This is a genomic window from Xanthomonas sp. WHRI 10207, assembly GCF_040202975.1.
Taxonomy (GTDB): Bacteria; Pseudomonadota; Gammaproteobacteria; order Xanthomonadales; family Xanthomonadaceae; genus Xanthomonas.
In genome coordinates this window covers 129,894-186,316 of record NZ_JBEGDX010000008.1, presented here as the reverse complement: position 1 = coordinate 186,316, position 56,423 = coordinate 129,894, and the positions used below count along the sequence as shown (strand labels likewise).

General features: G+C 64.2%; 52 protein-coding genes, 1 other RNA gene and 1 pseudogene (1 of these 54 only partly in view). 25 read left to right on the top strand and 29 right to left on the bottom strand.

The annotated features are described in order from the left end of the window. On the top strand, positions 1-254 hold the end of the coding sequence (locus ABQU90_RS21130) for a Cache 3/Cache 2 fusion domain-containing protein (RefSeq protein WP_323522722.1). 874 nt of this gene lie to the left of the window's left edge; the window shows 254 of its 1,128 coding nt (coding positions 875-1,128); its start codon lies beyond the left edge, outside the window; its stop codon occupies positions 252-254. A gap of 44 nt (positions 255-298) precedes the next feature. Continuing rightward, positions 299-925, top strand: a complete 627-nt coding sequence (locus ABQU90_RS21125; RefSeq protein ID WP_311238210.1) for a DUF8082 domain-containing protein — start codon at positions 299-301, stop codon at positions 923-925. Positions 926-1,291: 366 nt separating this feature from the next. Here ABQU90_RS21125 and ABQU90_RS21120 read toward each other — a convergent pair whose 3' ends face one another. Both ABQU90_RS21120 and ABQU90_RS21115 read right to left on the bottom strand, forming a co-directional pair. After that, positions 1,292-1,855 carry a thioesterase family protein gene (locus tag ABQU90_RS21120; protein ID WP_349780891.1) on the bottom strand — a complete coding sequence of 188 codons (564 nt, stop codon included), beginning with the start codon at positions 1,853-1,855 and terminating at the stop codon, positions 1,292-1,294. 493 nt (positions 1,856-2,348) lie between these two features. Continuing rightward, positions 2,349-3,158, bottom strand: coding sequence for a glutathione S-transferase family protein (locus ABQU90_RS21115; protein ID WP_323522720.1), 810 nt, complete (start codon positions 3,156-3,158; stop codon positions 2,349-2,351). 144 nt (positions 3,159-3,302) lie between these two features. Here ABQU90_RS21115 and ABQU90_RS21110 point away from each other — a divergent pair, with 144 nt between their 5' ends. Beyond that, entirely contained in the window at positions 3,303-3,944 is a 642-nt protein-coding gene (locus ABQU90_RS21110; RefSeq protein ID WP_349780889.1) for a TetR/AcrR family transcriptional regulator, read from the top strand. Continuing rightward, on the top strand, positions 3,941-4,918 hold the full coding sequence (locus tag ABQU90_RS21105; RefSeq protein WP_323522718.1) for a quinone oxidoreductase family protein: 978 nt from the start codon (positions 3,941-3,943) through the stop codon (positions 4,916-4,918). The genes ABQU90_RS21110 and ABQU90_RS21105 overlap by 4 nt, the downstream gene beginning before the upstream one ends. Positions 4,919-5,143: 225 nt before the next feature. On the opposite strand, the gene guaA is transcribed toward ABQU90_RS21105, so the two are convergent. From guaA to folD, 4 genes are all read right to left on the bottom strand, one after another. Next, positions 5,144-6,709, bottom strand: coding sequence for a glutamine-hydrolyzing GMP synthase (gene guaA, locus ABQU90_RS21100; protein WP_323522717.1), 1,566 nt, complete (start codon positions 6,707-6,709; stop codon positions 5,144-5,146). Continuing rightward, positions 6,693-7,049, bottom strand: coding sequence for a hypothetical protein (locus ABQU90_RS21095; RefSeq protein WP_323522716.1), 357 nt, complete (start codon positions 7,047-7,049; stop codon positions 6,693-6,695). The genes guaA and ABQU90_RS21095 overlap by 17 nt, the downstream gene beginning before the upstream one ends. A gap of 7 nt (positions 7,050-7,056) precedes the next feature. Further along, positions 7,057-8,514 carry an IMP dehydrogenase gene (guaB, locus tag ABQU90_RS21090; protein WP_055852250.1) on the bottom strand — a complete coding sequence of 486 codons (1,458 nt, stop codon included), beginning with the start codon at positions 8,512-8,514 and terminating at the stop codon, positions 7,057-7,059. 92 nt (positions 8,515-8,606) lie between these two features. Continuing rightward, entirely contained in the window at positions 8,607-9,491 is an 885-nt protein-coding gene (gene folD, locus ABQU90_RS21085; protein WP_323522714.1) for a bifunctional methylenetetrahydrofolate dehydrogenase/methenyltetrahydrofolate cyclohydrolase FolD, read from the bottom strand. A gap of 49 nt (positions 9,492-9,540) precedes the next feature. Here folD and ABQU90_RS21080 point away from each other — a divergent pair, with 49 nt between their 5' ends. Beyond that, positions 9,541-9,861 carry a DUF1244 domain-containing protein gene (locus ABQU90_RS21080; protein WP_115527877.1) on the top strand — a complete coding sequence of 107 codons (321 nt, stop codon included), beginning with the start codon at positions 9,541-9,543 and terminating at the stop codon, positions 9,859-9,861. Positions 9,862-10,305: 444 nt separating this feature from the next. Further along, positions 10,306-10,431, top strand: a pseudogene (locus tag ABQU90_RS21075) (gamma-glutamyltransferase); the annotation flags it as partial. Positions 10,432-11,007: 576 nt separating this feature from the next. Here ABQU90_RS21075 and ABQU90_RS21070 read toward each other — a convergent pair. The 10 genes from ABQU90_RS21070 to cmk all read right to left on the bottom strand — a co-directional run bounded on the left by ABQU90_RS21070 (position 11,008) and on the right by cmk (position 21,751). Then, entirely contained in the window at positions 11,008-12,864 is a 1,857-nt protein-coding gene (locus ABQU90_RS21070; protein WP_323522713.1) for a monovalent cation:proton antiporter-2 (CPA2) family protein, read from the bottom strand. A 168-nt stretch (positions 12,865-13,032) separates the two neighbouring features. Continuing rightward, entirely contained in the window at positions 13,033-13,926 is an 894-nt protein-coding gene (gene galU / locus ABQU90_RS21065; protein ID WP_115513118.1) for a UTP--glucose-1-phosphate uridylyltransferase GalU, read from the bottom strand. After that, the gene (locus tag ABQU90_RS21060; protein WP_161963889.1) at positions 13,926-15,833 is read right to left on the bottom strand and encodes a polysaccharide biosynthesis protein; all 1,908 of its coding nucleotides are present in this window, start codon (positions 15,831-15,833) and stop codon (positions 13,926-13,928) included. The genes galU and ABQU90_RS21060 overlap by 1 nt, the downstream gene beginning before the upstream one ends. Before the next feature lie 13 nt (positions 15,834-15,846). After that, positions 15,847-16,821 (bottom strand): MraY family glycosyltransferase, encoded by a 975-nt coding sequence (locus ABQU90_RS21055; RefSeq protein ID WP_323522711.1) that lies wholly within the window; start codon positions 16,819-16,821, stop codon positions 15,847-15,849. 251 nt (positions 16,822-17,072) lie between these two features. Further along, a non-coding RNA gene (locus tag ABQU90_RS21050) (sX9 sRNA) lies at positions 17,073-17,148 on the bottom strand. 95 nt (positions 17,149-17,243) lie between these two features. Beyond that, entirely contained in the window at positions 17,244-18,422 is a 1,179-nt protein-coding gene (gene lapB, locus ABQU90_RS21045) for a lipopolysaccharide assembly protein LapB (protein WP_323522709.1), read from the bottom strand. A gap of 6 nt (positions 18,423-18,428) precedes the next feature. Continuing rightward, on the bottom strand, positions 18,429-18,734 hold the full coding sequence (locus ABQU90_RS21040; protein WP_104614612.1) for a lipopolysaccharide assembly protein LapA domain-containing protein: 306 nt from the start codon (positions 18,732-18,734) through the stop codon (positions 18,429-18,431). A gap of 66 nt (positions 18,735-18,800) precedes the next feature. Then, a complete protein-coding gene (locus ABQU90_RS21035; protein WP_055852212.1) occupies positions 18,801-19,112 on the bottom strand; it encodes an integration host factor subunit beta in 312 nt (103 codons plus the stop codon). Positions 19,113-19,198: 86 nt separating this feature from the next. Then, positions 19,199-20,884 (bottom strand): 30S ribosomal protein S1, encoded by a 1,686-nt coding sequence (gene rpsA, locus ABQU90_RS21030; protein ID WP_323522708.1) that lies wholly within the window; start codon positions 20,882-20,884, stop codon positions 19,199-19,201. Positions 20,885-21,067: 183 nt separating this feature from the next. After that, entirely contained in the window at positions 21,068-21,751 is a 684-nt protein-coding gene (gene cmk, locus ABQU90_RS21025; RefSeq protein WP_115513122.1) for a (d)CMP kinase, read from the bottom strand. Between the two features lie 172 nt (positions 21,752-21,923). On the opposite strand from cmk, the gene ykgO reads away from it, so the two are divergent. From ykgO to ABQU90_RS20995, 6 genes are all read left to right on the top strand, one after another. Next, complete coding sequence (gene ykgO, locus ABQU90_RS21020; RefSeq protein ID WP_005913193.1) at positions 21,924-22,049, top strand: type B 50S ribosomal protein L36; 126 nt, start codon at positions 21,924-21,926, stop codon at positions 22,047-22,049. Between the two features lie 212 nt (positions 22,050-22,261). Then, positions 22,262-22,603: a hypothetical protein gene (locus tag ABQU90_RS21015; protein ID WP_055852198.1), complete on the top strand. Its 342-nt coding sequence runs from the start codon at positions 22,262-22,264 to the stop codon at positions 22,601-22,603. A 230-nt stretch (positions 22,604-22,833) separates the two neighbouring features. After that, on the top strand, positions 22,834-23,868 hold the full coding sequence (locus ABQU90_RS21010) for an agmatine deiminase family protein (protein ID WP_323522707.1): 1,035 nt from the start codon (positions 22,834-22,836) through the stop codon (positions 23,866-23,868). Between the two features lie 114 nt (positions 23,869-23,982). After that, a complete protein-coding gene (locus ABQU90_RS21005) occupies positions 23,983-24,867 on the top strand; it encodes a carbon-nitrogen hydrolase (RefSeq protein WP_323522706.1) in 885 nt (294 codons plus the stop codon). 4 nt (positions 24,868-24,871) lie between these two features. Continuing rightward, positions 24,872-25,399 (top strand): GNAT family N-acetyltransferase, encoded by a 528-nt coding sequence (locus ABQU90_RS21000; protein WP_228325545.1) that lies wholly within the window; start codon positions 24,872-24,874, stop codon positions 25,397-25,399. After that, entirely contained in the window at positions 25,392-26,624 is a 1,233-nt protein-coding gene (locus ABQU90_RS20995; protein ID WP_407078792.1) for a TraB/GumN family protein, read from the top strand. The genes ABQU90_RS21000 and ABQU90_RS20995 overlap by 8 nt, the downstream gene beginning before the upstream one ends. A gap of 116 nt (positions 26,625-26,740) precedes the next feature. On the opposite strand, the gene ABQU90_RS20990 is transcribed toward ABQU90_RS20995, so the two are convergent. The 10 genes from ABQU90_RS20990 to ABQU90_RS20945 all read right to left on the bottom strand — a co-directional run bounded on the left by ABQU90_RS20990 (position 26,741) and on the right by ABQU90_RS20945 (position 40,709). Next, positions 26,741-27,712: an endonuclease/exonuclease/phosphatase family protein gene (locus tag ABQU90_RS20990; RefSeq protein WP_115528302.1), complete on the bottom strand. Its 972-nt coding sequence runs from the start codon at positions 27,710-27,712 to the stop codon at positions 26,741-26,743. Positions 27,713-27,717: 5 nt separating this feature from the next. After that, positions 27,718-30,855: a discoidin domain-containing protein gene (locus tag ABQU90_RS20985; protein ID WP_323522704.1), complete on the bottom strand. Its 3,138-nt coding sequence runs from the start codon at positions 30,853-30,855 to the stop codon at positions 27,718-27,720. 26 nt (positions 30,856-30,881) lie between these two features. Further along, positions 30,882-31,718 (bottom strand): carbohydrate ABC transporter permease, encoded by an 837-nt coding sequence (locus ABQU90_RS20980; protein WP_005992271.1) that lies wholly within the window; start codon positions 31,716-31,718, stop codon positions 30,882-30,884. Next, positions 31,715-32,599, bottom strand: coding sequence for a carbohydrate ABC transporter permease (locus tag ABQU90_RS20975; protein ID WP_115513129.1), 885 nt, complete (start codon positions 32,597-32,599; stop codon positions 31,715-31,717). Before ABQU90_RS20975 ends, ABQU90_RS20980 begins: the two co-directional genes overlap by 4 nt. Beyond that, a complete protein-coding gene (locus tag ABQU90_RS20970) occupies positions 32,596-33,960 on the bottom strand; it encodes a sugar ABC transporter substrate-binding protein (RefSeq protein WP_323522703.1) in 1,365 nt (454 codons plus the stop codon). The genes ABQU90_RS20975 and ABQU90_RS20970 overlap by 4 nt, the downstream gene beginning before the upstream one ends. A 3-nt stretch (positions 33,961-33,963) precedes the next feature. Beyond that, complete coding sequence (locus tag ABQU90_RS20965) at positions 33,964-35,583, bottom strand: glucoamylase family protein (protein ID WP_115559005.1); 1,620 nt, start codon at positions 35,581-35,583, stop codon at positions 33,964-33,966. Positions 35,584-35,685: 102 nt separating this feature from the next. Further along, complete coding sequence (locus ABQU90_RS20960) at positions 35,686-38,664, bottom strand: TonB-dependent receptor (protein WP_323522702.1); 2,979 nt, start codon at positions 38,662-38,664, stop codon at positions 35,686-35,688. A 103-nt stretch (positions 38,665-38,767) separates the two neighbouring features. Next, positions 38,768-39,790, bottom strand: a complete 1,023-nt coding sequence (locus ABQU90_RS20955) for a LacI family DNA-binding transcriptional regulator (protein WP_055852166.1) — start codon at positions 39,788-39,790, stop codon at positions 38,768-38,770. 344 nt (positions 39,791-40,134) lie between these two features. After that, complete coding sequence (locus tag ABQU90_RS20950) at positions 40,135-40,404, bottom strand: BolA family protein (protein WP_115513133.1); 270 nt, start codon at positions 40,402-40,404, stop codon at positions 40,135-40,137. 5 nt (positions 40,405-40,409) lie between these two features. Then, on the bottom strand, positions 40,410-40,709 hold the full coding sequence (locus tag ABQU90_RS20945; RefSeq protein ID WP_323522701.1) for a YciI family protein: 300 nt from the start codon (positions 40,707-40,709) through the stop codon (positions 40,410-40,412). A 367-nt stretch (positions 40,710-41,076) separates the two neighbouring features. On the opposite strand from ABQU90_RS20945, the gene ABQU90_RS20940 reads away from it, so the two are divergent. From ABQU90_RS20940 to ABQU90_RS20930, 3 genes are read left to right on the top strand one after another with little or no spacing between them, the layout of a single operon-like run. After that, a complete protein-coding gene (locus tag ABQU90_RS20940) occupies positions 41,077-41,982 on the top strand; it encodes a segregation and condensation protein A (protein ID WP_055852158.1) in 906 nt (301 codons plus the stop codon). Beyond that, entirely contained in the window at positions 41,921-43,198 is a 1,278-nt protein-coding gene (gene scpB, locus ABQU90_RS20935; RefSeq protein ID WP_323522700.1) for an SMC-Scp complex subunit ScpB, read from the top strand. The genes ABQU90_RS20940 and scpB overlap by 62 nt, the downstream gene beginning before the upstream one ends. Further along, positions 43,191-44,840, top strand: a complete 1,650-nt coding sequence (locus ABQU90_RS20930; protein ID WP_055852152.1) for a pseudouridine synthase — start codon at positions 43,191-43,193, stop codon at positions 44,838-44,840. The genes scpB and ABQU90_RS20930 overlap by 8 nt, the downstream gene beginning before the upstream one ends. 199 nt (positions 44,841-45,039) lie before the next feature. Here the strand turns inward: ABQU90_RS20930 and ABQU90_RS20925 are convergent, their stop codons facing one another. Next, positions 45,040-45,477 carry a hypothetical protein gene (locus ABQU90_RS20925; protein ID WP_055852149.1) on the bottom strand — a complete coding sequence of 146 codons (438 nt, stop codon included), beginning with the start codon at positions 45,475-45,477 and terminating at the stop codon, positions 45,040-45,042. A gap of 163 nt (positions 45,478-45,640) precedes the next feature. Here ABQU90_RS20925 and ABQU90_RS20920 point away from each other — a divergent pair, with 163 nt between their 5' ends. Continuing rightward, positions 45,641-46,411 carry a glutaminyl-peptide cyclotransferase gene (locus ABQU90_RS20920; RefSeq protein WP_323522699.1) on the top strand — a complete coding sequence of 257 codons (771 nt, stop codon included), beginning with the start codon at positions 45,641-45,643 and terminating at the stop codon, positions 46,409-46,411. Between the two features lie 131 nt (positions 46,412-46,542). Here ABQU90_RS20920 and ABQU90_RS20915 read toward each other — a convergent pair whose 3' ends face one another. Both ABQU90_RS20915 and ABQU90_RS20910 read right to left on the bottom strand, forming a co-directional pair. Beyond that, positions 46,543-47,343 (bottom strand): amidohydrolase, encoded by an 801-nt coding sequence (locus tag ABQU90_RS20915; RefSeq protein WP_323522698.1) that lies wholly within the window; start codon positions 47,341-47,343, stop codon positions 46,543-46,545. A gap of 207 nt (positions 47,344-47,550) precedes the next feature. Next, entirely contained in the window at positions 47,551-48,699 is a 1,149-nt protein-coding gene (locus ABQU90_RS20910; RefSeq protein ID WP_323522697.1) for a pyridoxal phosphate-dependent aminotransferase, read from the bottom strand. 199 nt (positions 48,700-48,898) lie between these two features. Here ABQU90_RS20910 and ccmA point away from each other — a divergent pair, with 199 nt between their 5' ends. From ccmA to ABQU90_RS20865, 9 genes are all read left to right on the top strand, one after another. Next, positions 48,899-49,543 (top strand): heme ABC exporter ATP-binding protein CcmA, encoded by a 645-nt coding sequence (gene ccmA / locus ABQU90_RS20905; RefSeq protein ID WP_055852134.1) that lies wholly within the window; start codon positions 48,899-48,901, stop codon positions 49,541-49,543. After that, on the top strand, positions 49,540-50,235 hold the full coding sequence (ccmB, locus tag ABQU90_RS20900; protein ID WP_039420296.1) for a heme exporter protein CcmB: 696 nt from the start codon (positions 49,540-49,542) through the stop codon (positions 50,233-50,235). The genes ccmA and ccmB overlap by 4 nt, the downstream gene beginning before the upstream one ends. Positions 50,236-50,347: 112 nt before the next feature. After that, positions 50,348-51,097, top strand: a complete 750-nt coding sequence (ccmC, locus tag ABQU90_RS20895) for a heme ABC transporter permease CcmC (protein WP_323522696.1) — start codon at positions 50,348-50,350, stop codon at positions 51,095-51,097. Continuing rightward, complete coding sequence (locus ABQU90_RS20890; protein ID WP_055852123.1) at positions 51,094-51,264, top strand: heme exporter protein CcmD; 171 nt, start codon at positions 51,094-51,096, stop codon at positions 51,262-51,264. The genes ccmC and ABQU90_RS20890 overlap by 4 nt, the downstream gene beginning before the upstream one ends. Beyond that, positions 51,261-51,719 (top strand): cytochrome c maturation protein CcmE, encoded by a 459-nt coding sequence (gene ccmE, locus ABQU90_RS20885; protein WP_055852120.1) that lies wholly within the window; start codon positions 51,261-51,263, stop codon positions 51,717-51,719. The genes ABQU90_RS20890 and ccmE overlap by 4 nt, the downstream gene beginning before the upstream one ends. Positions 51,720-52,043: 324 nt before the next feature. Then, positions 52,044-53,981 (top strand): heme lyase CcmF/NrfE family subunit, encoded by a 1,938-nt coding sequence (locus tag ABQU90_RS20880; RefSeq protein ID WP_323522695.1) that lies wholly within the window; start codon positions 52,044-52,046, stop codon positions 53,979-53,981. Continuing rightward, positions 53,974-54,576: a DsbE family thiol:disulfide interchange protein gene (locus tag ABQU90_RS20875; RefSeq protein WP_055852116.1), complete on the top strand. Its 603-nt coding sequence runs from the start codon at positions 53,974-53,976 to the stop codon at positions 54,574-54,576. The genes ABQU90_RS20880 and ABQU90_RS20875 overlap by 8 nt, the downstream gene beginning before the upstream one ends. Continuing rightward, a complete protein-coding gene (locus ABQU90_RS20870; protein ID WP_055852113.1) occupies positions 54,573-55,007 on the top strand; it encodes a cytochrome c-type biogenesis protein in 435 nt (144 codons plus the stop codon). The genes ABQU90_RS20875 and ABQU90_RS20870 overlap by 4 nt, the downstream gene beginning before the upstream one ends. Next, on the top strand, positions 55,007-56,014 hold the full coding sequence (locus ABQU90_RS20865) for a tetratricopeptide repeat protein (RefSeq protein ID WP_323522693.1): 1,008 nt from the start codon (positions 55,007-55,009) through the stop codon (positions 56,012-56,014). The genes ABQU90_RS20870 and ABQU90_RS20865 overlap by 1 nt, the downstream gene beginning before the upstream one ends. Positions 56,015-56,423 lie beyond the last annotated feature (409 nt).

The window sequence follows — 56,423 nt, the reverse complement described above, 5'->3', positions numbered from 1 at the left end:
AGTCGCTGTGGATCGCCGGTATCGGCCTGTTGGTTTGCGCACTGTTGCTTGGCCTGCAGTGGGCGCTGATCTGGAGCCGCGTGTTGCGCCCCATCCAGCATCTGACCACCGTGGCCGAAGAACTGAGCCTGGGCAAGTGGAACCACACCATCGAAGAGGTCAACCTCAAGGATGAAATTGGTACCCTGGCGCGCGCCATCTCCCGCCTGTCCAACAGTGTCCGGTTGGCCATGGAGCGCCTCAGCAAACGCTGAGCCGCTTCACCCGATTTCGTACCAGATGATGCAAGGAAGACGCCATGTCCAATGAATTCCGTCCGCTGATCGATGTCCTGCGCGAGCTCAGGGCGTTGGCATTGAAGAAGGCGTCCGGCTTTCTGTTTGTCGTCACCGAAGAAAACCATTCCTGCATCGTCCGCCTCAACGCCGGACAGATCGAAGAAGTGGTCTTTCGCATGCTGCGCAATGATGAGGCGGTGCAACGCCTCACCATGGTCGGTGCCGCGAAGGCCCGCTTCCAGGTGGACCCCGGTGCCGGCATGGGCAAGCCGTCGTTGCTGAGCGAAGACTCGCGCCAGTGGTTGATGGGCGGCTTCGAACAGGATCTGGGCGGTGCCCCTGCCCCGGCGCGCGCACCCGTGGCACCCGCGCCGGTGGCGGCTTCACCGGTCGCAGCCGCCGCACCAGCACCCGCGCCGTCAGGCAACGCCAGTGCCGGCGCGCCGGATGATCGCGTACGCGATGCCTTGGAAAAAGTCGCGCTGAACTATCTCGGCCCCATCGCCGGCATGCTCTGCGACGAAGCCTGGGACGCGTCCAGCGATATCGAGCAGGTGCTCAGCCAGCTCGGCGCCAACCTAGCCACACCGCAGGAAGCGCAGAAGTTCATGGCCGACGCACGTACGGCGTTAGCCCGCGTACGTTGAGCGGGATCGATGGCGAGCTGATCGTTTCAGCTCGCTGTTGCTGCATGCGACGCCGCAAGCTACGCATGCTGCATCTCATTTAAGCGGCCTTCGATGCATTGCTCCAAATGATTCCGATCGACACCGACGAGCGCTTGGCGCTCGTTTTTTTTGTTTGCTCGCGACGCTGGCGAACAGCAACGCTGCAGGCGCAGCCTGCGTTTATTGACTCTCGATGCAACTGGGCTGTGCGCCGTGGCCTAACCATCGGCTGCGCTACGCACAATGGCGGCGGAATTCCAGCTGGTCTAAGCCCATTGTCATGCGATGCCTCGCGATTGCGTTGTCTCGCCCGCACCGCGCCTGTGCTATCCCCATCAAGCTCGGTCAGCGTCGCTCTGTCCAGTCGTCGATCTCCGATTTGAGCGCAGCGTCGGCGGCTAGCAATGCATTGGCCGCATCGCCCAGCGGCGGTGACGTTGTCTCCACCACGCCGATCGACTGCAGCACGGTTTCTGCCTTCACGAATGCTCGGTTACCGCGGTCATAGAAGCCGATCAGCAGCAGCCCTCTGGCAGCCAGGGCTTTGTCCGATCCAGTAAATATCCGCTGCTCGACGATCAGGCGGGTTCCGCTCCAGCCGATGAGCCGTGTTTCAAGATCGAATGCGTGGAAGGGCTTGAGTTCCCTTCGAAACTGGATGGCTCCCGAACCGACAATCGGCGCCCACTTCGCTCGCACCGCTACCTTGGCCAAGCCGGTACGCAACACCATGTCCAAGCGCCCGAGATCGAAGATCGTCCAGTAGCGTCCATTGGTCATATGCAGGTTGGCATCGATGTCGTTCGGGAGCACGCGCAATCTGAGACGCGACACGTCCGAGCGCACCTGCATCCGCGGCCGGAACAGACTTGTCACGAACAAGATCATCAGGCGAAACCAAAGATTCATTCCAATGCCTGCGATGGGTAAAGAGTGATGGAACTTGACGATCGAGCCAGGCGCTTGTTGATATGCGTCGCCAAAACCATGCTCGACCATCATGGGTGGCGCACCCGCTGCCGAAGAAAACGCCGTCAGACTCCAAGCAGCACTGCAGCACTGCAGCAACGTCTTCGCGATCATCCGCGCACAGTCGACGATACAGGTGACGGGAGCCGTGGCGACATCGGCCTGCCCTACTCCTCTGCAGACGGCACTGGGTGATCGGACTAGCCACTGCAGGTGCCAACAACATGCGCGTCATCCAACACGGCGCATGCCCGCTTGCCACACCACATCAACGCGCCTCAAAAGCGATTGCTCATGGCGCAGCTCCTGATTCAAGACGGGAGTGTGTCATCGGTAGCGTAATGGGCGGGGATGCCGCCCATCGATGCGACTGCGCGCCATCGTCTTCCTGGTGGACGCAGAGCATGCTGCGCCCACCAGGCAAGCGATGCGGTTAGCTGGGCTGGAAGGCCAGCTTCAGCTCCGGGTACCACTGCGCCGTGACGGTGGCGATGAAGCGCCCCAGGTTCGGAAGCGTGCGGGCGTAATCGGTGATCTCCGGGTGCAGACCGTGCGCCTGGAAGAACGCTTGGGTGAAACCAAAGACCACCGCGTCATAGGAACTGGGGCGATCGCTGCCGAGCAGGAAGCGCTTGTCGCCGATCAGCACGTCGATCGCGCTCAGGTCCTTCTTTGCCTTGTCGATGATCTCCGCTTCGGTAAAGCGCGCAATGCCTTGATCGAAGCAGCGCTTGCGGAAGTCTTCGCGACGCGTCTTGAGCGCTTCCTGGATCTCTTCCGGCAGTGCCGTCGGATCGCCAACCATGGTCTTCATCAGGAAGTCCCAGCCGCCTTGGTCGAAGAACTCGTAATAGATGATGATCCAGTAGAGATGGTCTTCGAGCGTGCCCTGCACTACTTGGCCAAGCGCTTTCTGCTCTGCGCTCAGGTGTGCATCGGGGTCGCCGAGCGTGCCCTTGAGATAGTCGATGACGAGGCTGCTGTCGGCGATCTGGGTGTCGCCGACGCTGATGAAGGGAACCTTGCCGCGTGGGCCAACGTCCGGGACCGGCACCGAAACGAGCTCATGCTTGATACCGAACATCCGAAAATACGCCTGCAACTTGGCGGCATAGGGGGAAAGACTGGCAACGTAAGCCGACAGACTGTTCTCGCCGAGCGTGACCGCATGCAGGTTCAGGACTGTCTCGGCATCGATATGGAGGGCGTCGTACGGGTTCTCATAAACAGGGTATTGCTGCATTTCAATTCCTTGAGCACTGGCTCGGTGGGTGCGGATTGCCGGGGAACCGGCAGCTGGATACGACGGGCCGGATGGCGATGACAGCGCGGCCGTATTTTTGTACTATATCGAACATAAATCGTGCCGACAAGGATTTTTTGCGAAATGGTACATAAAAAAACCGAAGGTCCCGTGCGGCCCCGCGGGCGCCCACGGAAATTCGACGAGGCCACCGTGCTGGAACGTGCGCGCGATGTGTTCTGGAACCATGGCTACGCCGCCACGTCGCTGGACGAGCTCGCTGCCGCAACGGGGCTCAACCGCCCTAGCCTCTACGCGACGTTTGGCGACAAGCACGCCCTCTACCTGCGCGCACTTGAGGAAAACAAAGCGTGGTCCGTAGACGGGGTTCGCCAGCACATGGGCAGCGATGGCCCGCTGCACGAGGTGCTGCGCAGCTTTTTTCTCGCTGCGGCAGAGAGCACGCTGGCCGGCGAGATGGGAGCGCGCGGTTGCTTCGTCGTCTGCACGGCGGTCACCGAGTCGCTTCGCGACCCCGAGACGCGCACCGTGGCGGCAAGCTATGTCGAAGGTGTCGACCTCGCCTTCCGTGAGCGCTTCGAACGCTCGCAAGAGGAGTTGAACAGCGGCGTCGATCCCGCATCTGCCGCCGCCGTCGCGTCGGCCATGCTGCAGACCTTGGCGGTGCGGGCGCGTACCGGCAGTGGGCGCGAGGAATTGACCGGCATCGTGCATGCTGCGGTCATCGCGATTTGCGGTCGCCCGCCTGCGGGAGTTGAGGCATGAGAGCCGCGGTGTTCGATGCGGGCGGCGCACCCGAATCCTTTCGCATTGCCGAACTCCCGGACCCGCGTCCGGGCGATGCGGACGTGCTGATCCGCGTGGCGGCGATCAGCATCGAAGGCGGCGATCTTGCGGATCGGCGGACGGGCCGAACGCGGTATCCCGGCATTCCCGGCTACGCTGCCGCGGGAGTGATTGTTGCCCTGGGCCGCGCCGTCAGCAGGTTACGTGTCGGGCAGCGGGTGACCAGCTTTGCCTTGGACGGCTCGCACGCCGAACTGCGCGTTGCGCCAGCCGCAACCACCTTTGCGATTCCCGACGGCCTCGACATGGGAGTTGCCGCGGCGATTCCCTGTGGGCCAGGCACGGCGGCGCTGGCGCTTCAACTAGGCAACGTGAGTTCCGGCGACACCGTCCTGATCACCGGTGCAACAGGCGGCGTCGGCAACGCCGCAGTGCAGATTGCAGCAGCCAAGGGCGCGCGCGTGATCGGCACCTCACGCAGCCGCGAACGTCTGGAAAAGCTCAGGCCGATGGGGCTATCCGATGCCATCGTCATCGGCGATCGACCAACCAGCCAGCAGCTGCATGAAATGACCGATGGGCGTGGCGCCGATTTGCTGATCGACACGGTCGGAGGCGATGCGCTGACGGACGGGCTGCTGGCACTGGCAGACGGAGGCCGCGCCGTGATGGTCGGGGTGATTGGTGGCTTCAATACGCCGATCGATGCCGGCGTTCTTCTCCTGCATCGGCTGACGCTCACCGGCTGCTTCTTGGGCCCGGTCATGGGTGAGCCGGCCACACGCGCATTGATCGAAGATCTACTCCTCGCGAGCGCGCAAGGACGCTTCACCGTGCCGGTCGATGCCAGATTCGCATTCGCCGACATCGCCGCCGCGCACCGCCACGCGGAGACGGCTGGCAGGGTGGGACGCGTGATTGTTTCCGTGCTGCCGGAGGACTTCCGAACCTGACTGCGGCAGCACGTGCGCTGGCGGCTGCGCTTGTCCGATAAGGCGGCTGATGACCTACACGCGCTTGCACGACCGGATGCAGTTCCACGATCCGGCCGCCGGTTTTTATCGCCGCCTTTTCCACCAATCTGTCAGCGCCCGTCAACCAGAGCTGCCGCGACGCATGGTGTTGCAATCAATACGTCGCGCAATGCATTGCTAGCCAAAAGTCCCGAAGGACCTCACTCACTCCCACTCGATCGTCGCCGGCGGCTTGCCGGAGATGTCGTAGACCACGCGCGAGACGCCGCGCAGTTCGTTGATGATGCGGTTGCTCACGGTGCCGAGGAAGTCGTAAGGCAGGTGCGCCCAATGCGCGGTCATGAAGTCGATGGTCTCCACCGCACGCAGTGCGATCACCCATTCGTACGCACGCGCATCGCCGACCACGCCGACGGATTTCACCGGCAAAAACACCGCAAATGCCTGGCTGGTCTTGTCGTACAGATCGGCCTTGCGCAGCTCGTCGATGAAGATCGCATCGGCCTTGGCCAACAGTTCGGCGTATTCGCGCTTCACTTCGCCCAGGATGCGCACGCCCAGGCCCGGGCCCGGGAACGGATGGCGATAGACCATGCTGCGCGGCAGGCCGAGTTCCACGCCGAGGCGACGCACTTCGTCCTTGAACAGTTCGCGCAGCGGTTCGACCAGGCCAAGCTTCATGTGTTCCGGCAGGCCGCCCACATTGTGGTGGCTCTTGATCACGTGCGCCTTGCCGGTCTTGCTACCGGCCGACTCGATCACGTCCGGATAGATCGTGCCCTGCGCCAGCCACTTGGCATTGGCCAGCTTGTTGGATTCTTCGTCGAAGATATCCACGAACAGGTTGCCGATGATCTTGCGCTTGGCCTCCGGGTCGCTCACGCCTTCGAGTTTGGCGAAATAGCGGTCCGCCGCATTGACGCGAATCACCTTGACGCCCATGTGCTCGGCAAACATCGCCATCACCTGGTCGCCTTCCTGCCAGCGCAGCAGGCCGGTGTCGACGAACACGCAGGTCAGCTTGTCGCCGATCGCCTTATGCAACAACGCAGCGACCACCGACGAATCGACGCCGCCGGACAGGCCAAGAATCACTTCGTCATCGCCCACCTGTTCGCGCACGCGCGCGATCTGGTCGTCGATGATGTTGGCCGCCGTCCACAGGGTCTGGCAGCCGCAGACATCGACTACGAAGCGGCGCAGCAAGGTCTGGCCCTGCAGCGTGTGCGTCACTTCCGGATGGAACTGCACGCCATACCAGCGCTTGTCCTCGTTGGACATGGCGGCCACCGGAATGCGGTCGGTCACGGCAGTAATGGTGAAGCCCGGCGGCACCTGCGACACGTGATCGCCGTGGCTCATCCACACGTTCAAGCGCGAGGCACCGGCATGGTCGGTCAAGCCGGAAAACAGCGCATCGGCCGCCACAACGTCCACTTCGGCATGGCCGAATTCGCGTTGGTCGGCCGCTTCGGTGGCGCCGCCCAGCTGCGCAGCCAGGGTCTGCATGCCGTAGCAGATACCGAACACCGGCAAGCCGCTGTCGAATACTTCCTGCGGCGCTACCGGCGCACCCGGCAAGGTGGTCGATTCCGGGCCACCGGACAGAATGATGCCCTTGGCCCCAAACCCGGCAATCTCGGACGGATCATGATCCCAGGCCCAGATCTCGCAGTACACGCCGATTTCGCGGATGCGCCGCGCAATCAGCTGGGTGTATTGCGCGCCGAAATCGAGGATGAGGATCTTGTCGTTATGCAGGCTGGACATCGTTACTCGCAGGGCGAAGGCGGCGCGCTCGGCGCCACTCCAGGAAAAGAATAAGCAGCGGAGCGCAGAGCACTCCCGGCCACAACAAAAGCGTTCCCATCAACATGTAGAGCAAGCCGTAGAGCGCACTGGCCAGCAGTGTTGCCGACGCGACGCGCACCACCACGCGCTGCAGGTGTACGGTGGCGCCAAATGCCAACAGCACCGGGGCCGATGCCACCACAGATACATCAACGCGAAGAACGTCCAGCGATACAACACTGAAGACACCGCCAGCAATCCCAGCGCTACCACGGTCATTGCCGAGATGACCGCAAGATAGGCGAGCGATGCCTTCCACATTCGAATTACCCCGCCCGATAGTTCGGTGGTTCCTTGGTGATCTGCACGTCATGGACGTGGCTTTCGCGCTGGCCGGCGCCGGTGATCTTGACGAACTTCGGCTTGGTGCGCATGTCTTCGATCGTGGCGCAGCCCACATAGCCCATGGTCGCGCGCAGGCCACCGATGAGCTGATGAATGATGCCGCCGACCGAGCCGCGATACGGCACACGGCCTTCGATACCTTCCGGCACCAGCTTGTCGGCGTCGCTGGAATCCTGGAAATAGCGGTCCTTGGACCCCTTTTCCATCGCGCCCAGGCTGCCCATGCCGCGGTAGCTCTTGTAGCTGCGGCCCTGGAACAGCTCGACTTCGCCCGGCGCTTCTTCGGTACCGGCCAGCAGACCGCCGACCATCACCGTGGACGCACCCGCCACCAGCGCCTTGCCGATATCGCCGGAGTAACGGATGCCGCCATCGGCGATCAACGGAATACGGTCCTGCAAGGCTTCGGCCACCATGTCCACCGCGGTGATCTGCGGCACGCCCACACCTGCAACCACGCGCGTGGTGCAGATCGAACCCGGACCCACACCGACCTTGACCGCATCGGCGCCGGCATCCATCAGTGCCAGCGCTGCATCGCCGGTGACGATGTTGCCGCCGATCACCTGCAGGTGCGGATAAGTCTTCTTGACCCAGGCCACACGGTCGATCACGCCTTGCGAATGGCCGTGCGCAGTATCGACGATGACCACGTCAACGCCGGCAGCAGCGAGCAGTTCGATACGCTGTTCGGTATCGCCGCCCACACCGACTGCCGCACCGACCAATAGACGCGTGGACGAATCCTTGGCGGCGTTGGGGTTGTCGGTCTTCTTCTGGATGTCCTTGACCGTGATCAGGCCGCGCAGCTCGAAGCTGTCGTTGACCACCAGGATCTTTTCGATACGATTGCGATGCAGTAGCTCAAGCACTTCCTCATCGCTGGCGCCTTCGCGCACGGTGATCAGGCGATCCTTCTTGGTCATGATGTGGCGGACCGGATCGTCGAGCTTCTTTTCGAAACGCATGTCGCGACTGGTGACGATGCCGACCAGTTCGCTGCCGTCCACCACCGGCACGCCGGAGATGTTGCGTGCACGCGTCAGCGCAATCACTTCGCCGATCGTGGTGTCCGGGCTCACCGTAAACGGCTCGGTGATCACGCCGGACTCGAACTTCTTGACCTTGGCCACTTCGGCCGCCTGCTGGGCAGGGGTCAGGTTCTTGTGGATGATGCCGATGCCGCCCAGCTGTGCCATGGCCACCGCCAGGCGGTGCTCGGTCACCGTGTCCATCGCGGCCGACAGGATCGGCAGCTTCAGACGCAGATCGCGGGTCAGCCGGGTTTCCAGGCTGACATCCTTGGGCAGGACGATCGAATGAGCGGGGACGAGCGAGACGTCGTCGTAGGTGAGAGCTTCAGCCTGGATGCGGAGCATCGGCGGACCCGAGTTTGGGGAAGCGCGGCATTTTACCCTGAAAGCCTTCACGAAGACACCACGCAGCCGCAATGCTGCGTTACACCGATCGCTCAACCAGCGGCGTCGGCCGCTTCCAGGGTGTTCTGCATCAGCGTGGCCACGGTCATCGGCCCCACCCCGCCCGGCACCGGCGTGATCCAGGCTGCGCGCTGTACGGCGGCATCGAAGCCGACATCGCCCACCAGGCGCCCGTCTTCCAGCCGGTTGATGCCCACATCGATCACCACTGCGCCTGGCTTAACCCATTCGCCGGGAATCAGCCCGGGGCGGCCCACCGCCACCACCAGGATGTCGGCATTGCGCACGCTGGCCTCCAGCACATCGGCGGGGGTGAACTTGTGGCAGCTGGTGACCGTGCAACCGGCAATCAACAGTTCCAGCCCCATCGGCCGGCCGACGTGATTGCTCACACCCACAATCGTGGCGTTGCGCCCGCGCACCGGTTGATCGGTATGCCCGAGCAAGGTCACGATGCCGCGCGGCGTGCACGGGCGCAGGCCGAATTCGCGCAGTGCCAGATGCCCCACATTTTGCGGATGGAAGCCATCCACATCCTTGCGCGGATCGATGCGCTGGATCAGCCGGTTGGCATCGGGAATCCCCGGCAGCGGCAGCTGGATCAAGATGCCGTGGATCTTGGGATCGGTGTTGAGCTCATCGATCAACGCCGCCAAGTCGGCCTCGCTGGTGCCGTGCGGCAGGTCGTAATCGAACGCTTCGATGCCCACTTTTTCCGCCGCGCGTCGCTTGTTGCGCACATACACCGAGGATGCCGGGTCGCCGCCGACCAGCACCACCGCCAACCCGGGCCGCGCCTTGCCCGCGGCCACGCGCGCATCCACGCGCAACTTCAGCCCGTCGAGCAGGTCCTCGGCAATGCGGCGACCATCGAGAAGGCGGGCCGGAGCGGAGGCAGCTGGCGCGGAAGCGGTCATGGGGCGTCAGGTGTAGAGTCGAAGGCCGTCTATTGTCCCCGATTCCGTCATGACCGACACCACCCCGCCCACCGATTCGACCACCACCGCCATCGAAGCGGCTGCATTCCGCCGCCTGCTGCAGCATCTCAATCAGGAGCGCACCGATGTGCAGAACATCGACCTGATGATCCTGGCCGGCTTCTGCCGCAACTGTCTGGGCGACTGGTACCGCGAAGCGGCCGAGGCGCAGGGGCAGCCGATGAGCAAGGACCAGGCACGCGAAGCGGTCTACGGCATGCCGTTCGCGCAGTGGAAGCAACAACATCAGAAAGACGCGACTCCCGAACAACTCGAAGCATTCGCTGCGGCCCAGCGCAAACACGGCTGATCGTTGGTCAGGAAGCGCGGCTGTGGGGTGACTGCTGCGCCTCCACTTTGCCTAGCTGACATCTGCGTGGCCATCCAGCGAGCATCGTTGCCCCTCGATGCGGTTCGCGGCCGTGGCACGAATCCACGCTGGTGTTGCGTGCATCGCTTCCACCTAGGTACTTATTGCTAGCGATGTCTTGTTGATGGCCTCAAGACTCGAAAAGTTTGGGTGCTTGGGAGGGTTGAACGCAGTGGATAGATCTAATGCAGAGCACATGATCTGCGCTCTGGCTGCAGGGCTCTTGCCCGCCTACCGCCGCGAGACACGCCGTGAATCCGTCCATGGAGGACCTTATGCGGCATCCCTGCCGCATAAGGTCCCTCGCCGCCAGGCAGACAACGGCCAGTCGAGATGGTCGGTGTGCATGGTTGCAAGCAACGCACGAGCCCCGCCTTTTAGTTGCTGACCTTTTATCAGCGGCGCGGGCTGAAAGACATTCCGCCGACCGGGCCGCTGCCGGTGTCGGTACCGGGCGCAGTGGATGGCTGGTTCGCGCTGCATGAGCGCTTCGGGCGCAAGCCGATGGCGTAGAACCTGGCGCTGGCGATCCGCTACGCGCGCGAAGGCCACCGCGTCCGCCACGCAAACCGCGGCGTCGCAATACCGAGCGACTTCGCAACGAAAGTAAAGTGCAGTACGGCCAGCTGTTTACCTGGCCACCGACCAACGCTCTGGCTATGCGGCATCCATGCCGCATAAGGTCCCCCGCCGGCAGGCGGACAACGGCCAGTGGAGAGGGTCGGTGTGCACGGTTGCAAGCAAAGCACGAGCCCCGCGGTTTAGTTGCTGACCTTTCATCGCCAAGTGAAAGTGCAGTACGGCCAGCTGTTTACCTGGTCACCGACCAACGTCCTGGCGCGGTGCCCTCGCCGCTTGCGGGACCCTGTGGCGGCATGGATGCCGCCACGGAGCGTCCATGGATGGATTCACAGCGTGTCCCGCAAGCGGTGAGGGCATCGCGCGCTCGACGACGCGACCTGAGCATCCAGCTGACGGCAACAGGAGCCAACAGGCACCAAAAGACTGCACCACCGCCAGGTGCACGCACCCCTACATTCGGTTCCCGCGCAGCTCCCTCGCCCAACTGACGATCACGGCGTGTTGTCAGCCGTTCTTGGCCTCTGCCGCAGCCTCTTCACCGGCTTGCGCCAACGCATCGCGGTTAAGCGACCGGCTCTCCCGTCGCGGCGGCGTAAACGGCGTGGGCTTGGGCACCGTCGGCGTGATGTTGCCGAACATCAACCCTGCCCCGGCACGCACATTCCCCGCAGCGATTTCCAGCTCCAGCCGCTCCGCATCGCGGCGGCGGATCTCGCGGCCAATCATGCCGGCCTCATCCTCGTCCACGCCCAACTCGACCAGCGCCATCTGGCCGAAGGTCACCGCCGACTCGAAGGTTTCGCGAATCTGGTAATCCACACCGGCGGCGATCAGCTGCAGCGAATGCTCGCGATCGAACGAGCGCACCAGCAGGCGCGCATGCGGGAACTCACGCGTCGCCAGCTCGACGATGCGGTTGGCTGCCTCGCGATTGTCGATGCACACCGCGATCGCCTGCGCAGTATGCGCACCGGAAGCATGCAACACGTCCAGCCGGGTCCCGTCGCCGTAATAGATCTTGAAACCGAACTCTTCCGCGCTCTGGATCATCTCGATGTCGTTATCGATGATGGTCACGTCCACGTCGCGCGCCAGCAGTGATTGGCTGGCCACCTGACCGAAGCGTCCGAAGCCGATCACCAGCACGCTGCCGGTCTGACCGTTGGCGGCTTCAACACCGTCCAGCGATACAGCTGCCGGCGGGGTCAATCGTCGCTGCACCAGCACGAACAACGGCGTCAGCGCCATCGACAGCACCACGATGGCGGTGAGGGTGGCATTGACCTGCGCATCGATCACGCCCGATGCCGCGGCCGCCGCAAACAGCACGAAGGCGAATTCGCCGCCCTGCGCCATCAGCACACCGCGGTCCAGTGCCTGACGATGATCGCTGCGCATCAGCCGCGCCACCGCATAGATACACACCGCTTTGCCCACCATCAGCGCCAACACGCCGACAAGGATAAGCCGCCAGTCGGCCGCAACCACGCGCAGGTCCAGGCTCATGCCCACGCCCAGGAAGAACAAGCCCAGCAAGATGCCGCGGAACGGCTCGATATCGGCTTCGATCTGATGCCGGAAGGTGGATTCGGACAACAGCACCCCGGCCAGGAACGCCCCCATCGCCATCGATAGCCCGCCCACCTGCATCAGCAGTGCGGCGCCCAACACCACCAACAGCGCTGCCGCCGTCATCACTTCGCGCGCCTTGGACGCGGCAAGAATCCGGAAAAGAGGATTGAGCAACCAGCGCCCGGCCACCAGCAGGCCGACGATGCAGGCCAGGCCGATCCCGACGTCATGCCAGCGCTGCGACGCGGCCTGCGGATCGCCACTGGAACCCATCCAGGCCACGATCGCCAGCAACGGGACGATCAGCAGGTCTTCGAACAACAGGATCGCTACGATCTTCTGCCCCGAGGGCAAGGCCACATCGCCGCGCTCGGCCAGCAACTGCATCACCACCGCGGTCGAGGTCAGCACGAAACCGGACGCAGCCACGAAGGCCACCGGTGGCGCAAAGCCCAGCAACATGCCGATCCCGGTGAGCACCAGCGCGCACACGCAGATCTGCACGGTGCCCAAACCGAAAATTTCCTTGCGCAGGCTCCACAGATGCGAGGGCCGCATCTCCAGGCCGATCACGAACAGGAACATCACCACGCCCAATTCGGCGACATGCAGGATCGCCTGCGGGTCGTCGAACAGGCCCAGTCCGAATGGGCCGATCGCCAGCCCCGCTGCCAGGTACCCGAGCACCGAGCCCAGGCCCAGCCGCCGAAACAATGGGATCGCAACCACCGCAGCGCCCAGCAGAGCCACCACGTTGATCAGTTCACTGGAATGTGCAGGCTGGCTCATACCCGGATTCTAACGACACGCGCGCGGGGACGCCTTGCATCTGCTTGCTTGTTGCGCAGACCAGCCTGGGCGCCATCGTTTCCACCGAGCACTCGCACTTTGATCGGGACGCCTAAACGACAAACGACGCCGGATGGCGTCGTTCGCGATGAAACAGTGGCTAAGCGATCAACCGCGCGCGTCGGCCTGGGCCAATGCGTTACGCAGAATTTCCTTCGCCGGCCCACCATGCTTCTCATGCTGAAGCGCAAAGTGGACGGTCGCTTCGATCAAGCCGATGTGCGCGCCGCAATCGAAACGACGGCCCTCAAAACGGAACGCATCGACCTGCTCTTTCTTCAACAGCTCGGCAATCGCATCGGTCAGCTGGATCTCGCCGCCGGCGCCTGCACCGGTCGCTTCCAGCAACTCAAAAATCTTCGGGCTGAGCACATAGCGGCCGACCACGGCCAGATTGCTCGGCGCCACTTCCGGCTTGGGCTTTTCGACGATCGCATTGATTCGGCCCTTGCGGCCGTCGAATGTATCGGTGGAAACAATGCCGTAGCTGGCGGTCTTGTCGTGCGGCACATCTTCCACGGCGATGACGCTGCCGCCGGATGCTTCGGCCACATCGGCCATCTGGGTCAGCGCGGCATCGCCGCGGTTCCACATCAGATCGTCCGCCAGCAACACGGCGAACGGCTCATCGCCGACCACTGCCTTCGCACACAACACCGCGTGGCCCAAACCCAGCGCCTCAGCCTGCGTCACAAAAATGGCGCGAACGCCTTCCGGCAACGCATGACGCACCAGTTCCAGCTGCTCCAGCTTGCCTGCACGCTCGAGCTTCTGCTCCAGCTCGTAGGCCTTGTCGAAGTAGTCGGCAATCGAATGCTTATACCGATTGGTGACGAAGATCAACGTATCGCAGCCGGCCTGGATGGCCTCGTCGACAGCGTACTGGATCAATGGTTTGTCGATGATTGGCAGCATTTCCTTCGGCACCGTCTTGGTGGCCGGAAGAAAGCGGGTCCCAAGACCTGCGACGGGGAATACGGCCTTGCGAATACGCTGGCTCATTACAGTCTTCTGACCTCACGTGCGGGGAATGGAACGACCGTATCAGATCGCGCGTCGACTTTCCGTCGAGCAGCCGCAAAATCCGGCATCAGGCTGCCCAGCACAGTCTCCATTGCCTTGATGTCATAGCGATTAACCGCCTCGCGCAAACGCGTCACCAGCTGCAACACCTGCTCGTGCGAGAACTCGCGCACGCCGGCTTCCAGAATCTTGGGATGCGCGGTGGGGCGATAGTCTTCGTCGGAATAGAACAGCGTTTCATGCAGTTTTTCGCCAGGACGTAATCCGGTGTAGAGAATCGCCACATCCTTGCCCGGCTGCTTGCCGGCAAGACGGATCATCTGCTCGGCAAGCAGACGGATCGGCACCGGTTCGCCCATGTCCAGCGTATAGATCGCGCCATGCGACGCCGAGGCAGCTGCCTGGATCACCAATTGGCACGCCTCGGGAATGGTCATGAAGTAGCGCGTCACGTCCGGGTGCGTCACCGTAACCGGGCCACCCTGGCGGATTTGCTCGCGAAACAACGGCACCACGCTGCCAGCCGAATCCAGCACGTTGCCGAAGCGCACGGTGATGAAGCGCGTTGGCGCATCGCGCGCATCAAGACTCTGGCAGATCATCTCCGCGTAGCGCTTGCTTGCGCCTAGAACGTTGACCGGCTCGACCGCCTTGTCGGTAGAAATAAACACGAAGGTTTCGATGCGTGCGCGCTGACAGGCGCGCGCCACGTTCTCGGTCGCCAGCACATTGTTGCGTACGGCCTCGCGCAGCTGTTCTTCCAGCAACGGCACCTGCTTGTACGCGGCGGCATGGAACACCGCATCCGGGGCGGCGGTGTTCAATGCATGCGCCACCACGGCCGGGTCGCCGCAATCGCCAAGCACCCGCACCACTTCGATATCCGGGAACAAGCGACGCAGATCCGAATCGATGGTCAGCAACGCCAATTCATCGATTTCCAGCAGCACGATGCGACGCGCACCGTGACGCGCACACTGGCGGCAGACTTCCGAACCGATCGAACCGCCAGCACCGGTCACCATCACGGTCTTGTTGGTCAGCCAGTCGCGGATCAATCGCCAGTCCGGCGTCACTGGCTTGCGATTGAGCAGGTCCTCGATGGCAACCTCCTTCAATTCGCCCGGCAGCGAACGGCCTTCCAGCACATTGATCAGCTTGGGCACCATCCGGAACGGCAGGCCGGTGCTCTCGCAGATCGCCACCACCCGCTGCATGCCGGAGGCATCGAGCGAGGGAATCGCGATCACCAGCAGCTTGGCGGCGGTTTCTTTCGCAATCGAAGCGGCCTGATCCAGATTGCCCAGCACGTTGAGGCCTTGAATCTTGGCGCCGTGCAGGTTGTTGGCATCGTCCAGAAAGCCGACCGGCACGAAGCTACCGGTGCGGCGAAGATCGCGCACCAGACCTTCAGCAGCGCGTCCGGCGCCCAGGATCAGCACGCGTTGCGCCGCATCGCCGGAATGTGCGATCTGGTAATCCTTCCAGGCGCGATACAGCAGACGCGGCGTCCCGAGCAGCGCCGACAGCGCGAACGGATAGACCACCAGTACCGAGAGCGGCACGCCGTCCAGGCGGTCGTACGACAACGCCAGCACGATCGCCACCAAGCCGAGGAAGCTCGACTTGAAGATGTTCCAGAGGTCAGGCACCGATGCAAAGCGCCAAAGCCCGCGGTACAAACCCATCTTCCAGAACACCAGCCCCTGTGCCACCAGGACCACGGCGGTGCGCCAATCCCAAAGAGGAAGGTCCGGTGCTTCGCGCAGCATCGAATAACGACCCGCATGCAACAGCTGCCAGCACACCCAGACCATCAGAAGGTCGTGGACTACCACTGCAACTTGCGGCAGCGCCTTGGTCAAACGGTCACGCCAGGAAATCATAAGAATCCATTACTCAGGAATTGCGCAATCCATCGCGCAGAAAATACCAACTGGCACTAGCGCCCAAGCCCCACACCACGGCTGCCCAGACTTGCTGACCAAACACATCATGACGAAGTAACACATACAAGCAGACGGCAGCGACGCTGAAAGCGAAATAAACAGCGGTTACCGGAACATGCGTTCCAAGCCGGCGCGCCAGGCGTTGATACACGTGTTGCGCGTGCGGCTCCCACCAGCGCTGCCCGGCGAGCATGCGAGACAGTAGCGTGAAGCCTGCGTCCACAAGGAAGGCAGTCAGCGGCAGCCAGCCGATCCACCAGCTGACCTGCCCACCTGCGACGTTCAGCGCAAGCAACGCGGCCAGAACATATCCCAGCGCACCGCTGCCACCGTCGCCGAGGAAAATGCGCGCACGCGGGAAGTTGAAAGGAAGAAACCCCAGACATGCTGCCGCTACCGCCAGACCAGCCAGCGACCAGGCTGCCGGAGCCACCGCCGCAAATGCCAGTGCGGCCAGCGCGGCCTGGCTGGCGGCTAATCCGTTGATGCCGTCCATGAAGTTCCACACATTGATCAGCACCACCGACGCGACGGCGCTGAGCACGCCATCCCATGCATTGCCCGTGCAATACGTGACCAGCAATCCAAGCGATACGGATGCGGCCAGATGGATCGCAAACCGCAGCCTGGCCGACAACGGCCGATGGTCGTCCCACCAACCGACACCTGCCACCAGGATCAACCCGACCGCAAACCAGCCGACCACCACGCGTGCCGCTGGCCACAGCAGGCTGGCCGCAACGCAACCCAGCAGGATCGCGGCAACGATCGCCATGCCGCCACCACGCGGAGTGGCCACCACGTGGCTGCGCCGCTCGCCGGGTTCATCGAGCAGGCGACGATGCAACGCATACCGTCGCAGCAGCCACGTTCCAAGTGCCGCAACGATTACGTGCAAGGCGCACCAGAGCCAGATCTGAGGCATCAGCGCGTATCACCGCTCTCAGGACCACGGGCACATGACAGGCGCTTTTCCGAATCACGCATAAGAGACCCGCACAGAACAATTGGCCACAGCTGCAAGCAGGCCCGACCCAGATCGGAGGCATCGGGCAGCACACGTCGTAGCGGTCCAGGTGACATCTGCGCAGTTGCCAGCCAGCGGATTGCCACGGGCATGATTGGCGCCGAAGCAAGCTGCGACGGCGCGACCCGCAAGTCGATCAAACCAACAGCGGCTAACAAAACGTCGCAAGCGGCTGGCAGACGAATGTGGACGGCGCGCAGGAAGCGGAGTGCACGAGTGGTACATGCTGATTCCGGGCACCGGCCGCGCTCGCCTGGCGACTGCGTCGTCGTTTTGGCAGTCGCTCTAAACGCAGTGTGCCGAACAGACAGAAACACGCCTTACACCACCGCGTAGTTCAACAGCGGCTTGACGGTGCCCCACTCCTTACAGCTCGGGCATTGCCAATGGTGGGTTTTTGCGCCAAACCCACAACGGGTGCAACGGTAGCTGGGGTTACGCACCAATAGCTGGTCTGTGATGTGCTTGAGATCGTTCAAGGTACCAACCGGGTCGCTGCCTTCGGCAAGCGTCAGGTCGATCAGCGCCGACTCGCCGCGCACCGATGGCCGGTCCTTGAGCTGGCGACCGAGATAGGCCAGCGCGGGCGCAACCCCATCCTGCGCCTCAATCAACTGGGTCAGTGCCAGCACCGGTGCGATACCGCGGTAGTGCTCGGTCATCTCCGACAGGAAATTACGTGCGCCGGCAATGTCGCCGACGCTCCGATAGGCGGCCATCAGGGCAGGAATGATTTCCGGCAGATACTCCGGGTCGTGCCGTGCGGCGCGCTCGAAGGCACGCACGGCGGCCTCGTTATGGCCGCGCTCGGCTTCGATGCGCCCCTCCAGAATGCCGGCGCGGACCGACGTGCCGTCGGCCTGATACGCACGCGCGATCGCCTGCAAGGCTTCATCGACCTTGCCCAGTCCGCGGTATCGATCGGCCAGCTCGCATTCGAACTGCGAGATCAGCTTGCCCATCGGCTCGCCGGTGACTTCTTCGTAGCGGGTGGCGTTGTCGATCGCCTTTTCCCAATCGCGCTCGGCCTGATAGATGCCGATCAGGTGACGCAGTGCCTGCGGCGCGCGTTGATCCAGCTGCGCAAGTTCGGTAAAGACCGTTTCGGCGCGATCCAGCAGACCGGACTTCATGTAGTCCTCGCCCAGCGCCAGCAAGGCCTGGACCCGCTGTTGATCGGTCAGGTCGGCGCGCTGCACCAGGCCCTGATGCAGGCGGATGGCGCGATCGACCTCCCCGCGGCGGCGAAACAGGTGACCCAGTGCGACCTGCGTCTCGAAGGTTTCCTTATCCAGCTCGGCGATGTGCAAAAACAGCTCGATCGCCTTGTCCGGCTGCTCGTTGAGCAGATAGTTCAAACCACGAAAATAGGTGCTGGACAGCCGGCTGACCTGAGTGTCGCCATGACGCTGCCCACCACGGCGGCCGACGATCCAGCCACTGAGCGCCGCCAGCGGTAAAAACAGGAAAAACCAGAACCACTCGGTCAGGAAGTCCATACGTGCTTAGAGTCCATCGAGAGGGCGCGGCTCGACTGCGGCAGGCGTGATGGGCCTGGCGTCGGCGCGGCTGACCGCAACAGCCTTGTTGGCCTGGCGCAGCTTGGAATAGAGAGGAATGACCACACTGACCAGCACCATGCCGGCACCGATCAACACACCGACCAGCAGCGCGACGATGATCGCCACCCCGGAACTCGTGTGCACACTAGAAAACAGGAAATCGAGAGTGATGTCCTGGGAATTGACCGCACCGATAATCAGGCCGACCAACAAGAAAGCCAGCATCACCAGCAAGCGAAACACCTTCATCGCGCGACTCCGTCGGGAAGGCGCCTAGCTTAACCGAGCCGACATAAACGCAGCGGTAGAGCCGCCTCAGTCTGCGGAATCGGCCAGATCGACCGGGACCACGGAGCTGACACGCTCACGCAATTCCTTGCCCGGCTTGAAATGCGGAACATGCTTGCCCGGCAGCGCAACCGATTCGCCGGTCTTGGGATTGCGCCCCAGACGTGGCGGACGGTAATGCAGCGAAAAACTGCCAAACCCGCGGATTTCGATCCGATCACCATCGGAGAGCGCCTGCCCCATCATTTCCAGCAGTGACTTCACCGCCAGATCCACGTCGTCCGACTTCAGATGCGCTTGGCGTCGCGCCAGGATTTCAATCAATTCGGACTTGGTCATGGGAACTTGCTTTTTTCGACTGACACATCGGAATCGGCCCGGGCAAGCCCGGGCCGATCCATCACGCTCGCGAGAGCGCTACGCGCTTACTCGGACTTGTTGCTGTTCAACTGTGCACGCAGCAGCGCGCCCAGCTGAGTCATGCCGCCCGACGCAGCGGAAGACTGATATTCCTCCAGCGTCTCGCGCATTTCGGCATCGTCCTTGGCCTTGATCGACAGCTGCAGGGTGCGGCCCTTACGGTCCATGCCCACGAACTTGGCTTCGATCTTGTCGCCGACCTTCAGGTGCTGAGTCGCGTCGTCGACGCGCTCGTTGGCGATGTCGCGTGCAGCGACGTAGCCTTCGATACCGTCAGCGAGGTCGATCGTGGCGCCCTTGGCATCCACTTCACGCACAACGCCTTCGACCTTCGTCCCCTTCGGGTTGGACACCATGTACTGACCGAACGGGTCCTGCTCCAGCTGCTTGACGCCCAGGCTGATGCGCTCGCGCTCCGGGTCCACTGCCAGCACGACGGCTTCCAGCGTGTCGCCCTTCTTGTAGTTGCGCACGACATCTTCGCCGGTGGTGTTCCAGCTGATGTCGGACAGGTGCACCAGACCATCGATGCCGCCGTCCAGACCGATGAAGATGCCGAAGTCGGTGATCGACTTGATCTGACCGGACACCTTGTCGTTCTTCTTGTGGGTCGCAGCGAAGGTTTCCCACGGATTGGCGGCAACCTGCTTCATACCCAACGAGATGCGGCGACGCTCCTCGTCCACATCCAGCACCATCACTTCGACTTCGTCACCAACCTGCACAACCTTGGACGGGTTGACGTTCTTGTTGGTCCAATCCATCTCGGAGACGTGCACCAGACCTTCGACGCCCGGCTCGATTTCGACAAATGCGCCGTAATCGGTGACGTTGGAGACCTTGCCGAACACGCGGCTGTTGGCCGGGTAACGACGCGCGATGTTGTCCCACGGATCTTCGCCCAGCTGCTTCAGGCCGAGGCTGACGCGGTTACGCTCGCGATCGAACTTCAGCACGCGCACGTCGAGCTCGTCGCCGACGTTCACGACTTCGGACGGATGGCGCACGCGCTTCCAGGCCATGTCGGTGATGTGCAGCAGGCCGTCGATACCGCCCAGATCCACAAATGCGCCGTAATCGGTCAGGTTCTTGACGACACCCTTCAGGATCGCGCCTTCCTGCAGCTTGTCCATCAGCTGCTCGCGCTCTTCCGAATGCTCGCTCTCGACCACTGCACGACGCGACACCACGACGTTGTTGCGCTTGCGATCCAGCTTGATCAGCTTGAACTCAAGCTCCTTGCCTTCCAGGTAGGCCGGGTCGCGCACCGGGCGCACATCCACCAGCGAACCAGGCAGGAACGCGCGAACATCCTTGATGTCCACGGTGAAACCACCCTTGACCTTGCCGCTGATGCGGCCGGTGATGGTTTCGTTCTTTTCCAACGCTTCTTCCAGCTCGTCCCACACCATCGCGCGCTTGGCTTTCTCGCGCGACAACACGGTCTCGCCGAAGCCGTTTTCGATGGAGTCCAGCGCAACCTTGACCTGGTCGCCCACGCCCACATCGATCTCGCCAGCGTCGTTACGGAACTGCTCGATCGGCACGATGCCTTCGGACTTCAGGCCTGCGTTGATCACCACCACGTCGCCGCGCACTTCCACGACGGTACCGGTGACGATCGAGCCCGGCTTCAGCTTGGCCAGATTGGCTTGACTGGCTTCGAACAGTTCAGCAAAAGATTCTGTCATTTGGATTTTACTCAGTTGAACACACGGGCGTTGATCGTCGGGTTGCGACAGATACGGACCGCCCAGCCTGTTGGTCGACCCCAACAACGAGTCGGTTTAGAAGTAGTAGAACCGCCACGCAGGATGCGCGACGGAGCTGTGGAACGCCTTACGGTCGGCGGGACATGCCCGCTTGCGAAACGCTTACGACGACGTGTGGACAGCTAACATCCCGACCACACGCTGGACGACATCCTCGATCCCTATCCCGCTGGTATCGATGAGCACGGCGTCTTCGGCCGGCCGTAATGGCGCCACCACCCGCTGGGCATCCCTGGCATCTCGGGCCATGATCTCGCGCAGCAGGTCGTCAAAGATAACCGAAACACCCTTTTCCATCAACTGTTTATGACGACGGCCCGCACGTTCTTCGGCACTGGCGGTCAGGAAAACCTTAAATGCGGCATCCGGGAAGATCACCGTGCCCATGTCGCGCCCGTCGGCGACCAGGCCGGGTGCGCGCCTGAATGCGCGTTGGCGTTCCTTGAGGGCACCGCGCACCTCGGGAATCGCCGCAATCGCCGAGGCCAGGGCGCCAGTGGTCTCCAGACGCAATTCGCCGGTCGCATCCACGCCGTTGACCAGGACCCGCAAGCCCGCTTCGCCGGCGTCGTCGAACTCGACCTTGGTATCGAAGGTGCAGCGCACCAGCGCAGCCGGGTCGGACACGTCCAGATCGGCCCAGCTCGCCGCCACCCCCACCGCGCGATACAGTGCGCCCGAATCAAGGTAGTGCCAGCCCAGCCGGGCAGCCACGATGCGGCTCACTGTGCCCTTGCCGGCGCCGGAGGGGCCATCGATGGTGAGGACGGGCGAAAGGTCGGTCATTCAGGTTTCCGGTAGGTCATCAGGCGCTAGTGTAGCGCCGCTCGCAGCGATTCGGATGCAACCACTTGAAAGCACGACGAAAAGCCGGTTAGAATTGCCGGCTTAATTGCGGGTGCAGCCTCGATCGCGCGCACTCTTCCATCGAATCCAACCGTTTACGCCGAGGTGTGCCATGAAAGTCCTGTCCTCCCTGAAGTCTGCGAAGACCCGTCACCGCGACTGCAAGGTGGTCCGCCGCCGCGGCAAGGTCTTCGTGATCTGCAAGTCGAACCCGCGTTTCAAGGCGCGTCAGCGCTGAGCCTTCGCGGCGCGTGCAAGACCCGAGAAAGCCGCCTTCGGGCGGTTTTTTCTTGGCCGACGCTTGATGCGGCTCCATCCTTGGCGTGCTGAGCAAGGCATCTGCTGCCACGCGTCGACGTCACCGCCCGAGTGGCACGCATCGCGCCAACGTTTGTCCTGGTTTTTTGCTGTAATCACCATCCGAATCTTGTCCACTGGGGAGTAGATGACATGCGCAACCGTTTGTTTGTGATGCCGCCGATCGTGCTGACAATCGCGCTGATGGGGATCAGTGCCGCCGCATCGGCCGAAACGCTGTTGGTCGATCGTGCGCAGCAAAAACCCGCCGCCGCCCTGCCCTTGCGTGGCGACAGCATGAGTCAGGTCGAAGGCCGCTACGGTGCGCCGCAGGAGAAGCTCGACCCGCGCGGTGGCCAGAAGCGCCAGTGGCCGACCATCCACCGCTGGGTGTATCCGGCATTCACCGTGTACTTCGAAAAGAGCAAGGTGATCGACGTGGTGGCCAATCAGGCCGATGCCAACGAGATCGGGCCGAAACCGCCGATCCAGTAAGACGCGACATCACCTCTCCAACGCGTGCAGACATCGTTCGCTGCACGTCTGGCCCAACGCATCGCAGCACCATGCATCTGGTCCGTCAGCACTCGGACATGCGTTGCTGCGAATCTGCATCAAGCCTGGCGCGGCAATGTGCGCCAGGAGCGCAAGAGCCTGCACTCGGGTGCGGGGTATCGATGAACGTCCGGGCCACTGCCCGGACACCAAGATGAGTATTGCCTCGCATGACCGACCGTCTTCGTTTTCCCGCCGAATGGGAACCTCAATCCGCCGTGTTGCTTGCGTGGCCGCATGCCGGCACCGATTGGGCCGAGCGCCTGGCCGATGTGGAAGAGACCTACATCGCGCTGATTATCGCGATCTCCCGCTTCGAGCCGGTGGTCGTCTGCGTCGCCGATGACGATCTGCAGATCTATGCCGAAGCGCGGCTGCGTTCGGCGCGCGTGGACATGACGCGGGTGCGCTTTGTGATCGCCGCCTACAACGACACCTGGTTGCGCGATTCCGGCCCGATCACGCTGCGCCAGGATGACGGTTTCCGCCTGATGGATTTCCGCTTCACCGGGTGGGGCGGCAAGTTCGAGGCCAGCCTGGACGACCAATTGGTGAGTTCGCTGGATGCGGCGCAGATCTTCGTGCCCGCCCCGGTGCAGACGGTGGATTTTGCGCTGGAAGGCGGTGCGATCGAAACCGATGGTGCCGGCACACTGCTGACCACCTGGACCTGCCTGCACGAACGTCACCCGCAGCGCACGCGCGAGTCGCTGAGCAGCGATCTTGCTGCATGGCTGTCGCAGGATCGCGTGCTGTGGCTGGACCACGGCTACCTCGAAGGCGACGACACCGACGCGCATATCGACACGCTGGCGCGCTTTGCCGGCCCGCACGCGATCGTCTACCAGGGCTGCGATGTGCCCGGCGATTCGCATTACGCCGAACTGCAGGCGATGGGCAACGAGCTGGCCGCGTTGCGCACCGCCGACGGGCAGCCGTACCGTTTATTCGTGCTGCCGTGGGCCGAGCCGATTCTGGATCAGGGCCGTCGCCTGGCTGCGTCGTATGCCAACTTCCTGATCGTCAATGGCGCGGTGCTGATGCCGGCGTATGGGGATCCGGCCGATGCGACCGCGCAGGCGGTGCTGGCCGAAGCGTTTCCGCAGCACGAAATCGTGCCGGTGCCCTGCCGTGCGCTGATCTGGCAGAACGGCAGCCTGCATTGCCTGACCATGCAGTTGCCGGCCGGCCTGCTCGCCGCCTGACCAGTGCGTTCGACGCGGCTACGTATGTGGCGCGTCGTTTCTTGTTCCGGCCGGCAGGCCGGTGTTATGCCATGGCGCGCTACCTTAGTGCGCACCTTTGCAGGATGAGATGCCATGTCCCGTCACCTTCTTTCCGTCGCGCTGATTCAAGAGCGCAACCACGGCGACGCCGAGGCCAATCTGGCCATCATCGAATCGCGCGTGGCCGAGGCTGCCGCACAGGGCGCCAAGTTGGTGCTGCTGCAGGAGCTGCATAACGGCGCGTACTTTTGTCAGCACGAGTCGGTGGACGAATTCGATCTGGCCGAGCCGATCCCCGGCCCGAGCACCGAGCGCCTGAGTGCGCTGGCCAAGCAACATGGTGTGGTGCTGGTCGCCTCGTTGTTCGAGCGCCGCGCCGCCGGCCTGTATCACAACACTGCGGTGGTGTTCGAAAAGGACGGCCGCCTGCTCGGCAAGTACCGCAAGATGCACATCCCCGACGACCCGGGCTTCTACGAGAAGTTCTATTTCACGCCGGGCGATCTGGGGTTTACGCCGATCGATACCTCGGTGGGCCGCCTGGGCGTGCTGGTGTGCTGGGATCAGTGGTACCCGGAAGCGGCACGCTTGATGGCCTTGGCCGGTGCGGAACTGCTGCTCTACCCCACCGCGATCGGCTGGGACCCGGACGATCAGCAGCCCGAGCAGGAGCGTCAGCGCGATGCGTGGATCCTGAGCCATCGTGGGCATGCGGTCGCCAATGGCGTGCCGGTGCTGTCGTGCAACCGCGTCGGGCATGAACCTTCGCCGCTGGGCGCGTCCGGCATCCAGTTCTGGGGCAACAGCCATGTGCTGGGGCCACAGGGCGAGTTCATCGCCGAAGCCGGCCAGGAGCCGACCGTGCTGATCTGCGATGTCGACCTGCAGCGCAGCGAACATGTGCGGCGCATCTGGCCGTTTCTGCGCGACCGTCGCATCGATGCGTACGGCGACCTGCTCAAGCGTTACATCGACTGATCGCATGGCCGTCGAGCTGCGTGCAGTCCGCGATACGGACATCCCGGCGATCACCGCGATTTATGCGGAGCAGATCGCCGGGTTCAATACCTACGAATACAGCGCGCCGTCGAGCGCGGACATGCACGCCCGCATGCGCGCGATCGTGGATGCCGGCTACCCGTATCTGGTTGCAGAACATGCCGGCGCTGTCGCCGGCTATGCCTATGCCAGTGCCTATCGCGCACGTGCGGGCTACCGCTGGACGGTGGAGAATTCGATCTATCTTGCCGCCGACATGCAGGGCCGCGGGATCGGCAAGGCCCTGTTGGGCGAACTGATCGCGCGCTGCGAGCAGCGCGGAGATCGGCAAATGATTGCGGTGATCGGCGATGCCAGCAACCAGGCATCACTGCGGCTGCATGAACGTTTTGGATTTCGCACGGTCGGAGTGTTCACCGGTATCGGCCGCAAGCAGGGTCGCTGGTTGGACGGCGTGCAGATGCAGCGCCAACTCGGCTCCGGTAACACCGCCCCTCCTTCTGATGAATGACCCCATGACTGAGCAGACCACCCACGTTCTGGACGATGCGCTGTCCGGCCAGCCGCACCGCATCGTCGAACGCGATGGCGTGCGCTACACCTTGCTGGGAACTGCCCATGTCTCGCTGGCCAGCGTCGCCGCGGTGCAGCGGGCGATCGGCAGCGGCCGCTACGACGCGGTGGCGGTGGAGCTGGACGCGCAGCGGCTGCAGGCGCTCAGCGACCCCGATGCCCTCGCCCGCCTGGATCTGGTGCAGGTGATCCGCAAGGGGCGCGTGGCCTTGTTCGCCGCCAATCTGGCATTGGCGGCCTACCAGCGCCGCCTGGCCAAGCAGTTGGGCATCGAGCCGGGCGCGGAGTTGAAAGAAGCGGTGAATCTGGCGCGTGCGCAGGGACTGCCGGTCTATCTGATCGACCGCGAAGTCGGGCTGACCTTCAAGCGTGCGTCCGGGCGGTTGGGATTCTTCGGCAAGATGAAACTTGCCGGCGGTCTGCTCAGCGGCCTGTTCGCCGCCGACGAGGTGGGCGAAGAGGAGATCGAAAAGCTCAAGCAAGGTGACATGCTGGAGGCGAGCTTCGGCGATTTCGCCAGCGAGAGCCCGGAGCTCTACGACACGGTGATAGCCGAGCGCGATCGCTACATGGCCACGCGCTTACGCGAAGAAGCCGGTGCCGGGCAGCAGGAAGTGCTGGCGGTCGTCGGCGCCGGACATCTGGCCGGGCTTGCGCGGCACCTCGAACAGGACACCGATGCGCCCGGCCCGCTGCGCGAGTCGCTGGAATATGTGCAGCAGCGCAAGCGCGTTCCCTGGATCACGCTAGGCATCCTGGCAGTGATCATTACCGGGATCGGCATCGGGTTCTGGCGCGGCGGCCTGAGCATGGGCGCCGACCTGTTGCTGCAGTGGGCGATGTACACCGGCGGGCTGGCCGCACTGGGCTGTCTATTGGCCGGCAGCCACCCGTTGAGCATCCTGACCGCTGCAGTGGTCGCCCCGTTCAAGCCGTTCCGTCTGAGCGTACCGACCGGTGCCTTCGCCGCGCTGGTCGAAGTGCATATGCGCAAGCCGGCCTATGGCGATTTCCTGTCGCTGCGCGACGATGCGCAGACCCTGCGCGGCTGGTACCGCAACCGCGTATCGCGCGTGGTGCTGACGTTTCTGTTGACTAACTTCGGCAGCATGGCCGGGGTGTGGCTGGCAGGCGTGCAAATCTTCAATCGCCTGCATGGATGATTGAGAGGCAGTCGACAAGATGCGGTATACCGACGCCTTGTAGGAGCGCACCTGGGCGCGATTGGACGTTATCGGTAAAACCCGTCGCGCCCGGGTGTGCTTCTACGTGGTTGGCGTTACGGAGCGGCTGATTGATCCGGTGCGAGCTGCAAACGCACCCACACGCCATAGTGATCCGATGCCCAGCGGCCTTCGGCATATGGGGTGTCGAACAGAATGCGGGCTTCGCGGGCGAGCAGGCGGTTCTGCTGGAAGAACACGTGGTCGATGCGCGCCGGCGTGTCGAAGACATGCAGATTCAAGGTACTGACCGTGGCATCGCTGTTGCGGTGCACGCTGCCATAGCTGTCGCCATAACCTTTGCGTAGCGCCTCCAGATCCAGCGCGTCGGCCGCGATGTTGAAATCGCCGGCGATCACCACCGGTGCCTGCGCGCTGGTGGAGGCAATGAACTCCAGCAGGTCGCCGACCTGGCGCGTGCGCGTTGCGGTGCCGCGCGCATCGGCGCGTTCGTTGAGATGGGTGACGTAGACATTGACCGGCTGACCATCGATATCCACCTGCAGATGCGCCGCAACGCGGTAGTCGTCCAGCGGTTGCAGCAGGCGCTCATGGCGCGCCAGCACCTTGCGCCGGCTCAGTAACGCATTGCCATAGCGCTTGGCGGCACCGGGGGGATCCACCGAGGCGAAGATCACCTCGTAGCCCAGCTTGCGCGCTAACCAGGCGGATTGGTTTTCCACGCTACCGCGGCGCTCGATGACCTCCTGCAACGCAATGACATCCGGTGCCAGTTGCTTGAGTTCCTTGGCGATATAGGCGCGGCGGGCCGGCCAGTCTTCGCGGTCGTGATGCAGGTTGAGCGTAACCAGGGTCAGGCCGCGGGCAGACGGAGCTAGGGTTGCCTGCCCTGCGGGGTCACTGACCGCTGCAGAGCCGCCCTGCCTGGGCTGCGCTGCAGCACGTAACGGCCCAGCCTGACCAGGCTGGCCTGCCTGCACGTGCGCGCAGCACAGCGCCAGTGCGACAACGGCTGCACACCGGCCAGCGCGGCGCCAGTGTTGCCCTGCCCCTACCGCCCAAGGCATCGCCATCACTGCGTGGCGCGCTCGGCCCGCCGCACCGCGCTGGGCACATCGATCTGCACGGTGGCCGGCATCTGCTGGATGCGCAGCTCACCGTTCTGCCACTCCACCGTTTCGCCGTTGACGCTCGCCTTGCCGGGTTCGCCCTGATACGGCCAGACAAACACCACACCGCCCGGCGGCAGCAACAGGCCGGGTTGCAGTTGCAGCGATAGCTGCTTTTCGGTGCGCTGCAGCGTGTAGTTGAGGCGGCCGTACGGCGTGCGCAATTCGGCAATGCCGATGCCCTTGCCTTCGAACCAGCGGGTCGGCGTGCCAGCGGCGATCACGATGCTTTGATCGGACTCGCGGGTGTAGGCGAACATGTCCAGCACCGAACGCACGAAGTCCGATGCGACCCAGGCGTGCGGCAGATCGCCGACGAAAAACGGTGTACGCGGCGTGCGCGAGACCACCTCGGCCCACTGATTCCAGGGCTGAGGCGCGCGATCCTTGAAGAAGAATGCGGTGGCATCCCAAGCACGCTCGCGCCAGCCCAGCCGCACGAACGCGGCGACGTTGCGCCATTCGTACGGGGTGTAGTCCTTCCACTCGCGTTTGCCGTCGCGGCGATCGGAGAATTCTTTCCAATAGCGTTCGAAGGTATTGGTCAGCAGCTCCTGCGGCAGACGCTGCTGCTCGCCGCCCGGTGTCAGCGCGATGGTGGTGGAGGTCGCGTCGAAATCGCCTAGTTCGGCCGAACCGGGCAGGAAATCGAGCTTGTGCTCGCGCACCGCCGCACCCAGCGAGGCGATCAGGTCGCCGCTGAATTCGTCACGTGCAGCGCTGAAACGGGTGACGTCCTCCGGCTTGTCCAGCACGCCGGCCAACATCGTGGCGTCCTTGTAACCGCGCAGCGCCCAGAAGTTGTCCCAATACGAATGCACCGGTTTGGCCGAATAGCCTTCGTGGCTGATCGACACCGGCATCATTCCGTAGAACGCCGGGTTACGCATGAAGTTGTCTTCGGTGCGCTCGCTGGCGCGCAGTTTTTCCATGTAGTCGAAGGCGCCGGTCACGTGCGGCCACATCTTCTCCAGGAACGGCCTGTCGCCGGTGTAGCGGTAGTACTCGGCGACGTTGTAGATCAGTTCGCCATGACTGTCGTTTTCGGGCACCGGGTCGCTGCCACGGTCGTCCACGCAGCACGGCACCATGCCGTCGGCAAATTGATACGGCGCAAACCAATCCACGTAGTCGCGCACCACGTCTTCGCGGCCGAGCCGCAGCAGGCCTTCGGAAATCATCGCGCCATCGCGGATCCAGCTGCGCGAATACGAGCGCGTTCCCGGCTGCAGGCGCGGGCCGATACGCGAAATCAGCATGTGCGCCAGCGCCGTGCGCAACGTATCGACCACCGGCTTGCCTTCGGCCGGCACACTGATGCGCACGCGATCGAGCTTGCCGCGCCACTGCTGGGCCACCTGCTGCTGTGCGGCGTCGGCATCGAAGCCGGCGGGCAGTTGCGCCGCGCCGGTCTGCGGGATCACCAGCGCCACTTCGCGCTTCTGGCCGGGTTCGAGCTTCCAGCGATACAGCAGCACGCCCGACGCCAGGCCGGTTTCGTCCTTGACCTGGGTGAGCGTAGGCGGCGTGGCGGCGGTGAGATGGCTGACATCCATACAGCTGTCGAAGGCACTGGCGAAGCTGGCATCGGGACGTTGCGCGGCGAAGACGCGCGGCTTGCCATTGACGCTGACCTGCGCGCCATCCACCGCCAGTTGCTCGATCCGGCTGACGCCGCCCAGGGTGTTGAGGAACTGCGACGGCGGGTTGACCTGGAACGGACGTACCGCCAGGGCCAGGGTGAACTCACGTGCCTCCTTGCCGGTGTTGTGCAGCTGATAACGCGCGACCAGTTGTGCCTGATCCGGTGTGCCCTGCACAAACGCGGTGACACGCAGATTCATCAGGTCGTGGTGCCAGTCGACGCTGGGAATCGGCAGGTAATCGTCCTGCAGGCTCTGCTCGCTGCTGACGTCGGACCAGTGCAGCACCTTGCCACCGGTGACCACGAACGGCTCGATGCTGAAACCGCCCTTGCCCACTTCCACCGCACCGTCTTCGCCGATCAGGCCCTGCTCGGTGCCGCCGTCCAGACCGAGGATGGTCCAGTACGGCTGCTCGCCGGAAAACCCGCGCGGATAACTGCCACGCGGCAACTGGCCGGCCAGCGATTTGATGAAGTCGTTGGGCGTTGCCGCAAACGCCAGCGGCTGCAACTGCACCTCTTTGATGCCGTAGCGCCAGTTCGGGCCGTCCTTCAGATCGAAACGCAGATAGCGTGCTTCGGTATCGGGCAACGCCAGCCAGTCGGTGCCGCCGGCACCGGCGGTGACCGTGCGCAGATCGCGCCAGCTGCGGCCATCGGCCGATGCACGCACCGCGTATTGCGAAGCCTGCAGGCCGGGCACCCACTGCACCACCGCGCCACCGAATTCGCGCACCTTGCCCAGATCCAGCGTGACGGTCTGTTGCTTGACCGCGCCGCTGAGCCAGAAGGTGTCGGGCTTGCCATCGGCCAGGCGTTGCTCCAACGCCGGCGCAGTGTCGGTGATGGCCTCGGCCTTGAGCGGCGAGGTGTCTTCCGGCGGCAATGGAGTGAGCGTCAGGCGGTCGAAGCACACCGAACCCTTGCCACCGACCTTGTTGTAGATGGTGAACTCGACATCAGCGCTGCTGCGCAGCTGCTTGTCCGCACCCGGACCCCAGGCCTTTTCGATGTTGCGCTTGCGGTAGTTGAAGGTGGTCCAATTCTTCGGGAAATTGAAGCCAGGCCGGTTGACCCACCACACGTTGTCGCCGCTGGCATCGATCAGCTTGAGCTGCAGATCGTTGGACGGCGATTCGCCGCGCAGCGAAAACCCGATGCGGTAGTTTTCGGGGTATTCGAGCGGCAGCGCGCGGCGGATGCCCACGTAGCCGGAGACGCCGTTGAAGTTGTAATCCAGGCACAGCGCATGCCCACCGGAGGGTGTCGCCACCGGGCGCAGCGAACCGCTGACCTGGTTGGACACTACCAGGCGCCAGGCGCCGATGTCGTTGAAGCCGTCGAGCACGCGCTCCTGCGCCTGCGCCACACCCGCACCACTGGCAACAGCGGCCATGGCAAGCACTGCCCGGATCATCGGCTTCACCCCTTCACACTCCCCAGCAGAAGACCTTGAATGTAGTAACGCTGCAGCGCCAGGAACAATAGCAGCACCGGAATCACCGTCACCACTGCGCCGGCCATCATCAGTTCCACGTCCATGATGTGCTCGCGCGACAGCGCCGCCAGCGCCACCGGCAAGGTGTATTGCTCCTGATCGGTCAGCACGATCAGCGGCCACATGAAGTCGTTCCATGAGCCCATGAAGGTGAAGATGGTCAAGGTGACCAGCACCGGCTTGAGCATCGGCAGCACGATCTGGAAGAAGATCCGCATCTCGCTGGCGCCATCGATGCGTGCGGCTTCGATCAACTCATCGGGAATGCTGCGCGCGTACTGACGCACCAGAAAAATACCGAACACCGTGGCCAGTGCCGGCACCACCACCCCGCCGATGTTGTTGACCAGATGCAGCTGCTTCATCAACAGAAACAGCGGCAGCATCGCCACCTGCGCGGGAATCACCAGCGCGGCCATCAGGATCTTGAAGATGCGCTCGCGGCCGACGAACTGCAGCTTGGCGAAGGCATAGCCGGCCATGGTGTTGATCAGCAACGAGCCCAGCGTGATCAGCCCGGATACCAGCAGGCTGTTGGCGAAGTTACGCGCCATGCCGGTGCGCGCGAACAGCTCGTGGTAGTTGGCCAGGGTGAACGCCGACGGCAGCATCGGCGGCGGGAACCGGCTGGCCTCGCCGGTGGGCATGAACGACACCGACAGCATCCACAGCAACGGCGCCAGGCTGATCAAGGCCAGCACCAGCAAGCCGCCATTGATCAGGACGGCGTTCCAGCGCGACTCGCCGACATCACGACTCATATCAGGTCCCTCTTGCGGCCGAAGCGCAGCATCACGGTGGTCACCGCCAGGATGATCAGGAATAACAGGAACGCCACTGCCGACGCGCGGCCGAGGTTCCACCATTTGAAGCCTTCTTCGAACATGAAATACAGCACGCTGACAGTGCTCTGCAGTGGGTCGCCGCGGGTCATCACGTACGGTTCGGCAAACAGCTGGAAGTAGCCGGAGATGGTGATTACCCCGACCACCATCAGCACCGGGCCGAGCATCGGCAAAGTGATGTGCAGGAACTGCTTCCAGCGCGAGGCGCCATCGATGCGCGCGGCCTCATACAGGTCCTGCGGAATCGCCTGCAAGCCAGCCAGGAAGATCACCATGTTGTAGCCGAAGTTCTTCCACACCGCGAACAGCATGATGGTGGGCATCGCCCAACGCGGATCGCCCAGCCAGTCGATCGGGGCGATGCCCAGATGGCTCAACCCGAAGTTCACCAGGCCATATTTGATATGGAACAGGTAGCGCCAGATCACCGCCACCGCCACCAGCGTGGTCACCACCGGGGCGAACAGTGCGGTGCGGAACACCGCCTTGAAACGCGAGGCCTTGGCATTGAGCAGCAACGCTGCGCCGAGCGACACGCCGATCGACATCGGCACGCCCAGCAGCACGAAGTAGGTGGTGTTCCACAACGACTTCCAGAACAGCGGCGTCTGCAGCAGCTCGATGTAATTGCCAAGGCCGACGAAGCGCAGGTGGCTGCTGTCGGCTAGCGCGTACAGATCGAAGTCGGTGACGCTGAGCACCAGCGCGGCGAACACCGGCACGCCGAAGAACATGCCCAGCACCATGATCGACGGCGCGGCGAACACCCAGCCGGCGACGGAATTGCGCTTCATCATCGTGCCGCTCCCTTGCCGCTCGCTGCAGCCGCTGCTGCGTCCGGCGTGGGCACGGTGGCGGGCGCGCCCGACTTGCCGGCCGGGCCGACGTGCCCGCCTTCCTGTTCAAAGATCCAGCGGCGCTTGGCCAGGATGTCGTCCACGCGTTTATCCAATTCCTGCACGGCCGCTTCGTGCGATTGACCGCCACGCACCACGCGCTCGGTCACCAAGCGCATTTCCTGCACGATGCGCTCCCACTCCAGCACCTTGGGCGTGGCCTTGACCCGTTCCAGCTGGTCGCCGAAGGCATGCGCCAGTTCGTCGTTGGCCAGCGACGGCAGCTTCCAGGTACTGCGCCGCGGCGGCAGGTCGCCGATGATGGCGTGGAAGCGCGCCTGCACCGTGGGCTGGGACAGGTACTCGATCAATTTCCAGGCCGCGTCCTTGTGCTGCGACGATTTGAAGATCACCAGGCTGGAACCGCCGGCAATACCGGCGCCCAAGCCATTGGGGCCGGGTAACGCTGCGGTGCCCCACTTGCCTTCCATGCCCGGCGGCTGGCGCAGCTTGAACTCGCGCACGTTCCAGGGCCCGGACAGATAGAACGCGTAGTAGCCGTTGAAGAATTCGTACCAGACGTTGGAGACCTGGGTTTCCGACACCTTCGGCGCCCAGCCTTTCTGGTACATGCCGTCGTAGAACGCCAGCGCCTTGCGGAACCCTTCGCCGCGGAAGTTGCCGTAATTGTCGTGGTCGCGCAGCAGACGGTCGTCCTGCTGCAGCGCGAACGAGAGCTGCTGCTCGAACTCGTTGAGCGGCATCAGGATGGCGTAACGGTCCGGGCCGACCTTACGCTTGATCGCGGCCATCACCTGTTCCATCTCGGCCCAGGTCTTGGGCATTTCGCTGTAGCCGGCCTCGCGCAGCAGATCCTTGCGGTAGAACAGCAGCCGCGTGTCCACATACCACGGCACCCCGTACAAGGTGTTATCGACCACGTTGGTATCCCACACGCCGGGGAAGTAGTCCGCCGGGTCGACGATCTTCGAGCGCGCCACGTAGGGCTGCATCGATTCCAGCGTGTCCAGCAACGCAAACTCCGGCAGCCAGGTGTTGCCGAGCTGGCACACATCCGGCAAGCCGTCGGCCGCGAAGGCGGTGAGCAGTTTTTCGTGCGCCGCGGTCATCGGGATGTTCTGCACATCGACCTGGATGTCCGGGTTCTGCTTCTCGAAGTCGGCCACCAACTCGGCCACCACTTCGGCCTCCTTGCCCATGGCCCAGAAGCGCACGGTGGTCTTGGCGGGATCGGAGCGGTTGCATCCCGCCGCACCTGCACACAGGGCGGCGGCCAACATCAACAGTTTCAAAAGGCGCACGGATTACTCGGGTTTTTGGCGTTGCGAGGGGTCTTGCTGGGCCTGGGCGGCAGCGGCACGCGACTCGGCCATGCCCAGCGAGCGTGCAGCGGCCTTTTGCTCGTCCTTCTGCGGCAGCGGCTGCGGCTCACCCTCGGGCGTGAGCCAGCCACCGGTGAATCCGGCGCGTTCCAGACCGGCGCGGATGTAGGCGTTCTTTTTCATCACCGTCCAGACGAATTCGTTCTGGTAGTTGGAGATCATCGCCAGGATCGGGCCCTGATCGATGGCGATGTAATCGCTGGCCACCCAGCCGCGGTCCGGCACCATGCGCCCGGTCTTGAGCGGAATGTCGTAGTTGAAGCTGGGGTTGAACGAATCCAGAAAACCATAGCTGGAATACAGGAAGTCGCCGTAGCGCTTGTGCATCTCTTCGGTAGCCGGGATCACCACTTCCGGGGCGAACACGATCGAGGAGATAGCCGCAGTTGGTGCGATGGTGCCGTCGTCGAAGTTCTCGCGCAGGCCGGCGCCGCGCGAGGAGTAGTGGCGGAACTGGCGCTGCTCGCCGCGGTATTCCTGGCTGGTGTTCTGCGGGCCGTCGCCGGCGGTCAGGCCCCAGACGTTTTCGCCGTAGTCCTTCCACTTCATCGGGTTGTCGATGGCGTAGTCGCGCTGCGCCAGGGTGGCGCGGCGGCTATTGAGGAAGTAGTCGATACCGCGTTCGCGCATGTACTGGTCCTGGATATCGCGGAAGTCGATCCAGACATGGCTGTATTGGTGGCCGAACAGCGGGCCGAAGGACAGGTATTCCTGGCCCTGGTAGACGCCCCAGTCGTTGTTGTAGGTGCGTGTCCAGCTGGTCCACGCCTCCGGGTCGACGCCGTGGGTGGGCGAGCCGAGCGCGAGGATGTACAGCATCATCGCCTCGTTGTAGCCCATCCAGTCATGATCGATGAAGCCGCTCTCCGGGAACCAGCCCATCGAGATCAGCGGCGCACGCTGCTGCAGCCAGCGCCAGTCCACGCGCTTGTACAGCGTGTCGGCGATCTGGCGGATTTCTTTCTCGCGCGGGTCGTCGCCGTCGTAATACGACTGGGTAAACAACACGCCCATCATCAGCAACGCGGTGTCCACGCTCGACAGCTCGACCCAGCTGTCGTAACGGTTGCCCTGCTGCATATCTAGAAAGTGATAGTAGAAGCCCTTGTAGCCGGCCCTACCGGTCCGCTGCGGCCCCATCGGCGCATCGCGGAAGAATTTCAGTGTGGTCAGGGTGCGATCGATCGCCTGATTGCGGCTGACCCAGCCGTTCTCGATGCCGATCGGATACGCGGTCAGCGCAAACCCGACCGAGGCGATGCTGGCGAACGGGCGCGACGGAAACCGGTCCGGAGACAATCCGTTGAGTTCATTGGTGGTATCCCAGAAAAACTGGAAGGTGCGGCGTTCGATGTCCGAAAACAGCGGCGGCAGCGGTGGCTTGACCGGCTTGGGAGGCAACTGCGCCTCGATCAATATCACTTTCACCGGTGCCTTCTGTTCGACCACCTTCGGCTCCTCGGCCTGTTTGCAGGACGCCAGCACCAGCGCGCCCAGCAAGAGTGGAATCGTCAACCAACGCGACGTGTTGCCCCTGTCCATCCGCCCCCCACTTGTGTAATCGATTACATCTCGCACGCCAACCTACCCTATCCAAGCGCCGAGTTCGACCGCCCTGGCCTCATGCCAGGGCGGTCGAGCACCTCACCAGTTCAGGCCGAAGGCCAGACGGAAGGTACGCATCGGCGACGCCAGCACACCGGTCGGTGTGCCGTAAGCCGTATTCAAGTCCGACAGTGTCCCGGTATCGCCGTTAAAGTTGGCGTAGTTCACCCAATTGAACACGTTGAGGATATCCGCACGCACGTTGAATTTGACACCTGCACCGGTATCCCATTCTTTGTTGGCGGCAATGCTGAACTCCTTGTAGCCCAACGTGCCATCCGGCTTGAACTGGATGATGTCGCACTGGTCGTTGCCGGCAAGGCAATTCTGGCCGTAGCGCGCGGTCTGGCTGGCCAGCGACAGCTTGCCGGACAGCTTGACCTCATAGGGCAACTCGTAGATGCCGGTGACCACCAGGCGGTTCTTCGCGATACCGCCGGCTTCACGCCAGCCATAGTCTTCGACGCGCTCACGGTCCAGCGCGTAGTGCTCGCCGAACTGACGGTTTTCCTTGGCGTCGGAATAGGTGTAGGCCACCGTCAGGCCCCAACCGGATTCTTCGTCGAAGGGCTTTTCGATCTGCAACGCGAGCTGGTTGTTGCGGGTTTCCACACCATTGGTGCCGAGCACGATGGCGCTGTAGCCATCCGGTCCGTCGGTGGGCGCGCCCGAGGTGGTGCCCGGCTGGAAGAACGACCCATCAGGCAGGCGGTTGCCGCGCACGAACGCAAAGCCGTCGTGGCTCTCGATGCGGCTCAGGGTCACATCGGTGAACCAGTCCTGGCCCCATAGCGGCACCATGTTGCGCATGCCGATGCTGAATTGGTCGGAGTACGGGGTCTTGATGTTGTTGTCGATCAGATAGATTTCACGCCCACCGCCGCCAGCGCTGGTCGCCGCCAGTGCATCGAGCCCTTCCTGGGTCGCAAAGGACGGATTCCATGCCGTGCACGGGTCGCCCAGGCAGGCCGGGTTGTTGGCGCTGGTGAAGTAGTAGCTGTACGACTTGAAGGAGTTGTTGAGCTGCTCCAGTGCCAGGTAATCGAAGATGTTGCGGTCGTAGGCACGGCCGGCACCGCCGTAGATCACGTGGGCCTGGTCGCCGAACAGGTCGTAGGAGGCACCCAGACGCGGCTGCCAGGCATTCTTGAACGCCTTGCGGTTGTTGCCGGTGCTGATGAAGTTGTTGATGTTGTAGTTGGCGTTCTGCAGGTTCGGCCAGTTCTGCAACGCGCCGACCACATCGGACGGCGTGACGAAGTCCAGGAATGCCGGGGTTTCTTCGTAGTCGTAGCGCACGCCCAGGTTGAGGGTCCAGTGCTCGTTGACCTCCCAGTCGTCCTGCAGGTAGATGCCGTACTGCTTGTTCTTGGACACCACCGAGCCGCCACCTTCGGTCAACGGCGCGCCGAAGCGCACGCGGTACGGCGTTTCGACATCGGTGAGGATGTTGTAGTAGTACTGCGGATTGGCCGGATTGAACTGGGTCGAATCCAGATCGATGCTCTTGAACTTCACGCCCATCTTGACGGTGTGCGCGCCGTGCCATTCCAGGCTGTTCAAGGTCAGATCGTCCTGGAAGGTCCAGCCCTTCTGGCCCTTGCGCTGGAAGCTACCGCCAGCACCGGCTGACAGCACTTCGTCTTCGATGCCGCGTACCGGCGCATAACTCAGCACGTAGCCGCTGCCATTGTTGAGCGGCGCCTGGTTCCAGAACGCGCTCTCGTAGCTCAGATTGGCTTCGTTGAGGAAGTTGGCGCCGCTGTACTGCCAGCGCAGATTGGCGCGCTTTTCTTCCTGGCCATTGATGCTGCCGTGCTCGTAGGTCGAGGTGCGGCCGACGTCGTTGAGCTCGTCTTCCTTGCGGTACTTGCCGGTCAGCTCGAACAGGTTGTTGTCGCCGATGGTCCAGTCGATCTTGCCGAAGTACAGGTCTTCCTTGAACGGGGTGCTGTAGGTGGCCACCAGCGGCTGCAGCTGCGCCGGCAACTGGTCGATGCGGTCGGAATAGATCGAGCCGGGGATCACCACGTTGGGGGTGGTGTATTCCTTGGCTTCATAGGCGATGAAGAAATGCGCCTTGTCCTTGAGGATCGGGCCGCTGAAGGTGGCGCCGTACTGGGTTTCTTCAAAGTCGTCGCGCACGCCGGCCTTCTTCTCCAGCGGGCTTTCTTCGCGCCAGCCGTCATTGCTGGTGTCCCAGAAGAAGCTGCCGTGGAAATCGTTGGTGCCGGACTTGGACGAGGCCACGATGGCCGCGCCGCTGACCTGATCGAACTCGGCCTTGTAGTTGGAGGTGATGACCTTGTATTCGCCGATCGCCGACTGCGGAAACGGGTTGCCGCGGCTGGAATCCTGGCCGCTGACGCCACCGGTCAGCACGTAGTTCTTCTGGCTCACGCCGTCGATGTAAACGTTGGTGCCTTCGGCCGAGGTGGCGCCCGAGCGCACTTTGGTGGTGCCGTTTGCTTCGCGGACGAACTGCACGTTCGGCACGGTGTCGGCCAGTTCCAGGAAGTTGCGCGTGGCACGCGGCAGGTTCTGGATCTGGACGTTGGAAATGTAGGTGGCGTTTTCGGAGGTGCGCGTCTCCACCAGCACCGGCGGTGCCTTGACCTGCACCGCGTCCAGCGTGGTGGCGTTACCACCTTCGGCCATGGCCTGCTCGCCGCCAACGCCCAGGTTCAAGGTGGCCGTCTGGCCGACCTGCACGGTCACGTTCTGCGAGCTGGTCTGGCCATTGGCGGTGACGTCGATGCGGTACGAGCCCGGCGGCAGACCACCGACCGAGTAACCGCCATTGTTGACCTGCACGCTACGGGTCAGGCCGGTTGCGAGATTGGTCGCGGTTACCTGGGCCTGCGCCGCGGGCGCCGAGTCGACGGTGACCTGGCCGCGAATGGTCGCGGCAGTGCTCTGCGCAAATGCAGGCGCGGCGCCCAGAAGCAGGCAGCTGGCCAGGGCACAGCTGAGCAGCTTGCGCGCCGGGCGTGCGGAATGGGGGTGGTGGTGGCGCATTGGTCCCTCCAGGGATCGGTACAAATTGTTGTTGTGGTGTTGCAAACCAGCAGGAACGACCGCTGCGGGGGAGCAGCGGGAGCGGACAGAACGTCCGCGAAAGTCAGGGGCCGGGCTCGCCGGCACCGCAGGAAGCGCGTATCACCAGCTCGGGCGTGAGCAGTTGGCGGATACCGTCGTCATGGCCGGGCAGTTCCACCAGCCGCATCAATCGGGTCATCGCCTGCTCGCCCAGGCGCGCGATGCTGACCCGCATCGTGGTCAGCGCCGGATGGACGAAGCGTGCCAGCGGGATGTCGTCGAACCCGGCCAATGCCACATCGCCGGGTACAGACACATCGGCCTGCGCAAACGCGTACAGGCAGCCAAGCGCGGTCATGTCGTTGGCGGCAAACACCGCATCAGGCAACGTGCCCGCGGCCAGCATCGCCAACCCGGCGCGATGGCCGGAGGCTTCATCGAAGTCGCCGGCATATTCCATGCCCTGCGCCTGGTCGCCGAACCCGGCAATCGCGTCGCGGAAACCGCGCAGGCGTTCGCGCGCATCGAAATTGAGCGCCGGCCCGCCGATGAAAGCGATGCGCCGGTGGCCGGCGCGCAGTAGATGCTCGGTCATGGCCATGGCGCCGGCATGATCATCGATGCTCAGCACCGGATAACCGGCGCCGGGCAGATGCGCATTGATCAGCACCGTCGGCAGCGAAGGCGGCAGGTTATCGGTGAGAAAGCCCGGCTGCTCGGCGTAGGGAGAGAGCACCAGCAAGCCATCGACGCGTCCACGCATCGACCGCAGCGCCCTGCCCTGGGCTTCCGGGTCGCCGTGATAGCTGGACACCAGCAAGTGCTGGCCGGCAGCGCGCGCCGCGCCATCGATGCCGCGGATCAACTCGGAAAAGAATTCGCCATACAGGTCGGGCAGCACCACGCCCAGGGTCTGGGACCGCCGGCTACTCAGGCTGCGAGCTGCTGCATGCGGGCTGTAACGCAGCCGCTCGGCCACTTCCATGACCTGCCGGCGCACCGGCCCGGCAACGTTGTCGTGCCCGTTGAGCGCACGCGACACGGTAGCGACAGAGACCTGTGCTTCCCGAGCGACATCTTTGATGGTGACCGCACCCTTGGCCATTCGTGTCGCCCTCCGCGACCGACTTCCCAAAACTGGCGCGGACTGTAAGCGTTTTCATAAGCGGGCGTAAACCCCTATCTTCACACCTGTGAAAACGCTTACAGATCAAGCGCCTGCAGGTGATGGAGGTGTGAATAAATGTGCTGCGACGCAACAAATCGGCACCCACGTGTCCACAAACGAAGCAGAACGTCGATCACGTTTGGGCTGGTTGGGTTGCTGCATCGATGGGCGCGCAGGCCCTACCGACGTAGGAGCGCACCCGGGCGCGACGGGCGTTATCGATCGTGCCCGTCGCGCCCAACTGCGCTCCTGCGACGGTGGTTTGGTCCAGCGGGTTCGCTTTACCCCGCCTCGCCCGGCGCGATCGCCTCGATCGACAAGGCATGGATGTCGGTCTGCATCATCTCTCCCACCGCAGCGTAGACCGCACGGTGACGGGCCAGTGGCGGCTTGCCGGCGAACACCGCGCTGACCACCCGCACATTGAAATGTCCGCGCCCATCGCGCGCGCCGGCGTGTCCAGCATGCCGGTGGCTGTCGTCCACCACCTCCAGCTCGGTAGGCGCCAACGCCGATTGCAGCGCCTGGCGAATCCGCTCGACCCGGCTCATGGCACTCATGGCAGTACCCGGCGGAACGGCCGGACCTCCGTGCGCACGTAGACGCCCGCAGCCACATAGGGATCGGCATCGGCCCAGGCGCGCGCGTCTTCCAACACATCGAACTCGGCGATCACCACGCTGCCGCTGAAACCGGCCGGTCCCGGATCTTCCGCATCGATGGCCGGGCACGGGCCCGCTACCAGCAACCGCCCCGCCGCAGCCAGCGCCTGCAGACGCGCCAGATGCGCCGGTCGCGCCTGCTGCCGCGCGGCCAGCGCGTCGACCCCGTCATACCCTTCGATTACGTACCACACATGCCACCTCACCCAGAACTTGAAGATCGTCGCAGGGATTCTAGCCGCGTCAGCGCTGGACACCGCCCCCGCGCACGCATTACCCTTGACGCTTACTGCACACGCAACCGGACGCAGCGGCCCGTCGGCCCAGGCCCCACGCCTCATTCGACGACCGTTTCGCTGCCCACCGCCGGCTCGCGTAGACGACCTCCTCGCTGTTCCGTCGCCGCATGCCACGCGGCGCCTGATGATATGTGGATCGGCGTATGTGAATTTGTGGGATCGTGCCGAAACAGGCACGACATTGATCGCAATAACTCAAGGCAAAGCCCTGCAGGCGCGGCTCAGACCGCGGCCGGCGACCGTAAGACCCGATGTCGACCTGATGAATTCCGAACTCGCGCACGCCGCGACTCCGCCAGCCGCAAGCGCTCACCCACAGCAGCAGGAAATGCCGCTGGCGGTCGTGCATGGGCAACCGGTACTGCAGATCCCGCAGGATCTGTATATCCCGCCGGATGCGCTGGAAGTGATTCTGGATGCGTTCGAAGGTCCGCTGGATTTGTTGCTGTACCTGATCCGCCGTCAGAACCTGGACATCCTGGATATCCCGGTCGCCGAGATCACCCGGCAATACGTGGACTACATCAACGTGATGCAGGAACTGCGTTTCGAACTGGCGGCCGAATATCTGGTGATGGCCGCGATTCTGGCCGAGATCAAGTCGCGCATGCTGTTGCCGCGCCCACCCAGCCAGGAAGGCGAAGAGGACGACCCGCGCGCAGAGCTGGTGCGCCGTCTGCAGGAATACGAGCGCTTCAAGCAGGCCGCCGAAGACCTGGACACCCTGCCCCGCATGGGCCGCGACAGCGCGCCGGTGCAGGCGCATCTGCCCGAGCGTGCCGCGGTCAAGCTGCCGCCGCCGGTGGAGCTGAAAGAAATGCTGATGGCGCTGTACGACGTGCTCAAACGCGCCGAGCTGTTCACCGGCCATGCGATCAAGCGCGAGGCGCTGAGTGTGCGCCAGCGCATGGGCGATGTGCTGAGCCGCCTGGACGACGGCAAGTTCTACCGCTTCGAATCGCTGTTCACTGCCGAAGAAGGCAAGCTCGGCGTGCTGGTCACCTTCCTGGCGCTGCTCGAATTGGCCAAGGAGCAGTTGCTGGACATCGTGCAGGAGGCGCCGCTGGCGCCGATCTACGTGAAGTCGCTGGCGTTGGGCAACACCAATGCGCCGTTGCAATTCTCCAGCGAATTCGATGACAGCGACGCTGCCAACGAACCTATCTGAAGCCGATCACCGAATGGATCAAGCGCTGATCACCCGCATTATCGAAGCCGCCCTGTTGGCAAGCAGCCAGCCGCTGACGCTGGCGCAGCTGCAGGGCCTGTTTCCGGAAGAAGAGCCGGCACCGCCCGGCAGCGTCGAGCGCGCGCTGGAACTGCTGCGCGAGGGCTGCGCCGAGCGCGGCGTGGAGCTGGTCGAGGTGGCCTCGGGCTTCCGTTTCCAGGTCAAGGCCGATGTGCACGGCTGGGTCGCGCGTCTGTGGACCGAGCGCCGCACCAAGTACACCCGCGCCACCCTGGAAACCCTGGCGCTGATCGCCTACCGCCAGCCGATCACGCGTGGCGAGATCGAACAGGTGCGCGGGGTGGCGGTCAGCAGCAACATCATCCAGGCCCTGGAAGAACGCGAGTGGATCCGCGTGGTCGGCCACCGCGACGTGCCCGGCAAGCCGGCCCTGTTCGGCACCACCAAGGGCTTTCTGGATTACTTCGGGCTCAAGCGATTGGACGAGCTGCCGCCATTGTCTGAGTTGAAGGACATTGCCGAACTGGAACCGCAGCTGCCGCTGGACCGCGATGGTCAGCTGGATGGCGTGGTGCCGGCCTCGGCAGCGATGGATGCGGCGCAAGGCCAGGCCGATGCAGGGGCGTCCGACGCGGATGGTGGCACCGCCGATGCCGATGCCGCTGAGCATGCATCGGACGCGTCGAAGACGGAGACGGCGCTTGCCGCTGCGTCCGATGCAGATGCCGAAACTGCCGTTGACGCAAGCGGTAGTGCGCCGACCGACAGCGAAAGCGACTCGGACGTTGCAGCGGATTCGCATCGTTCGATTGAAACAGATAACGACATCGATACCGGCACCGATGTTGATGGCGATGTCGGCAGCGACAGCAACGACGACGACCAGGCATCCAGCGCCGACGATGCCGCCGATACAGAAGCAGCCGACGCCGGCACGGCAGACGACACCGCCGACGCGCCGAGCGACGACACACCGCACCACCCCGAGGCCTCCTCGGCGCAGCACACGCAACACACGCCAGACCCAGACAGCGCCCGCGAGGGCGACCCCGACACCGCGCCGGGCACGCGCGCGGATGCAGTGAACGAAGACGAAGACAACGCCGTCGCGACGACGACCGTGGCTGTTGACGAAGCCGATTCCGACCCAGAGGCCGACCCACAACGCGTCGGCCGGAGCCAGACACATGAGTGACACCCCCCGCAAGCTGTCGTTGAACAAGCTTTCCCTCAAGCGCGACAGCGCGCCCGAAGCGCCGAAGCTGGAAGAGCGCCTGCACAAGGTGCTGGCCCAGGCCGGCCTGGGCTCGCGCCGCGCGCTCGAGCAGCGCATTGCCGATGGCCTGATCAAGGTCAATGGCGCCGTCGCGCAGACCGGCATGTCGGTGCGCAGCGGCGACAAGATCGAGCTGGACGGCCGCAGCTTCGTGGCCAGCGCGCTGACCGAGCCCTCGCGCGTGCTGATCTACAACAAGCCCGAAGGCGAAGTGACCACGCGCGAAGATCCCGAAGGCCGCCCGACCGTATTCGAGTCGCTGCCGGCATTGAAGGGCTCGCGCTGGATCGCCATCGGCCGCCTGGACATCAACACCACTGGCCTGCTGCTGCTGACCACCGACGGTGAGTTGGCAAACGCGATGATGCACCCCTCCTACGAGGTCGAACGCGAATACGTGGTCCGCGTGCGTGCACCGGAAGGCGAAGAAAACGTCTCCGACGCCATCATCGAGCGCCTGTCGCGCGGTGTGCTGCTGGAAGACGGCGGCGCCAAGTTCGACGAAATCGACCGTATCGGCGGCACCGATTCGCACGACTGGTTCCGCGTGGTGGTCAAGGAAGGCCGCAACCGTGAAGTGCGCCGTCTGTGGGAATCGCAGGGCTGCCAGGTCAGTCGCCTCAAGCGCAGCCGCTACGGCAAAATCTCGCTGCCGCGCGAACTGCTGCGTGGGCAGTCGGTGGAAGTGGTGCAGGAAAAGGTCGACGCCCTGCGCGCCGAGCTCAAGCTCGAAGAAGGCGCGCCGTCGGCACTGACCCTGCAGCCGGTGATCGGCCAGCGTCGCGCTGCCAAGTCGACCGTGCACGTCTCGCGCGATGGCCGCAGCAATGCCTACGTCAATGGGCAAACCTCCGGCGCCGATGAAGGCCGCGAGCTGCGTCGCTTCGACAACCCGCGTGACGATCGCGGTGGCCGCGGTCGCGGCAAGCCCGGCGGTTTCAAGGGTGGTCTCACCGTCAGCGGTGAAGCAGCCGCGCGGCAGTCGCAGCAGCGCCCGTTCAAGCCGCGCGCACCCGGCAAGGGTGACCGCGCACTGCCGGATGGCAACCCGGCCGCGTTCCGTAGCTGGTATGTGCCCGATGGCGTGAGCACCGGCCCGAGCGGCCACCGCAACGCCGGCCCCAGCGGTCCTGGCACCGGCCAGGCACGTCCGTATGCCAAGAAGGGTCCGGGCGGCGCGCGTCCTGGTGCCGGCGGTCAGGGTCAAGGCCGTGGCGCTGCTGGCGGCGGCGGTGGACAAGGTCAGTCGCAGGGTCAAGGCCAGGGGCAGCGCAAGCATCCCTATGGTCACCCGGGCAATGCGCCGAGCTTCCCGTCCGATCATGCCAATCCGGGTTCCAGCCCGTATGGCGCCGCGCGTCCTGCCAGCCGCCCGAGCGGCGGCCGTCCGGCGGGTCCGGGCGGTAACCGCGGACCTGCGGCCGGCAATCGCGGCCCCGGCGGTCCGGGTGGCGGCGCGCGCGGACCGGGTGGTCCCGGTGGTGCACCGCGTGGCCCGGGCGGTCGTCCGCCCGGTGGCGGCAACCGTCGTCCGCCTGGCGGCGGCAATCGCGGCCGCTGATCCACGCTGCATGCACTAAAAAAAACGGCCCCGCGAGGGGCCGTTTTTTATTGAGGTCGACTTGGTTGCCGCTTCGATCGATGGGTCGGTGCGACCTGGTCGATCTCATAGCCAACCGCTGCCCGCAGCTGACATCGGCTGCAACGCGAGCAAGTAAACCGCATGCGGCATCGCTACCTGCTGCCAGAACTCCCGCGCATTACTTGCGGCGTTCGATCACGAAGTTGCCGACCGCAACGCCCAGGTCGACGCCTTCGCCAGTACCGGCGAGCGCGAGCGAGATATCGCCCTTGGTGACCACCTGCGCGGTGCTGGACTTGACCACGCCCGCATGCGCTTCGGCAGAGGCATAGGTGCCGAACAGGTCATTCAGACTGTAGGCACCGGAGAACGAGCCGCGGCCACCGGTGATCTTGGACTTGCCCACCGTCAGACCGCCGCCCTTGCTGGAAATCTTGACCGGAATGACCGCCCCGTTATCGCAGGTAATGGTGCCGGTACCGCTGGCGGTCTTGTAGAACACCGACCAGCCGGACAGGTTGAACTTCAGCTGGCAATCGATATTGCCGGCGGCCTGTGCCTGCGGCGCCAGCGTTGCCGCGCCAAGCAGTGCGAAAAGAGACAGTGACTTGATCATGTGTGCGTTGCCGGTGGTGGACGTGGCCGGAGACTAGCAGCGCCGATGTGGCAGCCGCGACAAGGTGGCGGCACCTCTCCAACGCGCGTTCAGCGAATCATTATCTCGGGGCCTCGCAAGGGATGGCGCTGCAGAAGCGGCCGCGCCGTGGGATCATCCGCGCATGTCACGCATCGCCCACAGACTGCTCTTCGCCGCCCTGTTGCTGCCGTCGCTCGCGCATTGCGGCGAGACGATTCCGACCCAGGGGTATACCGTCGTCAATCGTTATCCGCACGACACCGCCGCCTTTACCGAAGGCCTGTTCTATCTCAACGGGCATCTGTACGAGAGCACCGGCGAGCTGGGCCACTCCAGCGTGCGCAAGGTCGAGCTGGAAACCGGCCGCGTGCTGCAGCAGGCCGATACGCCAGCGCCCTACTACGGCGAAGGCATCGTGGCCTGGGGCGACCGGCTGATTCAGTTGACCTGGCGTAACCAGCGGGGCTTCGTCTACGACCTGGCCACGCTGACACCGCGCTCGCACTTCGCCTACGCCGGCGAAGGCTGGGCGCTGACCAGCGACAACCGCAGCCTGTACATGAGCGATGGCACTGCCCGCATCCGCCGGCTGGACCCGCAAACGCTGCAGCAGACCGGCACCATCAAGGTCACCGCCGGTGGCAAGCCGTTGGACAATCTCAACGAACTGGAATGGGTCAAGGGCGAGTTGTGGGCCAATGTCTGGCTCACCACCCGCATCGCACGGATCGACCCGGCCAGCGGCAAGGTGATCGGCTGGATCGACTTGAAGGCACTGGTTCCCGATGCCGACACCTTGACCGACCCCAGCAACGATGTGCTCAACGGCATCGCCTACGACGCCGAGCACGATCGGCTATTCGTCACCGGCAAGCGTTGGCCGCAGCTTTACGAAATCCGGCTGGCTGAGTAGCGGGGATTGGGGATTGGATAGTCGGGGTTGGGGATTGGGGGTTGGCGTAAGCGATACTGGCGCAGGCGGCAGCATGCGCGCTGTGGCGAATCCCTACTCTCTCATTCCTAATCCCGACCGCCGACTCCGCCCTACTCCGTCAACGAAAACGTATCCGCATCCAGCATTGCCGGGAAGCGGGCGCGATGCTCGGCGAGTGCGGCGGCACTGAGGATGGTGGTGACCACCTGCGGCTGCTCGCGGATTTCCACCTGCGGCTGGCCGAGAAAATCGATCACTGCGCTGTCGCCGGCGTAATGCAGCTGATTGCCATCGATACCGACGCGGTTGACCGCTGCCACAAAGCACAGGTTTTCGATAGCACGTGCGCGCAACAGCGTCTTCCATGCATACGCGCGCGCAGACGGCCAGTTGGCGACGAACAATTGCAGATCGAAATCCAGCTGGCCCGGCCGCTCGACATCGAAGCGATTGCGGCAGAACACCGGAAAGCGTAGGTCGTAGCACACCTGCGGATTGATCCGCCAACCCTTCCAGTCCACGCACAGGCGATCGCGCCCGGCCGCATAACGCAGGTGCTCGTTGCCGAAGCGGAACAGATGACGCTTGTCGTAATACTGCAGCGCCCCGTCCGGCGTGGCCCACAGCAGCCGGTTGAACACGCCTTCGGGCGTGCGTAATTGCACGCTACCGGTAACTGCCGCGCCCAGCCGCGCCGACTGAGCACGCACCCACTCAACGGTCGGCCCATCCATGCCTTCGGCCTTGTCGATGGCCTCGTTGGAGAACCCGCTGGTGAAGGTCTCCGGCAGGATCACCAGATCGGTCTGCCCGGCCAACGGCTGCAGCAACGCAGCGTAATAATCGCGATTGCCGGCCGGATCATGCCAACGGGTATCGCCTTGGATCAGGGAGATGCGCAGGTCGTGCATAGGAGGCTCGGGAATGGGGAGTCGGGAATCGAGAATGGGTAGAGCGGGTGTGGTGGTGTCTGTGCGCTATGTGGGTGACAACGTCAAAGGGGCGAGAAGGACACCAGCAACGCGCTCACGATTCCCTGTTCCGGGCCGGCAGGAATCGAGAAGGATTCCAGTAACGCTCTTACCGATTCCCCAATCCCGATTCCCGATTCCCGGCCCTCAGAGCTTCTGCAAGCGTTCGATCGCCGCATCCAATGTCGCGTCGTTCTTGGCAAAGCACAGCCGTGCCAGTCGCTGACCGGCCGGTGCCTGTTCGTAGAACGGCGAGAGCGGAATCGCGGCCACGCCCTTTTCGATCGTCAGCCACTTCACGAATTCGGTATCGGGCAGATCGCTGATGGCCGAATAGTCCACCAGCTGGAAATAGCCGCCGGGCACCGGCAGCGGTATCAGGCGCGTGGTCAGCAGCTGTTCGCGGAAGCGGTCGCGCTTGGCCTGATAGAACGCGCCAAGCTGCTCGTCGTGCTCGGGCTCGTCGCGGATCATCGCGGCGAACGCGTGCTGCGCCGGGCCGAAGCTGGTGAAGGTGTTGTACTGATGCACCTTGCGGAATTCGGCGGTGAGCGCCGGCGGTGCGATGGCATAGCCGATCTTCCAGCCGGTGCAGTGGTAAGTCTTGCCGAAACTGGAAATCACGAACGCGCGCTCGCGCAGTTCCGGCCAGCGCAACACCGATTCGTGGCGGCGACCGTCGAACACGATGTGCTCGTAGACTTCGTCGGACAGCAAGAAGATTTCGGTGCCGCGCAGCAGTTCGGTCAGCGTCTGCATGTCCTCGGCCGAGAGCATCGCGCCGGACGGGTTGTGCGGCGAGTTGATCATCAGCAGTCGCGTCTTCGGCGTGATCGCCGCGCGCAGCGCCTGCCAATCGACCGCAAACGTCTGCGGGTGCAGCGCTACATGCACCGCGCGCGCGCCGGCCAGATCGATCGCCGGCTCATAGCAGTCGTAGGCCGGGTCCAGCACGATGACTTCTTCGCCGGCCCGTACCACGGCGTGAATGGCATTGAAGATCGCTTCGGTGGCGCCGCTGGTAACGGTGATTTCGGTGTCGGCGTCGACCTGTGCGCCGTAGCAGCGCTGGGCCTTGCCGGCGATGGCCTGCCGCAGCGACGCAACACCGGTCATCGGCGGGTACTGGTTGTGGCCGGCGCGCATGGCCGCTGCCAGCTCATCAACCAGGCGCTGCGGCACCGGGAAATCGGGAAAGCCCTGTCCCAGGTTGACCGCTCCGTGTTCGGCCGCCAGCTGCGACATGACGGTGAAGATGGTGGTGCCCACCTTGGGCAGCTTGGTCGTGAGGGGCATCGTGCCTGTCCGGAACAAGAAACGGGGGACCGCGAGTGTACGCAAAGCGGCCGTGCGGTTGGGCCAGGCTCACCGCAAAACAGCGTTCCCGGACACATCGCGCCGCTGCGGTGCGCCCGTGCCGCGGCCATCGTCGCTACAATGCGCGCCCTGTCCCGCCCTTCCCCATGCCGTCCTGCGACGGGAGCCCGCTGCGCCGATGATCGAACCGCTGCACACTGCGCCCCCGCTGCTGGCGGCGCGCGCGCTGGCCTTCAGCCGCAATGAGGAGCCGGTCTTCGGCCCGCTGGATTTCCATGTCGATGCCGGCGAAGCCCTGCTGGTGCAGGGCGACAACGGCGCCGGCAAGACCACCTTGCTGCGGGTGCTGGCCGGCCTGCTGCATGTGGAACACGGCGAAATCCAGATCGACGGCAAGACCGCCCGGCGCAGCGACCGCAGTCGCTTCATGGCCTACCTGGGGCACCTGCCCGGCCTGAAAGCCGATCTGAGCACCCTGGAAAACCTGCACTTTCTGTGTGGCCTGCATGGCCGGCGGGCCAAGCAGATGCCCGGCAGCGCGCTGGCCATCGTGGGCCTGGCCGGCTACGAAGATGCCCTGGTGCGGCAGTTGTCGGCCGGGCAACGCAAACGGCTGGCACTGGCGCGGCTATGGTTGTCGCCTGCGCCGTTGTGGCTGCTGGACGAGCCCTACGCCAACCTAGATCTGGACGGCATCACCTTGGTCAACCGGATGATCTCCGCGCATCTGCGCGGTGGCGGCGCGGCGCTGGTCACCACGCATGGCGCCTACGCGGCCCCGCCGGTGCGCACCCGCATGCTCACCCTGGAGGCCGCAGCATGAGCACGCCGTCGCCACAACCGTCGTTGCTGCAGGCCGCGCGCGCACTGCTGCGTCGCGATCTGCAATTGCTGTGGCGCCGTCGCAGCGACGCGCTGCAGCCGGCCTTGTTCGCGCTGCTGATCGTGGTGTTGTTTGCGCTGGGCCTGGGTGGCCGCCCGGACCTGCTGGCGCAGGCCGCGCCGGCGGTGCTGTGGCTGTCGGTGCTGCTGGCCGGCCTGCTGTCGCTGGACGCGCTGTTCCGCAGCGACGTGGAAGACGGCTCGATGGAGCAATGGTTGCTGGCACCGGTGCCGCTGGCGTGGTTGATCGCCGTGCGCGTGCTGCTGCATTGGGCGACCAGCGCCTTGCCGCTGATCGCAGTGACGCCGTTACTGGGCGAATTGCTGCACCTGCCACATGACCAATTGCCGGTGCTGCTGGCATCGTTGGCATTGGGTACTCCGTTACTGAGTCTGCTCGGCGCAGTGGTTGCGGCACTGACGGTGACGATGAAACGCTCTGGTATTCTCGTGGCGTTGCTGGCGTTGCCGCTGTATGTGCCGGTGCTGGTGTTCGGTGCCGGCAGCGTTGCGGCCAGCGGGCAAGGACAGGATGCGGTGGGTGCGTTGTTGTTGTTGGGCGCCGGATTGGTGATCGGCATTGTGCTGGCACCGTTGGCGGCAGCGGCGGCGATCCGGATTTCGCTCAGCTGATCGATGTTGCAGATGCGCCATTGATGGGACACCGTAAGTCGTTCGGCGGTGTCGTACCGAGAGCTGTCTCCATGCAAAAAGCCATCGCCACGCCAAGAGCCATCGCCATCGCATGAACGTCGTCGTCCGCTGGTTCCACCAAGTCGCCTCACCTCCGATCTTCGACCGATTTACCGCGCGCTGGGCGCCGTGGTGCTACGCGCTGGCGGCATTGCTGCTGGGCACAGGCATGTGGCAGGCGCTGTTTGCGGTGCCGGCTGACTACCAGCAAGGCGACAGCTTCCGCATTCTCTACATCCATGTGCCGAGCGCGTGGATGAGCTTGTTCGTGTTCGGGCTGATGGCGGTGTATGCGGCGATCGCGCTGATCTGGCGCATCAAGGTGTGCGAGATCCTGGCGATGGCATGCGCGCCGATCGGCGCGGCATTCACCGTGATCACGTTGCTCACCGGCAGCATATGGGGCAAGCCGATGTGGGGCGCCTGGTGGGACTGGGACCCGCGCCTGACCACCGAACTGATTTTGCTGTTCTTGTATCTGGGTGTGATCGGCCTGTATCACGCCATCGACGACCGTCGTCAGGCGGCACGTGCGGCCGCGTTGCTGGCGATCGTCGGTGTGGCGCTGCTGCCGGTGATCCGCTATTCGGTGGTGTGGTGGAACTCGCTGCATCAGGGTCAGAGCATTCGGCTGCTCGGCCCGTCCACCATCGATGCCAGCATGCTGCTGCCGCTGTGGTTGATGGTGATCGGCACCAAGTTCTGGTTCGCCGGGTCGCTGCTGACCCGCGCGCGCGCCGACAACCTGCGCCGCGAGGCCGGCAAGGCCTGGATCGTGCGCGATGCCGAGGGCGCGGCATGAGCTATCTGCCTTACGTGATCGCCGCCTACGCGGTGTTTGTGCTGGTGCTGCTGTGGGACCTGATCGCCGGCCGCTGGCAGGTGCGTCGCGCCTTGAAGATCGCGCAGGCGCGCCGCCTGCGCGAGCGCAAGCGCACGGTGCCCAGCGATGCGGAGCTGACCCGATGAACCCGCAACGTCGTCGCCGGCTGTGGCTGGTGCTGGCGCTGGTGCTGGCCGCCGGGCTGGCGACCACGTTGGTGGCGATGGCCTTGCAGCGCAACGTGGCGTATCTGTACACGCCGTCGGAGGTGTTGCGCGGCGATGCCGGCGACCACGCCCGGTTCCGGCTCGGCGGCATGGTCGAAAAAGGCTCATTCAAACGCGCCTCCGGTTCGCTGGAAGCGCAGTTCCGCGTCACCGACGGCGATGCGCAGCTGGCGGTGCGTTATGACCGCATCCTGCCGGACCTGTTCCGCGAGGGTCAGGCCGTGGTCGCCACCGGTCGTATGCAGCAAGGCGTGTTCGTAGCCGAAGACGTGCTGGCCAAACACGATGAAACCTATATGCCGAAGGAAGTGGCCGACAAGATGGGCAGCGCGCATCGCAAGCACCAGGTTGCCCCAGGCAAGGTGACGCAGTGACGGTCGGAAGCAGTGGCGGCAGACCGGATCACCGGCAAGCGCAGGCAAGTGAGAGCCCTGACATCGGCGCGGATCGTGCCGCGTTGATGGCTTACCCGTCTTTGATGCTGTCGCTCCAGTTCCGCCAGGCAGCACGCCGCCGCGCGGCCGCGCACGCCAAGCAACCTGGCACCGCGACAGGAGCTGCGTGTTCCAACAACGAACATGACACCACGATAGGAAACACCTGTTCCGGTAACGCCCCTGTGTCCGGCCTGCTCCGGTTCTTGATTGCCGGTTCGCGGCAGCGGTCTACGAGTCTCTGCTCCCAATCCCGAGCTCCCCATGCTTCCTGAGCTCGGCACCTTTCTGCTGGTCCTGGCCCTGCTGGTCGCGCTGGTGCAGGCCGCATTGCCGCTGGCTGGCGCGCAGCGCGGGCGCCGCAACTGGATGGCGGTGGCGCGCCCGGCAGCATTGGTGCAGCTGGGCCTGATCGCCGCGGCCTTCGCGCTGCTGACGCATGCGTTCTTGGTGCAGGACTTTTCGGTGCGCTATGTCGCCGAAAATTCCAACAGCCTGTTGCCGGTGATCTACCGCTACTCGGCGGTGTGGGGCGCGCACGAAGGCTCGCTGCTGCTGTGGACGTTGGTGCTGGCGCTGTGGACCGGCGCGGTGGCGCTGTGGTCGCGGCAGTTGCCGGCGCAGGTGATCGCACGCGTGCTGGGGGTGATGGCACTGATCAGCATCGGCTTCCTTGCGTTTTTGTTGTTCACCTCCAATCCGTTCGCGCGGCTGCTGCCGGTGCCGCTGGAAGGCGCCGACCTCAATCCGCTGCTGCAGGACCCGGGGCTGATCATCCATCCGCCGATGTTGTACTGCGGCTACGTCGGCTTTGCGGTGCCGTTCGCCTTTGCCATCGCCGCGCTGCTGGAAGGCCGCATGGATGCGCGCTGGCTGCGCTGGACGCGGCCGTGGACGAATGTGGCGTGGTCGATGCTCACCGTTGGCATCGCACTGGGCAGTTGGTGGGCGTATTACGAACTCGGCTGGGGCGGTTGGTGGTTCTGGGACCCGGTGGAAAACGCCAGTTTCATGCCGTGGCTGGTCGGCACCGCGTTGCTGCATTCGCAAGCGGTCACCGAAAAACGCGGCAGCTTCGCCAGCTGGACCTTGCTGCTGGCCATTGCGGCATTTGCGTTGTCGTTGCTGGGGACCTTTCTGGTGCGCTCGGGCGTGCTGACCAGCGTGCATTCGTTCGCTGCCGACCCGTCGCGCGGGCTGTTCATCCTGGTGTTTCTGCTGATCGTGGTCGGTGGCGCATTGCTGCTGTACGTCCTGCGCGCGCCGGGCATGTCCGCCGGCAACGACCCGCGCCGCGCGTTTGCCGGCAGCTCGCGCGAAACCTTGCTGCTGTTGAACAACCTGCTACTCACCTGCGCCTGCGCGATGGTGCTGCTGGGCACGCTGTATCCGTTGCTGGCCGATGCGCTGGGCCTGGGCAAGCTGTCGGTGGGCCCGCCCTACTTCGGCACCTTGTTTGTGGTGTTGATGGCGCCGCTGGTGGCGCTGCTGCCGTTCGGCCCGCTCACCCGCTGGCAGCGTGAGCAGGCGTCGCGGCCGCTGGCGATGCTGGCACCGTGGGCAGGCCTGGCGCTTGCCGCAGGCGTGCTGGCCTGGTTCATGGCGCCGCAAGGGCAGCTCAAAGCCGCCATCGGCGTGGCCGGCGCGGCGTGGGTGATGCTTGGCACGGCGCGCTTTCTGTGGACCCGCCGCGCGGCCAAGGGGCGCAAGTTCACTGCCGAAATGCTGGGCATGGTGCTGGCGCATCTGGGCGTTGCGGTGTTTCTGGCCGGTGCCTTGCTGGTGGAGTCGCTAAGCCTGCAACGCGAAGTCGCGCTGGCGCCGGGCCAGCAGGTGCAGATTGGCCGCTACGCACTGCACTTCGACACCGTGGAAGAACTGCGCGGGCCCAACTACGTCTCCGACCGCGCCAACCTGCAGGTATTCAAGGACGATGCGCCGGTGGGCGTGCTGCATGCAGAAAAACGGCGTTATGCCAGCGGCGGGCAGACCTTGACCGAGGCGGCGATCCGCCCCGGCCCGTTCGGCGACCTGTATGTCGCGCTTGGCGAACCGCTGGGCAATCAGGCCTGGGCGGTGCGCGTCCACCTCAAACCGTTCGTCCGCTGGATCTGGCTGGGGGCGTTGCTGATGGCGCTCGGTGGCTTGGTCACCGCGGCCGACCGGCGTTTTCGTCGTTCTCCGGAGATCCAAGATGGTTGAGTCACGTTCGCCCCGCTTGCCCACTGCCGTACTCGTGGGGGCCATCGTGCTGCTGCTCGCACTTGCAGCGCTGCTGGTCTACGCGGTGGTGCGCTCCGGTCAGGGCGATCGCGATGCCCTCCCCTCGGCCCTGATCGGCAAACCAGCGCCGGAGTTCGCGCTGCCGCTGCTGCACGACCCCAGCATCGTGGTGCATGCGCGCGAGCTACGCGGCGCGCCGTACATCATCAACGTGTGGGGCAGCTGGTGCCCGGCCTGCCGCGAAGAACACCCGGTATTGAGTCGCTTTGCGCTGACCAAGCGCGTGCGCGTGATCGGCTACAACTGGAAGGACGAGCGCGCCGATGCCTTGCGCTGGCTTGAGCAGCTGGGCAACCCGTATCTGCTGGTGGTCGCAGACAAGGACGGGCGCACCGCCATCGACTTCGGCATCGCTGCCGCGCCGGAAACCTTTCTGGTCGACGGGCGCGGCGTGGTGCGCTGGAAATACAGCGGCATGCTCACCCAGTCCATCATCGACACCCAGTTGATTCCGATGCTGAGCAAGATCGAGCGCTCGCCCACCGCCGCACCGGACCTGCACGCCCCCCAATGATGCGCGCCTGGCTGCTCACGCTGCTGCTATTGCCCTGGCTGGCCCTGGCCCAGCCGGTCGGCGATCCGTCACCGCTGCAATACCGCTCGGCGGCCGAAGAAGCGCGCTTCCATGCGCTGACCGCAGAGCTGCGTTGCGTGCAGTGCCAGAACCAGTCGCTGGCCGATTCCAACGCGCAGATTGCGCAGGACCTGCGTCGCGAGGTACTGGCCTTGATGCACGAAGGCCGCAGCGATGCGCAGATACGGCAGTTTCTGGTCGCCCGCTATGGCGAGTTCGTGCTGTATCGCCCGCAGGTGGAATCGCGCACCTGGCTGCTGTGGTTCGGCCCGTTGCTGGTGTTGCTGCTGGGCGGGGTGGTGGTGATGGTTGTGGTGCGTCGACGCAGCGCTGCGGCGCCCGCGTTGCCCGCCGATGAGCAGGAGTGGTGATGGTCGGCTTTGTCCTTGCGGTTGCGGTGGTCGCGCTGCTTGCCTTCGGCGTGGCGCTGCGCCCGCTGTGGCGCGAAGCACGCGGTGTCACCGCCAGCGTTGCGGTGCTGTTGCTGGCCGCAAGCGCGGCGCTGTACTGGCTGGTCGGCACACCGTCGGCGATCGAACAGGTGGCCGATCGCCCGACCACGCCACGCACCCTGGACGAAGCCATCGTGCAGCTGCGCACCGCCCTGGCGCGCAACCCCGATCAGGCCGAAGGATGGGTGTTGCTGGGGCGCTCGTTGTCCAGCCAGCAGAAATTCGCCGAGGCCAGCGACGCGTTTGCGCGCGCGGTGGCGCTGCGCCCGGACGAGCCGGACGTGCTGGTGGCAGCCGCGCAGTCGCGCATGCTCTCCGACGACAGCGGCCGCCCGGACCCGGAGGCGATGCGTCTGCTCGAACACGCGCTGGTGGTGCAACCGGACCATCAGCGCGCACGCTGGTTTCTCGGCGTGGTGCAGCGTCAGGCCGGTCAACCGGCCAAGGCCAGCGCAACCTGGGAGCCGTTACTGAGCGTGGTCGACGCCGCCACCCGGCCCGGCCTGCTCGAACAGATCAACGCTGCGCGGCAGGAAGCCAAACTTGCGCCGCTGACAACCTCGCCCACCGCCGACACATATGCCGGCAAGCGCATCAGCGTGCGCGTGTCGCTGGATGCGGCGTTCGCGCAGCGTGCCGGCCTGCCTGGCGACACCAGCGTATTCGTGATCGCACGCGCAGCCGGCACGCCGATGCCGGTTGCGGTGGAAAAGCACACGCTAAGCGAGCTGCCGTTGACCATCACCCTGGACGATGGCGACAGCCCGATGCCGACGCGTGCGCTGTCGTCGCTGGATACCGTGCAAGTGCTGGCGCGGCTATCGCGCAGCGGCAACGCCATGCGCCAGGCCGACGATGTGGAAAGCGCACCGGTGACGGTGGAGTTGCCGGCCAAGGCGGATGTGGAGTTGGTAATCGGGCGCTGATTGCTCGCCACGTACAGCATTCCATGCCAGCACCTGCACACCGACCGTCTCGACTGGTCCTTGCACACTCACCGTCGCAGACCTTACTTGGCATGGATGCGGCGTACTTGCAGCCTGTCCTGCGATGGTGAGCGGGCAAGGGCCCTGCAGCAAAATGCGAAGAAGTCGAGGGCGCGGTGCCCTCACCGCTCGCGGGACACGCCGTAAACCCATCCCTGGGGGCTCGATGGCGGCATCCATGCCGCCAACGGTCCCGCAATCGGCGAGGACACCGCACCAAATAGTTCGCTGGTGGTTTGTTGAAGAGCGAGCAAACCGGGCCGGACATTTACCAACTGCTCTGTTGATAGTCTGCGCATCGACCGTCTCGACTGGTCCTTGCCCGCTCACCGTCGCGGGACCCTTGGCG

Bases quoted from the DNA above. Each gene is read 5' to 3' on its own strand.
- lapB (WP_323522709.1), bottom strand. From the start codon at position 18,422: ATGGACTTCCTGACCGAGTGGTTCTGGTTTTTCCTGTTTTTACCGCTG.
- ABQU90_RS20915 (WP_323522698.1), bottom strand. From the start codon at position 47,343: ATGCACGACCTGCGCATCTCCCTGATCCAAGGCGATACCCGTTGGCAT.
- ccmB (WP_039420296.1), top strand. From the start codon at position 49,540: ATGAGCACGCCGTCGCCACAACCGTCGTTGCTGCAGGCCGCGCGCGCA.
- ABQU90_RS20870 (WP_055852113.1), top strand. From the start codon at position 54,573: ATGATGCGCGCCTGGCTGCTCACGCTGCTGCTATTGCCCTGGCTGGCC.
- ABQU90_RS20925 (WP_055852149.1), bottom strand. From the start codon at position 45,477: ATGATCAAGTCACTGTCTCTTTTCGCACTGCTTGGCGCGGCAACGCTG.
- ABQU90_RS21015 (WP_055852198.1), top strand. From the start codon at position 22,262: ATGCGCAACCGTTTGTTTGTGATGCCGCCGATCGTGCTGACAATCGCG.
- ABQU90_RS20995 (WP_407078792.1), top strand. From the start codon at position 25,392: ATGAATGACCCCATGACTGAGCAGACCACCCACGTTCTGGACGATGCG.
- scpB (WP_323522700.1), top strand. From the start codon at position 41,921: ATGCGCCGTTGCAATTCTCCAGCGAATTCGATGACAGCGACGCTGCCA.
- ABQU90_RS20880 (WP_323522695.1), top strand. From the start codon at position 52,044: ATGCTTCCTGAGCTCGGCACCTTTCTGCTGGTCCTGGCCCTGCTGGTC.
- rpsA (WP_323522708.1), bottom strand. From the start codon at position 20,884: ATGACAGAATCTTTTGCTGAACTGTTCGAAGCCAGTCAAGCCAATCTG.
- cmk (WP_115513122.1), bottom strand. From the start codon at position 21,751: ATGACCGACCTTTCGCCCGTCCTCACCATCGATGGCCCCTCCGGCGCC.
- ccmC (WP_323522696.1), top strand. From the start codon at position 50,348: ATGAACGTCGTCGTCCGCTGGTTCCACCAAGTCGCCTCACCTCCGATC.
- folD (WP_323522714.1), bottom strand. From the start codon at position 9,491: ATGACCGCTTCCGCGCCAGCTGCCTCCGCTCCGGCCCGCCTTCTCGAT.
- ABQU90_RS21055 (WP_323522711.1), bottom strand. From the start codon at position 16,821: ATGCCTCAGATCTGGCTCTGGTGCGCCTTGCACGTAATCGTTGCGGCA.
- guaA (WP_323522717.1), bottom strand. From the start codon at position 6,709: ATGTCCAGCCTGCATAACGACAAGATCCTCATCCTCGATTTCGGCGCG.
- ABQU90_RS21105 (WP_323522718.1), top strand. From the start codon at position 3,941: ATGAGAGCCGCGGTGTTCGATGCGGGCGGCGCACCCGAATCCTTTCGC.
- ABQU90_RS21000 (WP_228325545.1), top strand. From the start codon at position 24,872: ATGGCCGTCGAGCTGCGTGCAGTCCGCGATACGGACATCCCGGCGATC.
- ABQU90_RS20950 (WP_115513133.1), bottom strand. From the start codon at position 40,404: ATGAGCCGGGTCGAGCGGATTCGCCAGGCGCTGCAATCGGCGTTGGCG.
- ABQU90_RS21005 (WP_323522706.1), top strand. From the start codon at position 23,983: ATGTCCCGTCACCTTCTTTCCGTCGCGCTGATTCAAGAGCGCAACCAC.
- ABQU90_RS21035 (WP_055852212.1), bottom strand. From the start codon at position 19,112: ATGACCAAGTCCGAATTGATTGAAATCCTGGCGCGACGCCAAGCGCAT.
- ABQU90_RS21115 (WP_323522720.1), bottom strand. From the start codon at position 3,158: ATGCAGCAATACCCTGTTTATGAGAACCCGTACGACGCCCTCCATATC.
- ykgO (WP_005913193.1), top strand. From the start codon at position 21,924: ATGAAAGTCCTGTCCTCCCTGAAGTCTGCGAAGACCCGTCACCGCGAC.
- ABQU90_RS20920 (WP_323522699.1), top strand. From the start codon at position 45,641: ATGTCACGCATCGCCCACAGACTGCTCTTCGCCGCCCTGTTGCTGCCG.
- ABQU90_RS20985 (WP_323522704.1), bottom strand. From the start codon at position 30,855: ATGGCCGCTGTTGCCAGTGGTGCGGGTGTGGCGCAGGCGCAGGAGCGC.
- ABQU90_RS21010 (WP_323522707.1), top strand. From the start codon at position 22,834: ATGACCGACCGTCTTCGTTTTCCCGCCGAATGGGAACCTCAATCCGCC.
- ABQU90_RS20960 (WP_323522702.1), bottom strand. From the start codon at position 38,664: ATGCGCCACCACCACCCCCATTCCGCACGCCCGGCGCGCAAGCTGCTC.
- ABQU90_RS20955 (WP_055852166.1), bottom strand. From the start codon at position 39,790: ATGGCCAAGGGTGCGGTCACCATCAAAGATGTCGCTCGGGAAGCACAG.
- ABQU90_RS21120 (WP_349780891.1), bottom strand. From the start codon at position 1,855: ATGAATCTTTGGTTTCGCCTGATGATCTTGTTCGTGACAAGTCTGTTC.
- ABQU90_RS20875 (WP_055852116.1), top strand. From the start codon at position 53,974: ATGGTTGAGTCACGTTCGCCCCGCTTGCCCACTGCCGTACTCGTGGGG.
- ABQU90_RS20990 (WP_115528302.1), bottom strand. From the start codon at position 27,712: ATGCCTTGGGCGGTAGGGGCAGGGCAACACTGGCGCCGCGCTGGCCGG.
- ABQU90_RS20965 (WP_115559005.1), bottom strand. From the start codon at position 35,583: ATGGACAGGGGCAACACGTCGCGTTGGTTGACGATTCCACTCTTGCTG.
- ABQU90_RS20890 (WP_055852123.1), top strand. From the start codon at position 51,094: ATGAGCTATCTGCCTTACGTGATCGCCGCCTACGCGGTGTTTGTGCTG.
- ABQU90_RS21110 (WP_349780889.1), top strand. From the start codon at position 3,303: ATGGTACATAAAAAAACCGAAGGTCCCGTGCGGCCCCGCGGGCGCCCA.
- ccmE (WP_055852120.1), top strand. From the start codon at position 51,261: ATGAACCCGCAACGTCGTCGCCGGCTGTGGCTGGTGCTGGCGCTGGTG.
- ABQU90_RS21040 (WP_104614612.1), bottom strand. From the start codon at position 18,734: ATGAAGGTGTTTCGCTTGCTGGTGATGCTGGCTTTCTTGTTGGTCGGC.
- ABQU90_RS21125 (WP_311238210.1), top strand. From the start codon at position 299: ATGTCCAATGAATTCCGTCCGCTGATCGATGTCCTGCGCGAGCTCAGG.
- ABQU90_RS20980 (WP_005992271.1), bottom strand. From the start codon at position 31,718: ATGAGTCGTGATGTCGGCGAGTCGCGCTGGAACGCCGTCCTGATCAAT.
- ABQU90_RS20910 (WP_323522697.1), bottom strand. From the start codon at position 48,699: ATGCCCCTCACGACCAAGCTGCCCAAGGTGGGCACCACCATCTTCACC.
- galU (WP_115513118.1), bottom strand. From the start codon at position 13,926: ATGAGCCAGCGTATTCGCAAGGCCGTATTCCCCGTCGCAGGTCTTGGG.
- ABQU90_RS20940 (WP_055852158.1), top strand. From the start codon at position 41,077: ATGAATTCCGAACTCGCGCACGCCGCGACTCCGCCAGCCGCAAGCGCT.
- ABQU90_RS20975 (WP_115513129.1), bottom strand. From the start codon at position 32,599: ATGATGAAGCGCAATTCCGTCGCCGGCTGGGTGTTCGCCGCGCCGTCG.
- ABQU90_RS20865 (WP_323522693.1), top strand. From the start codon at position 55,007: ATGGTCGGCTTTGTCCTTGCGGTTGCGGTGGTCGCGCTGCTTGCCTTC.
- ABQU90_RS21080 (WP_115527877.1), top strand. From the start codon at position 9,541: ATGACCGACACCACCCCGCCCACCGATTCGACCACCACCGCCATCGAA.
- ABQU90_RS21060 (WP_161963889.1), bottom strand. From the start codon at position 15,833: ATGATTTCCTGGCGTGACCGTTTGACCAAGGCGCTGCCGCAAGTTGCA.
- ABQU90_RS21070 (WP_323522713.1), bottom strand. From the start codon at position 12,864: ATGAGCCAGCCTGCACATTCCAGTGAACTGATCAACGTGGTGGCTCTG.
- guaB (WP_055852250.1), bottom strand. From the start codon at position 8,514: ATGCTCCGCATCCAGGCTGAAGCTCTCACCTACGACGACGTCTCGCTC.
- ABQU90_RS20930 (WP_055852152.1), top strand. From the start codon at position 43,191: ATGAGTGACACCCCCCGCAAGCTGTCGTTGAACAAGCTTTCCCTCAAG.
- ccmA (WP_055852134.1), top strand. From the start codon at position 48,899: ATGATCGAACCGCTGCACACTGCGCCCCCGCTGCTGGCGGCGCGCGCG.